Source organism: Streptomyces himastatinicus ATCC 53653 (assembly GCF_000158915.1).
Taxonomy (GTDB): Bacteria; Actinomycetota; Actinomycetes; order Streptomycetales; family Streptomycetaceae; genus Streptomyces; species Streptomyces himastatinicus.
Window position 1 is genome coordinate 2,317,763 of the sequence record NZ_GG657754.1, and the last position, 54,750, is coordinate 2,372,512.

At 71.3% G+C, this 54,750-nt stretch carries 36 protein-coding genes and 1 pseudogene; 22 read left to right on the plus strand and 15 right to left on the minus strand.

Annotation, left to right across the window (positions count from 1 at the left end; translation table 11 throughout):
• Nucleotides 1-65: 65 nt before the first annotated feature.
• The 5 genes from SSOG_RS09150 to SSOG_RS09165 all read right to left on the minus strand — a co-directional run bounded on the left by SSOG_RS09150 (nucleotide 66) and on the right by SSOG_RS09165 (nucleotide 4,217).
• Entirely contained in the window at nucleotides 66-1,517 is a 1,452-nt protein-coding gene (locus tag SSOG_RS09150; protein WP_009713932.1) for a HAMP domain-containing sensor histidine kinase, read from the minus strand.
• Entirely contained in the window at nucleotides 1,514-2,206 is a 693-nt protein-coding gene (locus SSOG_RS09155; protein WP_009713933.1) for a response regulator transcription factor, read from the minus strand. The genes SSOG_RS09150 and SSOG_RS09155 overlap by 4 nt, the downstream gene beginning before the upstream one ends.
• 49 nt (nucleotides 2,207-2,255) lie before the next feature.
• Nucleotides 2,256-2,414, minus strand: coding sequence for a hypothetical protein (locus SSOG_RS53415; protein WP_245606256.1), 159 nt, complete (start codon nucleotides 2,412-2,414; stop codon nucleotides 2,256-2,258).
• Nucleotides 2,415-2,575: 161 nt separating this feature from the next.
• The gene (locus SSOG_RS09160; RefSeq protein WP_009713935.1) at nucleotides 2,576-3,334 is read right to left on the minus strand and encodes an alpha/beta fold hydrolase; all 759 of its coding nucleotides are present in this window, start codon (nucleotides 3,332-3,334) and stop codon (nucleotides 2,576-2,578) included.
• A 40-nt stretch (nucleotides 3,335-3,374) separates the two neighbouring features.
• A complete protein-coding gene (locus SSOG_RS09165) occupies nucleotides 3,375-4,217 on the minus strand; it encodes a helix-turn-helix transcriptional regulator (RefSeq protein WP_039936985.1) in 843 nt (280 codons plus the stop codon).
• A 103-nt stretch (nucleotides 4,218-4,320) separates the two neighbouring features.
• Here SSOG_RS09165 and SSOG_RS09170 point away from each other — a divergent pair, with 103 nt between their 5' ends.
• A complete protein-coding gene (locus tag SSOG_RS09170) occupies nucleotides 4,321-5,793 on the plus strand; it encodes an MFS transporter (protein WP_039936986.1) in 1,473 nt (490 codons plus the stop codon).
• Between the two features lie 45 nt (nucleotides 5,794-5,838).
• On the opposite strand, the gene SSOG_RS57885 is transcribed toward SSOG_RS09170, so the two are convergent.
• A complete protein-coding gene (locus SSOG_RS57885) occupies nucleotides 5,839-6,078 on the minus strand; it encodes a hypothetical protein (RefSeq protein WP_009713938.1) in 240 nt (79 codons plus the stop codon).
• A complete protein-coding gene (locus SSOG_RS09180; RefSeq protein WP_009713939.1) occupies nucleotides 6,078-6,944 on the minus strand; it encodes an alpha/beta fold hydrolase in 867 nt (288 codons plus the stop codon). The genes SSOG_RS57885 and SSOG_RS09180 overlap by 1 nt, the downstream gene beginning before the upstream one ends.
• A gap of 86 nt (nucleotides 6,945-7,030) precedes the next feature.
• Here SSOG_RS09180 and SSOG_RS09185 point away from each other — a divergent pair, with 86 nt between their 5' ends.
• Nucleotides 7,031-7,444, plus strand: a complete 414-nt coding sequence (locus SSOG_RS09185) for a winged helix-turn-helix transcriptional regulator (protein WP_009713940.1) — start codon at nucleotides 7,031-7,033, stop codon at nucleotides 7,442-7,444.
• Here SSOG_RS09185 and SSOG_RS09190 read toward each other — a convergent pair.
• Entirely contained in the window at nucleotides 7,436-7,972 is a 537-nt protein-coding gene (locus SSOG_RS09190) for a DinB family protein (protein ID WP_039936990.1), read from the minus strand. The genes SSOG_RS09185 and SSOG_RS09190 overlap by 9 nt on opposite strands.
• Before the next feature lie 126 nt (nucleotides 7,973-8,098).
• Between SSOG_RS09190 and SSOG_RS09195 the strand changes: the two genes are divergently transcribed.
• Both SSOG_RS09195 and SSOG_RS09200 read left to right on the plus strand, forming a co-directional pair.
• Complete coding sequence (locus SSOG_RS09195; RefSeq protein WP_039936992.1) at nucleotides 8,099-8,752, plus strand: polysaccharide lyase family 7 protein; 654 nt, start codon at nucleotides 8,099-8,101, stop codon at nucleotides 8,750-8,752.
• Between the two features lie 74 nt (nucleotides 8,753-8,826).
• Nucleotides 8,827-9,789, plus strand: coding sequence for an LLM class F420-dependent oxidoreductase (locus SSOG_RS09200; RefSeq protein WP_009713943.1), 963 nt, complete (start codon nucleotides 8,827-8,829; stop codon nucleotides 9,787-9,789).
• Here SSOG_RS09200 and SSOG_RS09205 read toward each other — a convergent pair.
• Complete coding sequence (locus SSOG_RS09205; protein ID WP_039940851.1) at nucleotides 9,776-10,684, minus strand: LysR family transcriptional regulator; 909 nt, start codon at nucleotides 10,682-10,684, stop codon at nucleotides 9,776-9,778. The two genes, SSOG_RS09200 and SSOG_RS09205, sit on opposite strands and share 14 nt — an antisense overlap.
• A gap of 546 nt (nucleotides 10,685-11,230) precedes the next feature.
• On the opposite strand from SSOG_RS09205, the gene sfnG reads away from it, so the two are divergent.
• From sfnG to SSOG_RS52285, 15 genes and pseudogenes are all read left to right on the plus strand, one after another.
• Nucleotides 11,231-12,370 (plus strand): dimethylsulfone monooxygenase SfnG, encoded by a 1,140-nt coding sequence (gene sfnG / locus SSOG_RS09210; protein WP_009713945.1) that lies wholly within the window; start codon nucleotides 11,231-11,233, stop codon nucleotides 12,368-12,370.
• Between the two features lie 30 nt (nucleotides 12,371-12,400).
• Nucleotides 12,401-13,618, plus strand: coding sequence for an acyl-CoA dehydrogenase family protein (locus SSOG_RS09215; protein ID WP_009713946.1), 1,218 nt, complete (start codon nucleotides 12,401-12,403; stop codon nucleotides 13,616-13,618).
• A 42-nt stretch (nucleotides 13,619-13,660) separates the two neighbouring features.
• Nucleotides 13,661-14,215 carry an NADPH-dependent FMN reductase gene (gene ssuE, locus SSOG_RS09220; protein WP_009713947.1) on the plus strand — a complete coding sequence of 185 codons (555 nt, stop codon included), beginning with the start codon at nucleotides 13,661-13,663 and terminating at the stop codon, nucleotides 14,213-14,215.
• Between the two features lie 6 nt (nucleotides 14,216-14,221).
• Complete coding sequence (locus SSOG_RS09225) at nucleotides 14,222-15,421, plus strand: SfnB family sulfur acquisition oxidoreductase (protein ID WP_009713948.1); 1,200 nt, start codon at nucleotides 14,222-14,224, stop codon at nucleotides 15,419-15,421.
• 36 nt (nucleotides 15,422-15,457) lie between these two features.
• Nucleotides 15,458-16,618: an LLM class flavin-dependent oxidoreductase gene (locus SSOG_RS09230; protein WP_009713949.1), complete on the plus strand. Its 1,161-nt coding sequence runs from the start codon at nucleotides 15,458-15,460 to the stop codon at nucleotides 16,616-16,618.
• On the plus strand, nucleotides 16,618-17,805 hold the full coding sequence (locus SSOG_RS09235; protein ID WP_009713950.1) for an SfnB family sulfur acquisition oxidoreductase: 1,188 nt from the start codon (nucleotides 16,618-16,620) through the stop codon (nucleotides 17,803-17,805). The genes SSOG_RS09230 and SSOG_RS09235 overlap by 1 nt, the downstream gene beginning before the upstream one ends.
• A 38-nt stretch (nucleotides 17,806-17,843) precedes the next feature.
• A complete protein-coding gene (locus SSOG_RS55790) occupies nucleotides 17,844-18,548 on the plus strand; it encodes an acyl-CoA dehydrogenase family protein (RefSeq protein ID WP_245606257.1) in 705 nt (234 codons plus the stop codon).
• Nucleotides 18,545-18,910 (plus strand): annotated as a pseudogene (locus SSOG_RS55795) (acyl-CoA dehydrogenase family protein); the annotation flags it as partial. The gene SSOG_RS55790 and the pseudogene SSOG_RS55795, both read left to right, overlap by 4 nt.
• Before the next feature lie 160 nt (nucleotides 18,911-19,070).
• Complete coding sequence (locus tag SSOG_RS09250) at nucleotides 19,071-20,414, plus strand: ABC transporter substrate-binding protein (RefSeq protein ID WP_009713952.1); 1,344 nt, start codon at nucleotides 19,071-19,073, stop codon at nucleotides 20,412-20,414.
• 6 nt (nucleotides 20,415-20,420) lie between these two features.
• Complete coding sequence (locus tag SSOG_RS09255) at nucleotides 20,421-21,308, plus strand: carbohydrate ABC transporter permease (RefSeq protein WP_009713953.1); 888 nt, start codon at nucleotides 20,421-20,423, stop codon at nucleotides 21,306-21,308.
• Nucleotides 21,305-22,138, plus strand: coding sequence for a carbohydrate ABC transporter permease (locus SSOG_RS09260; RefSeq protein ID WP_050799825.1), 834 nt, complete (start codon nucleotides 21,305-21,307; stop codon nucleotides 22,136-22,138). Before SSOG_RS09255 ends, SSOG_RS09260 begins: the two co-directional genes overlap by 4 nt.
• The gene (locus tag SSOG_RS09265; RefSeq protein WP_009713955.1) at nucleotides 22,138-23,535 is read left to right on the plus strand and encodes an LLM class flavin-dependent oxidoreductase; all 1,398 of its coding nucleotides are present in this window, start codon (nucleotides 22,138-22,140) and stop codon (nucleotides 23,533-23,535) included. Before SSOG_RS09260 ends, SSOG_RS09265 begins: the two co-directional genes overlap by 1 nt.
• A 119-nt stretch (nucleotides 23,536-23,654) precedes the next feature.
• Nucleotides 23,655-24,116: a hypothetical protein gene (locus tag SSOG_RS09270; protein WP_009713956.1), complete on the plus strand. Its 462-nt coding sequence runs from the start codon at nucleotides 23,655-23,657 to the stop codon at nucleotides 24,114-24,116.
• A gap of 56 nt (nucleotides 24,117-24,172) precedes the next feature.
• Nucleotides 24,173-26,347 carry a DUF6571 family protein gene (locus tag SSOG_RS09275; RefSeq protein ID WP_009713957.1) on the plus strand — a complete coding sequence of 725 codons (2,175 nt, stop codon included), beginning with the start codon at nucleotides 24,173-24,175 and terminating at the stop codon, nucleotides 26,345-26,347.
• A gap of 223 nt (nucleotides 26,348-26,570) precedes the next feature.
• Nucleotides 26,571-26,906, plus strand: a complete 336-nt coding sequence (locus SSOG_RS52285; protein WP_154685912.1) for a hypothetical protein — start codon at nucleotides 26,571-26,573, stop codon at nucleotides 26,904-26,906.
• 7 nt (nucleotides 26,907-26,913) lie between these two features.
• On the opposite strand, the gene SSOG_RS09285 is transcribed toward SSOG_RS52285, so the two are convergent.
• The 6 genes from SSOG_RS09285 to fabD all read right to left on the minus strand — a co-directional run bounded on the left by SSOG_RS09285 (nucleotide 26,914) and on the right by fabD (nucleotide 51,452).
• Nucleotides 26,914-28,395, minus strand: coding sequence for a UbiD family decarboxylase (locus SSOG_RS09285; protein ID WP_009713959.1), 1,482 nt, complete (start codon nucleotides 28,393-28,395; stop codon nucleotides 26,914-26,916).
• On the minus strand, nucleotides 28,392-29,033 hold the full coding sequence (locus tag SSOG_RS09290; protein WP_009713960.1) for a non-oxidative hydroxyarylic acid decarboxylases subunit B: 642 nt from the start codon (nucleotides 29,031-29,033) through the stop codon (nucleotides 28,392-28,394). Before SSOG_RS09290 ends, SSOG_RS09285 begins: the two co-directional genes overlap by 4 nt.
• Nucleotides 29,033-48,190 carry an SDR family NAD(P)-dependent oxidoreductase gene (locus SSOG_RS09295; protein WP_106516373.1) on the minus strand — a complete coding sequence of 6,386 codons (19,158 nt, stop codon included), beginning with the start codon at nucleotides 48,188-48,190 and terminating at the stop codon, nucleotides 29,033-29,035. Before SSOG_RS09295 ends, SSOG_RS09290 begins: the two co-directional genes overlap by 1 nt.
• On the minus strand, nucleotides 48,187-50,130 hold the full coding sequence (gene asnB / locus SSOG_RS09300; protein WP_245606258.1) for an asparagine synthase (glutamine-hydrolyzing): 1,944 nt from the start codon (nucleotides 50,128-50,130) through the stop codon (nucleotides 48,187-48,189). Before asnB ends, SSOG_RS09295 begins: the two co-directional genes overlap by 4 nt.
• 91 nt (nucleotides 50,131-50,221) lie before the next feature.
• Nucleotides 50,222-50,479: an acyl carrier protein gene (locus tag SSOG_RS09305; RefSeq protein WP_009713962.1), complete on the minus strand. Its 258-nt coding sequence runs from the start codon at nucleotides 50,477-50,479 to the stop codon at nucleotides 50,222-50,224.
• A 1-nt stretch (nucleotide 50,480) separates the two neighbouring features.
• Entirely contained in the window at nucleotides 50,481-51,452 is a 972-nt protein-coding gene (fabD, locus tag SSOG_RS09310; protein WP_245606259.1) for an ACP S-malonyltransferase, read from the minus strand.
• Nucleotides 51,453-51,680: 228 nt separating this feature from the next.
• Here fabD and SSOG_RS46670 point away from each other — a divergent pair, with 228 nt between their 5' ends.
• From SSOG_RS46670 to SSOG_RS09325, 3 genes are all read left to right on the plus strand, one after another.
• On the plus strand, nucleotides 51,681-52,445 hold the full coding sequence (locus SSOG_RS46670) for a thioesterase II family protein (RefSeq protein ID WP_009713964.1): 765 nt from the start codon (nucleotides 51,681-51,683) through the stop codon (nucleotides 52,443-52,445).
• Between the two features lie 68 nt (nucleotides 52,446-52,513).
• Complete coding sequence (locus tag SSOG_RS09320; RefSeq protein WP_009713965.1) at nucleotides 52,514-53,218, plus strand: response regulator transcription factor; 705 nt, start codon at nucleotides 52,514-52,516, stop codon at nucleotides 53,216-53,218.
• Nucleotides 53,215-54,549 carry a sensor histidine kinase gene (locus SSOG_RS09325; protein WP_009713966.1) on the plus strand — a complete coding sequence of 445 codons (1,335 nt, stop codon included), beginning with the start codon at nucleotides 53,215-53,217 and terminating at the stop codon, nucleotides 54,547-54,549. Before SSOG_RS09320 ends, SSOG_RS09325 begins: the two co-directional genes overlap by 4 nt.
• The last annotated feature ends 201 nt before the right edge of the window (nucleotides 54,550-54,750 follow it).

Here is a 54,750-nt window from a genome sequence, read left to right on the forward strand (position 1 = left end):
CCGGATCTTTTTCATGGGCCCGAGGCCCGCCGCCCTTTGGTCCTGCGCCGCGCCGCCGGGGCGGGTCAGCCCACCGCGGTGTCATCCCCGGCGGTGAGCCGCGCGATCGGGGCGGGCGGGGCCGCGGCCGGAAGGTCGACCCGAAGCAGCGCGCCACCGCGTGCGGAGCGGGCGACGGTGGCCCGGCCGCCGTGGGCGTCGACGACCCGCTGCACGATCGACAGCCCCAGACCGGATCCCGGCAACGCCCGGGCGCTGTCGGCACGGTAGAACCGGTCGAACACCCGCGGTACGTCGGCGGCGTCGATGCCCGGCCCGGCGTCGTCGACCTCGAGCACCGCCGACGCGCCCTCGGCACGGAGCCGGACCTGGACCGGCTGGTCCGCGGGGGACCACTTGCCGGCGTTGTCGATGAGGTTGAGCACCGCCCGCTCGAGCGCAGCGGGACGCCCGCTCACCCACACGGAGGTCATGTCGAGCGCGACCTCGATGTCGGGCACGCGGGAACGCGCCCGGGTCGCGGCGGCCACCACCACGTCGGCGAGGTCGAGCACCTCGGTGCTCTCGTCGCTGACGTCACCGCGCGCCAGGTCGGTCAGTTCGGCGACAAGGGTGCTCAACTCGGCCACCTGGGCGCCGAGATCGTTGAGCAGCCGGGTCCGGCTCTCCGTCGGCAGTGCGCTGTCCAGGGTGCCGCGCCGATCGAGCCGGATCAGCAGCTCGGCGTTGAGGCGCAGGCTGGTGAGCGGGGTCTTGAGCTCGTGGGCGGCGTCCTCGGCGAGCAGCCGCTGGGCCCGTCGGGAGTCCCGGAGCGCGGCGAGCATGTCGTTGATCGACTGGATCAGCCGCCGGATCTCCCCACCGCCCTCATCCGGGATGTCGGCGTCGAGATCCCGGGTGTGCGCGACACGTACCGCGGTGGCGGTCAGCCGGTCGATCGGTGCCAGCCCGGTCCGCGCCACGGTCCGCCCGACAAGGGCGCCGCCGACCACGCAGAGCAGCCCGATCAGCAGCATGCCCAACCCGAACCGGTTGATCGGGCTGTCGTCGGCGACGCGGGCCACCTGGACCGCGCCGTCGCCCGCCCGCAGAGTGTAGATGCGGTAGCCGTCGTCGTCGCTGTCCTTCGACTCCATCAGGTCGGCCGACGCACCCTGCGCCACGCGCCCGGCGTGCTCGCTGACCGGGGGCAGCGCGGGTTGGCCGGCCGGCGTCCGGGTCGAGCCGTCGGGCAGGATGACCCGCACCAGCCGACCGGATCCGGGATACGGCGGTAGCTGGACCTGCGCCAGACCGGCGCGCTCCGCGTTCGTCGCCAGGACGCGGGAGTCGGCGCGTAGCTGATTCTCGGCGGTGTCCCGCAGCTCCCAGTCCAGTAGCTCGCTGGCCACCTGGAAGGCCACGAACACGCTGACCGCGATGGCCGTCGCCGCGATCACCGTCAGCCTGGTCCGCAGGGACCGCCGGCGCCACCATCGGGTCAGCCGGCGCGGTTCCCGGCCGGCGGGCCTGCTCACGGAGAAGTCTCCCGCAACGTGTATCCCAGGCCGCGCAGCGTGTAGATCAATCGCGGCTCACCCTCGGCCTCCATCTTGCGGCGCAGGTAGCTCACGTATACCTGGAGGTTGTTGGCGGTGGAGCTCATGCCGAAGCCCCAGATCGCCTCGAACAGCGCGTCGCGGGTCAAGACCCGGCTCGCGTTGCGCATGAGGACCTGCAGGAGGGAGAACTCGGTCCGGGTCAGGTGCAGCGGCCGCCCGCCCCGCCACGCCTCGAACCTGTCGGGATCGAGCCGGACGTCGGCGAACGACAGGATCTGCGCCTCCCCGTCGGTCGGCGTGCGCCGGCGCAGCAGGGCCCGCACCCGGGCCAGTAACTCCTCGGTGGCGAACGGCTTGGGCAGGTAGTCGTCGGCGCCCGCGTCCAGCCCCGTGACCCGGTCGGAGACCTGGTCACGGGCGGTCAGCATCAGCACCGGCAGATCCCGACCCGCGGCCCGCAACCGCCGGCAGGTCTCCAACCCGCCGAGGCGGGGCATCATCACGTCGAGGAGCAGCAGATCCAGCGTGTCACCGCTGGCCCCACCGACCCCGTCGAGCACGGCGAGACCGTTGGTGACGGTGCTGGTGTCGTAACCCTCGACCTGGAGCACCCGCTCCAGCGACTCACGGATGGCCGGGTCATCATCCGCGATCATGATCCGCACGCCGGCCCGCCCCCTTCCAGTCGATGTTTTTGCCGCTCATTGTCCCCGATCAACCTGAGGCCAGGATTAGAGCGTCGCTGGGGACCGCGCTCTTGCCGTCGAGGACGTCGGGACGGTACTGGAGGGTGCGTAGTCCACGGCGGACAGCGGTGATCAGGTCGTCGGGGTCGGCGAAGGCCCGGTTGGCCAGGACGGTGCGCCGTAGCACGATGGGGCCGCCGAGCCGGCATGTGGGACCTCCCGGTCGGCAAGATGCCATTCCGGACGCGTTCGTATCGACGACCGGCAGCGCCCTCGCCCCGTACCTCGGCGGTGGCGCGCAGGTGTCCCTCGACGGCTGGGGCTGAGTGCCTGCGGCAGCACGGGCGTTCAGTTGTCGGAGGCCGTCTCGCGGAGGAAGCGGGTCAGCAGGTCGGTGATCGCGCTGGGCCGTTCCAGGTTGGGCAGGTGGCCTGCCCAGGGCAGTTCCTGGTGGCGGGCGCCGGGGATACGGGCTGCCAAGTGGGCGGCGATCTCGCGGAAGTCCGGCAGGTCGTGGGCGCCCGATACGGCCAGGCAGGGCGCCTCGATCCGTGCCAGGTCGACCCGAGCCTCGGCGGGGGCGAATTCGGCCGTCAGCTGCACCTCGAAGGCGTGCCGCTGCATCCGTCGGACGCGCTCCCTGGCCTCGTCACCGGCCTCCGGACCCAGCCACGTCGCCACGTTCAGCTCGACGGCTGCCGTGAGGTCCCCGGCCTCGAAGAGCGCGTCCTCCCGTTCGGCGAAGGACCGCAGCGCGGGGCCGGGCGGGTGTCCGGGCAGCGCGGAGCAGAGCAGTGCCAGGGCCGTGACGGCGTCCGGGCGGGCGGCCGCCACGTCCAGGGCGACCTGGCCGCCGTACGAGGAACCGACCAGTGCGGCCCGTTCGATGCCCAGGTGGTCCAGGAGGCCCAGGACGTCCGCGGCGTCACCGTACGGGCGGTCGGCCGCCGGGGAGTCGCCGAACCCCCGGAAGTCGCACCGGACCACCCGGTATCCGGCGGCGGCCAGCACCGGCCACTGCGGGTCCCACATGCGCCGGTCACACACCGAGGAGTGCAGCAGCACCACGGCCGGGCCGTTCCCCGACACATCGTGAGAGAGAGTCATTCGGCGGACGGTAGCGGACATGACGCCCCGAGGACACACCTCATCCGGCCGCCTGGTGCGCCAGGATACGCAACGCGTCCGCGGACGCCGGGTCGTCCGGGGTGTAGATCTCCAGCCGGTGGTCGGGGCTGTCGGGCTGTAGCCAGACCTGGTAGGACACGTCCAGGGCGCCGACCGTGGAGTGGCGCAGCCGCATGGTGCCGGTGGTGCAGTCGGCGACATCGCCGGTGGCCCACATCGCCGCGAAGTCGTCGCTGCGCATCGTGATTTCCCCGATCAGCTCGGCCAGGCGAGCGTCCGTGGGGTGGCGGCCCGCGGTGAGGCGCAGGTAGGCGACGTGGATACGGGCGAGTTCGGGCCAGTTGCGGTGCAGGTCGCGGGTGAGGGGGTCGAGGAAGAACATCCGGGGGATCGACGGGCGCCGGGCCGGGTCCTGGGGTGCGTCGAAGGCGATGTGCTCGGCCACGAGGGCGTTGCCGGTGCGGTTCCAGGCGAGGACGTCGCCCCGTCGGCCGAGGACGATCGCCGGGGTGGCCTCGCCGAGGGACTCCAGGAGGGCGAGGACGCGCGGGTGGGGCTGCTCCGGCGGCGGTTCGCGGAGGCCGGACTTCGCGGATTGCCGGGCGAGGTTGTGGAGGTGGACGGTCTCGACCCGGTCGAGCCGGAGCACCCGGGCGAGGGCACCGAGGACTTGCTCGGAGGCGGTGTCGGCCTGGCCCTGCTCCAGGCGGGTGTAGTAGCCCGCGCTCATTCCGGCGAGCTGGGACAGCTCCTCACGCCGCAGACCGGGGACGCGCCGACAGGTGCCGTACGTACGCAGGCCGATCTCGGCCGGGGTGATGCGGTCACGGCGGCGCTTGAGGAACGTACCCAGGTTCTCCACGTGTTCGAGCCTAGGCCGCTGAGCCGGCTGGTGGGTGTACCTGCTGGGGATACCCACGGCACGGGGATGGCTGCCGCGCCCGGTCCGAAGGACGGTCGGCACCATGACTCAACTGCGTGTGCACCACTCCCCCGGCCTGCGGTCGTGGCTCGGGCTTGTGGTGATCCTCGGACCGGTGCTCCTCGTCTCCATGGACGGATCGATCCTGTTTCTGGCGATGCCACGGATCAGCCAGGCCCTCACCCCGACCGCCGATCAGGCGTTGTGGATCCTGGATGTGTACGGCTTCGCCGTCGGCTCGCTGCTGATCGCCTTCGGTAACCTCGGCGACCGCTACGGACGGCTGAAGCTGCTGCTGATCGGGGCGACCGTGTTCGGCGCGGGGTCCGCCGGGGCGGCGTTCGCGCCGGGCCCGGAGCTTCTCATCGTGTGCCGGGCGGTCATGGGCGTGGCGGGGGCGACGCTCCTGCCCTCGGCGCTGGCCGTGTTGAGCGAGCTGTTCCCCGAGCCGCGGCTCCGGGCGCGGGCCATCGGCATCTTCGCGGCCGCGTTCGCCGCGGGGTTCGCGGTGGGTCCGATCGTCGGCGGCGCGCTGCTGGAGCGGTTCTGGTGGGGGTCGGTCTTCCTGGTCAACCTCCCGGTCATCGCCATGTTCGTCGCGGTCGCGCCGGTCCTGCTGGGCGAGGTGCGCGAGACGCGCCACGGCCGGGTCGACAGGCTCAGCCTGGTGACTTCCGCCGGAGGTCTGCTGCTCACGGTCTACGGGCTCAAGCGCGTGGCCGCGCAAGGGGTGTCGGTGCCGCCGGTCGTGGCAATGGCCTTCGGCGCCGCGTCGCTGGTGTGGTTCGCGCGTCGGCAGCGGCACCTGGACCACCCGCTGATCGACTTCTCGCTCTTCCGCGACCGCGTGTTCACGATCGCGGTCATCACCGGTCTGCTGCCGCTGGCGGCGTGGTCGGTGGCGGCGTATCTGACCGGAGTCTATCTCCAGTCGGTCCTGGGCCTGACCGTTCTGCACGCGGCGCTCCTGGCGCTGCCCGGTGCGGTCGTCCTCACCGTCACGTGCGTCGTCACGCCGATGGCCGTCGGCCGCTTCGGCAAGCGGGCCGCGCTCATCGTGTGCCACTTCTCCATCGCGGCCGGTGTGGTGCTGTTGCTGCCGACCACGACCACCGGCGGGGTCGGCTGGTACGTCGCGTCGACGGCGCTCGCGGGCGTCGGCTTCGGCATCTCGTTCAGCGTCGTCGCCGACACCGCGGTCGCGGCGGTCCCCGCGGAACGGGCGGGGGCGGCGGGCGCGATCGCCGAGACCAGCAACGAGATCGGCAATGCCCTCGGGATCGCGCTCCTCGGCTCGCTCGCCACGATGGTCTTCCGGCTCCAGGGGCCCGGCCTCGCCCCCGCGCTCGATGAAACCCTCCAGCTGCCCGGCCTCGCCCCCGCCGCGGCACGCGACGCGAAGGCGGCCTTCGTCACCGGTCTGCACACCGTCGCCGTGGTGGCCGGGTTGCTGCATGCCGTGCTGGGGGCCGTGGCCCTGCGATGGCTGCGCGCCACGGGCGGTCCCCGTCGGTGAGACGCCGGGGGACAGCCTGTCGGGAGGGCTGAGAGGATGACGCGATCACAACAGAAGGAGAGTGGTGTGCATGATCGTGCTCCTCTTGGTCGGTGTCCTCGTGCTCGTCGTGGGAGGGTGCGCCTGCGTCTTCTGGGCGGCGCGGGGTGACAGTCCGCGATGGGTGCGCGGGGTGTCCAGGGTGACCCTGGCGGTGAGCGAGGTGGCGAGCACCGCGTCGAAGCGCAGCAACCGGAGTTCGGGCCAGAACTCGGCGGACGACGGGGACAGCTGAACGCGCACCATCAGGTTGCGAGAAAGGGCCGCAGCAGGCCGAGCAGCGCATCGGGGCGGTGGAGCGGGATGATGTGGCCGCAGTCCTCGATGAGATGGCCGGTGAGGTCGTCGGCGAGGGGCCGCACTTGGTGTTCGAGTGCGGTGCCCACCGGGTGGGCCCCGATGGTCATCGTGGGCATGGTGAGGCGCCGGCCGCTGTCCGTCTCGGCCTGGATCTGCTGTGCGCTGGTGGCCAGCGCGCGGTACGAGGAGAAGGCGCGGCGCAGGGCCTCGCTCCCGGTGTGGGCGCGGACGAACGCGTCGCGGAGGGCGGGGCGCACCCCGTGGCCGAGAGTGCCGGAGTCGAGGAACCAGTCGATGTAGCGCGCTTCGTGGCCGGGCAATACGTGCTCGGCGAGGCCCGGTTCGGCGTGGAAGCCGAACCACCAGGGTGCCCCATGGGCGAGGAACCCTTCGGCGCCCGGCAGTCTGCCGAGCAGCGCCTCCATGAGCACCAGTCGTCGGACGAGTTCGGGGCGGCGCATGGCGAGCAGGAAGGCGGGCGGGGTTCCCGCGTCGATGCCGACCACGGTCGCGGAGGTCTCGCCGAGGGCTTCGAGGAGCGCTTCGGCGTCGGTGGCGAGGGTCCCGGCGTCGTAGCCGTCCGCGGCGGGGTCGCTCGCGCCGATGCCGCGCATGTCCGGTGCGATCACGCGGTGGTGCGCGGCGAGGCCGTCGAGGATGTCGGTCCACAGCTCCCAGGTGTGCGGGAAGCCGTGCAGCAGCAGGACGGCGGGGCCTTCGCCGGTGAGCGCGACGTTGAGGGTGATACCGCCCGCCGTGACGCGGCGCAGTTCGACGGTGGGGTGCGGGGTGGCGGGCACGAGGGCTCCCAGGTGGTTACCAATGGTGACAAGGGAACGCTAGGTTCCTAGACTGGGCCCGCCAAGACCGCACTTTTGCCTCAGGTGGTGAGCTTCAGGTGACCTCCTCCCCGTCGGGGACCGCCTCCGAGGGGGCGCGCGGCGATCTGTTCTCCCCGCAGTGCCCGACCCGCCGTCTGCTCGACCGGATCGGCACGAAGTGGACGTCGATGGCCATCAAGGTGCTGGCGGAGGCGTCGCCGGACGAGGTGCGCTTCGCGGAGCTGCGGCGCCGGATGCCGGGGGTGTCGCAGAAGATGCTCTCCGCCACGCTCCAGAGCCTGACCCGGGACGGCCTGGTCGGCCGCCGGGTGGAGCCGACGGTGCCGCCGCGCGTGCACTATCGGCTCACCCCGCTGGGGCTCTCGCTGGAAGGGCCCCTGGCCGCGGTCCGGGCGTGGGCCGAGGAGCATATGGCCGAGATCGACCGCGCCAACCGGCTCAGCGAGGAGCCCAACGGAACGTCACCCTGACGACGCGGCGCGCAGCAGCCGGAGTTGGCCGATCTCGGTGACGTTCTTCATGAGTTCGGCGTTCACCCATCCGACCATATGGGCGACGGTGTACTGCGGGTCGTCCTGCCAGGGGAACCGGGCGGTGGCGTCCAGTTCGGTGTCGGCGAGCCCGTCCAGCACCGCCAGCCAGTCGTCGCGCAGACCGCGCAGCCACTCGATGGCCGCCTTGCCGCCGCCCGGCCAGACGATCTCGGTCCGCCCCCTGGGCTCCCGTCCCCGGGCGTGGTCGATGGTCACGCTCCACCACCAGCCGATGTGCCAGCTCACCCAGCCGATGGTGGGAACCGGAACGGGATCGGGTTCGGCGTCGGCCCAGTCCGGCACCCAGGTGCCATCGGATGCCTGACGCATCGTCCAGCAGATGGACGCGGGCTCCCAGAGGAAGTCCCCGGGCTCCAGTCGCTCCAGATGGTATTCGAAGAGTGACCAGGTCAGGTCGAACTGCCAGCGCAGCAAGTCACATCGGGAAGCAGGGGAAACAGTCATCTGCCGACCCTGGCACGCCCTTACGCAACTCGGGAAATGGTTATCCAACTCCTTGACGACATCCGATGTTTGCCCTAGCTTCCTGACGCTACATCAGGTCTGGACCTTTAGTACTGGAGGGTGGACATGCGCAGACGGACACTGCTCGGCGGCGCGGCCGCGACCGGGTTGGGGCTGACGGGCGTCGGCCTGTCGGCGGCACCCGCACAGGCATCGCCCATCGGATCCGGCTGGACGGAGATCAACCCCGGATACTCCGTCCACCAGCCGCCCGGCGCGACGCGCCACACGTACGACAGCTCCACCGGGGAGCACCACTTCTGGGTCTACGACTCCGACCCGAGCACCTTCCCGGGACAGGACTCGGGACCCCGCAGCGAGCTGCGGTTCAAGAACGACTACACCTCCGGCCAGGCGCAGTTCGAGTGCGACATGACGGTGAAGTCGTCCGCGCACCGGGTCTGCGTCTTCCAGGTCTTCGGCGCGGCGACGCAGGCGACCGCGTTCATGGCGCTGGCCATGAACAACAACAGCCTCGCCTACTACGGCAAGACCGATCAGGTCATCTACCGGCCGATCTACGACACCACGCTGCGGCTGAACGTCGTGCACGACACCACCGCGCGCGCGGTGCACGTCTTCGTCAACCGGGAGTTCCAGGTCAGCTACGCGGACCACGGCGCGGGGACCCACTACTTCAAGTGCGGACTGTACGGCCGCGACGGGATGTCCGCACGCTCCGACTGCTATGTGCGGAACGTCCACCTTTACCGCAAGTAACCCCAGGTGGAACGGGTGGCAATGAGGGCCGTGGAGGCCGGTTTGAAAGCGGGGCAAACCGGTACCCGGGGGCCATGCGATGGGGATACACGATGATGACCGAGCAAGCCGGACCACGTCAGCTCGTGGAGGACGTGGTCCGGGCCGAGCAGGTCGGTTTCGACTTCTCGGTGACCTCCGACCACTACTTTCCGTGGCTCGAGTCCCAGGGGCACTCCCCCTACGCCTGGAGTGTGCTCGGGGCGGCCGCGCAGGCCACGTCGCGGATCCCGCTGACGACGTTCGTCACCTGCCCGAGTGTCCGCTACCACCCGGCGGTGGTGGCGCAGAAGGCCGCCACGATGCAGCTGCTGTCCGAGGGCCGGTTCCGGCTGGGCCTGGGCTCCGGCGAGAACCTGAACGAACACGTCGTGGGCACGCGCTGGCCGTCGGCCGACATCCGGCAGGAGATGCTGGAGGAGGCCGTGGAGATCATCCGCGAGCTGTTCCGGGGCGGCTACGTCAACCACCGGGGCACCCACTTCGACGTCGAGTCCGCCAAGCTGTGGGATCTGCCCGACGAGGCGCCGCCCATCGGGCTGGCCGCCTCCGGCGAGGCGTCCTGCAAGCTGGCCGGACAGCTGGCGGACATGCTGATCGCCACCGAGCCGAAGCCCGGTCTGGTGGACGCCTTCGAGCGGCACGGCGGCGGCGGGAAGCCGCGCATCGGGCAGCTGCCGATCGCGTACGACACCGACCGGGACGCGGCGGTCAGCCGGGCCCATGACCAGTTCCGCTGGTTCGGCGGCGGCTGGAAGGTCAACTCCGAGCTGCCGGGTCCGGCCTCCTTCGAGGGCGCCACGCAGTACGTACGGCCCGAGGACGTGGCCGCGTCCCTCCCGTGCGGCGACGACGTCACGGAGTTCACCGAGAAGATCCGCCCCTTCGTGGACGCGGGCTTCACGGATGTGGCCCTGGTCCAGATCGGCGGGGACCACCAGGCGCCCTTCTTCGACTGGGCCGAGAAGCGGCTGCTGCCCGCGCTCAGGGAGCTGTAGCCCGGGCGCCCCGCAGAAAGAGCCGGTGGAGGTCGCGGACGGCGCGCGGGACGGAGGCGGTGCGGCGGCGCTGGATGACCAGCAGGACGTCGGTGTCGGCGCCCACGAGGGGCCGGTGGGTGATGGCCCCGCCGCGCTCCAGCGGATCGCCGATGACGCTGAAGTCGGGCAGCACGGTGACGCCGAGCCCTTCGGCGACCATCAGCTTGCCCATCTCGGCGCCGTCCGTGGAGTACGAGAAGGAGGGCGCGCGGCCGTCGAGGAGGCGGTGGATGTAGCGGTGCATGACGTACCCGGCGCGCATGACGATCAGCGGCTCGCCCTCGCCCAGCAGATCCTCCGCGCCGACCGATGACCGGGCGGCGAGCGGACTGTCGGGGCGTACGCAGACGACGGGGCGGCCACGCAGCAGCTCGGTGGTCTCGAAGTCCGGCGGCAGGTCGTCGCCCCGGAGGTAGTTGACCAGGCCCAGGTCGAGGCTGCCCTCAAGGAGCGCCCGGTGGATGTCGCCCTGCTGGGCGCCGACCACCTCCACCTGGGTCACCGGATGCGTCGCGCGGAACGCGCGGATGACCGGGATCAGCAGCGGGACCGTCGCGGTGTTCACCGTGCCGAGCCGGACCATGCGGCTCACCCGGTGCTGATCGCCGGCCGCGTCGCGCAGCCGGTCCACCGCCTCGATGACGCCGGCGATATGCGGCAGCAACTCCCGCCCCTCGTCGCTGATCTTCGCCCCGGAGCGCTTGCGCTCCAGGAGTTCCACGCCGAGTTCACGTTCGAGGTTGCGGACGGTCTCGCTCAGCGCGGGCTGGGACAGATGCAGTTCCTCGGCGGCCCCGCGCAGGGAGCCGAGCCGGGTGACCGCGGCGATGTATTCGAGCTGTTCGATCCGCACGGCAGCAAGAATGACCATGCCCGTCAGGCGGGTGCAAGGGATTCCCTATTACGGCCTCATGAATACCGACTCACTCCCCGGCCGGGTTCCCGGGTACTGTCGAACCAGGTGCTCCGGTATTTCCGCAGCACAGCCCGTGTCCGGGATATGGAATCCGGCCCCGGTCTTCTTGACCGGGCGGCTGCCTCACTGGTTGGATCGGTGACATGAATCGACAGGACCTCACGCGGCGACGCCACGTCGACCTTGCGCGTGTCTCCAGCGCGTCCTGTTGCTGTCGGGCCTGAGCGCACGCGACGGATCCTTTCCGCGTCGCCACCCCTCCCCTTCTTCAGCCCCCTGACCTGCCAGGTCCCGGGCTGTCCCCCCGCCTCTGACACGCGGCCGTAGGTCCTCGTCCTGCCGCCGTTCCGTGTCACCCACCCTTCGCGCATGACGGCCTGCATGACCGCCTGACCGCCGCGCGTCGGCCGTTTTCCGCGCGCGCCTGAATTCCCCGCCAGGCGCTGATTCGCCATGCCCGTATGCACATTCCGGGAGTTCCCCATGCCCGTAGATCCCGCCACCGAATTCCGCAACGACCCGCTTCAGTTCGCCTACTGGGTGCCCAATGTCAGCGGCGGTCTGGTCACCAGCACCATCGAGCAGCGCACCGACTGGGGCTACGACTACAACCGCGAGCTGGCCGTGCTCGCGGAGAACAACGGCTTCGACTACGCCCTCAGCCAGGTGCGGTACATGGCCAGCTACGGCGCCGAGTACCAGCACGAGTCGACCAGCTTCAGCCTCGCGCTGCTGCTCGCCACCCAGCGGCTGAAGGTCATCGCCGCCGTCCACCCCGGGCTGTGGCATCCGGGCGTCCTGGCCAAGCTGGGCGCCACCGCCGATCAGCTCTCCGGCGGGCGGTTCGCGGTGAACGTCGTCAGCGGCTGGTTCAAGGGCGAGTTCACCGCGCTCGGCGAACCATGGCTGGAGCACGACGAGCGCTACCGCCGCGCCGAGGAGTTCATCCACGCCCTGCGCACCATCTGGACCGAGGACCACGCCGAAGTGGCCGGGGACTTCTACCGGATCCGTGACTTCTCGCTCAAGCCCAAGCCGCTGAACAGCACGGAGCGCCCGCATCCGGAGATCTTCCAGGGCGGCAACTCCACCGCGGCCCGCGCCATGGCCGGGCGGGTCTCCGACTGGTACTTCAGCAACGGCAAGGACTTCGACGGCGTCACCGAGCAGCTCCGGGACGTGCGCGCCTCCGCCGCCACCGCGGGCCGTCCGGCGCCCCGCTTCGGTCTCAACGCGTTCCTCATCGCCCGCGACACCGAGGCCGAGGCCCGCGACACCCTGCGCGAGATCGTCTCCAAGGCCAACTCCGACGCCGTGCACGGCTTCCGCGACGCGGTGCAGCAGGCGGGGCAGTCCACCGCCGACGGCAAGGGCATGTGGCAGGACTCCAGCTTCGAGGACCTGGTGCAGTACAACGACGGCTTCCGCACCGGGCTGATCGGCACCCCCGAGCAGATCGCCGAGCGCATCGTCGCCTACAAGCGGCTCGGCGTCGATCTGTTCCTCCTCGGCTTCCTCCACTACCTGGAGGACGTCGAGTACTTCGGCAAGCGCGTGCTGCCGCTGGTGCGCGAGCTGGAGGCACAGCAGCCGGACACCGCGCCCGCGCCCGCCCTCATCTGATCCCGTACGCACGCCCGGAAGGGAACGCCCATGAGCACCGCCACCCGCACCGACTGGCAGACCCGTACCCGCCCCACCGACGCCGACGGCTGGATCGGGCGCGCCGCCGAGGTCGCCGGTGTCCTGGCCACCGACGCGGCCGCCCGCGACAAGGCCGGCGCCACCCCGTACGCCGAGGTCCAGCTGCTGAAGGACTCGGGCCTGGTCACCCTCCTCGGCCCCGCCGCGCACGGGGGAGGCGGCCAGGACTGGCCGACCGCGTACCGCGTGGTCCGGGAGATCGCCAAGGCCGACGGCTCCATCGGGCAGCTGCTCGGCTATCACTATCTGTGGAACTGGGCCGCCCGGCTGGTCGGCACCCGCGAGCAGTGGGAGCAGGTCGAGGCCGACGCGGCCCGGAACCAGTGGTTCTTCGGTGGCGCCGTCAACCCGCGCGACAACGACGTGGTCGTCCGGGACGAGGGCGACAGCATCACCTTCACCGGCCACAAGTCCTTCTCCACCGGCAGCAAGGTCTCCGACGTCACCGTCCTGGAGGGGGTCTTCGAAGGCACCGATCGCCATGTGTTCGCCATCGTCCCGTCCGACAGCGAGGGCCTGACCTTCCACGACGACTGGGACAACATCGGCCAGCGGCTCACCGAGAGCGGCAGCGTCACGCTCGACGGCGTGACGGTCCCGTGGGCGGCGGCCGCCGGATACGTGGACAAGGAGTTCCGGCCCCGCGTCTACAACACCCTCAACGTGCCGACGATCCAGCTGGTCTTCGTCGCCTTCTACCTGGGCATCGCGGCCGGTGCGCTGGAGACGGCGGCCGTGTACACCCGCCACAAGTCCCGGTCCTGGCTGCACGGCGGGTTCGACGCGGCGGTCGACGAGCCGCATGTCATCGACACGTACGGCGACCTCACCGCCAAGCTGTGGGCCGCCGAGGCGCTCGCGGACACCGTGGCGGCCGAGGGGCAGCGGCTGCACGAGGACCCGGACGCGGTCACCGAGCAGGCGCGTGGCGAGTTCGAGGTCAGGGTGGCCGCGGTGAAGGCGCGGGCCACCGACGTCGCCCTGGAGGTGACCAGCCGCATCTTCGAGGTCACCGGGGCCCGCTCCACCGCCTCCGCCGAGGGCCTGGACCGCTTCTGGCGCAACGTCCGCACCCACACCCTGCACGACCCGGTGGCCTACAAGCGCCGCGAGGTGGGCCGCCATGTGCTGACCGCCGAACTCCCGGAACCCACCTGGTACTCCTGACCGCCCGCCACACCGCTCGCCACTTCCTCGAAAGGGATCACCATGGCCACCATCCTGTCCATCTCCGGCTCCCCCTCCGCCACCTCCCGCACCGGCCGCCTGCTGCGCCACCTCGACGGGCGCCTCACCGACCAGGGCCATGAGGTGATCCCGCTCGACGTCCGCACCATCCCCGCCACCGCCCTGCTCGGCGCCGACTTCGCGCATCCGGACATCGTCCGGGCCAGGACGCTGGTCGAGCAGGCGGACGGGGTCGTCGTCGGCACCCCCGTCTACAAGGCCGCCTACTCCGGGCTGCTGAAGTCCCTGCTGGATCTGCTGCCGCAGTACGCGCTGGCGGGCAAGACAGTGCTGCCGCTGGCCACCGGCGGCACCACGGCGCACGTGCTGGCCATCGACTACGCGCTGCGGCCGGTGCTGTCCTCGATGGGCGCGGCGCACATCGTGCAGGGCTGGTTCACGCTCGACAAGGACATCACCGCCACCCCCGACGGCGGGGTGATCGTGACCCCCGGCGCGGCCGAGGCGCTGGAGCAGGTCGTCGACCAGTTCTCCGTGGCGCTGGGCCATCAGCCCCTGCTCGCGGCGGCGAGCTGAACACCCATGACCAGGGACCCCGATACCGCCCACCGCATCGCCGACGACGCGGAGGCGCTGGAGGTGGCCGCGAAGCTCGCCGAGGAGTTCCGTACGGGCGCGGCCGGGCGCGACGCGGACCGCACCCTGCCGCGCGCCGAGCTGGACCGGCTGTCGGCGTCCGGGCTGCTGGCGATCACCGTGCCGGACGAACACGGTGGCGCGGACGTCTCGGCGGTCACCCTCGCCGAGGTGTTCCGGCTGCTGGCGGCCGCGGACGCCAGCCTCGCCCAGATTCCGCAGAGCCACTTCGTGTACATCAACGTGCTGCGCCGTCAGGGCACGCCGGAGCAGCAGGCGTTCTTCTTCGGCGAGGTGCTGGCGGGCAGGCGGTTCGGCAACGCCCAGTCGGAGGCGGGGACGAAGCACATCCAGGACATCCGCACCCGCCTGGAGCCACGGCCCGACGGTTCGTACGAGCTGACGGGCGTCAAGCACTACTCCACCGGTGCCCTGTTCGCCGACTGGATCCCGGTGCTGGCGCGCGGCGCCAACGAGGAGCTGTACGTGGCGTATGTGCCACGGGAGGCGCCCGGGGTGAGCGTCGTGGACGACTGGGACGGCATGGGGCAGCGTACGACCGCCAGCGGCACCGTACGGCTGGAGGGCGTGGACGTGCCAACCGACCGCGTGGTGCCGCATCACCTCACCTTCCGCGGCCCTCAACTGCACGGCGCCGTAGCCCAGTTGCTGCACGCCGCCATCGACGCGGGGATCGCCTCGGGCGCGCTCGCTGAGGCGGTGGCGTTCGTGCGCACCAAGAGCCGTCCATGGTTCGAGAGCGGCTTCGAGACGGCCGCCGAGGACCCGCTGCTCATCCAGCGCTTCGGCGAACTGGCGATCCAGGTGCGGGCGGCCGAGGCGCTGCTGTCCGCCGCCGCGCGGGCGGTGGACGCCGCCCGTGCGGATCTCACCGAGGACACCGCGGCCGAGGCGTCCATCGCCGTGGCCACCGCGAAGGTGTCGGCGGCCGCGGCCGCGGTGGAGGCGGGCAGCGCGCTCTTCGAGGTGTCCGGCACCCGCTCGGCACTGGACTTCCTCAACCTCCACCGCCACTGGCGGGACGCCCGCACCCACACCCTGCACGACCCGCCCCGCTGGAAGGTCCAGCACATCGGCCGCTACGTGCTGAACGGCACCCGGCCGCCCCGGCACGGCCTTCTGTAACCCCCCTCACGAAAATCCCTGATCGGAGCCGCATCCATGTCCCTCACCTTTCACTGGTTCCTGCCCACCAACGGCGACAGCCGCCATGTCGTCGGCGGCGGTCACGGAACGCCCGTCACCGCGGCCGGTGGCGACCGTCCGCCGTCCGTCGGCTACCTCACCCAGATCGCCCGCGCCGCCGAGGACCTGGGCTTCGTCGGGGCGCTGACGCCGACCGGGGCATGGTGCGAGGACGCGTGGCTGACGACCGCGATGGTCAGCCAGAACACCGAGCGGCTGAAGTTCCTGGTGGCGTTCCGCCCGGGCTTCGTCTCCCCCACCCTCGCCGCGCAGATGGCCTCGACGTACCAGCGGCAGACGAACGGCCGACTGCTGCTGAACGTGGTCACCGGGGGCGAGAGCCATGAGCAGCGGGCGTACGGCGACTTCCTCGACAAGGAGGGGCGCTACCGGCGCACCGATGAGTTCCTGGAGATCGTGCGCGGGCTGTGGGACGGCAAGACCGTGGATCATGCGGGCGAGCACCTCCAGGTGGCGGACGCCTCGCTGGCCCGGCTGCCCGACCCGGTGCCGGAGGTGTACTTCGGCGGCTCCTCCCCCATCGCCGGTGAGGTGGCGGCGCGCCATGTGGATGTGTACCTCACCTGGGGCGAGCCGCCCGCCCAGGTCGCGGAGAAGATCGCCTGGGTCCGGGGTCTCGCGGCCAAGGAGGGCCGCAAGATCCGCTTCGGCATCCGGCTGCACGTCATCACCCGCGACACCAGCGAGCAGGCGTGGGCGGAGGCGCGGCGGCTGCTGGACGGCTTCGACCCGGAGACGGTGAAGTCCGTCCAGGCCGGGCTCGGGCGCAGCGAGTCCGAGGGGCAGAAGCGCATGCTGGCGCTGCACGGCGGCGGCCGGGACGGGCTGGAGATCCACCCCAATCTGTGGGCGGGCATCGGCCTGGTGCGCGGCGGCGCCGGTACGGCGCTGGTGGGCAGCCATGAGGAAGTGGCGGAGCGGATCGCGGAGTACCACCGGATCGGGATCGACGAGTTCGTGCTGTCCGGCTATCCGCATCTGGAGGAGGCGTACTGGTTCGGCGAGGGCGTGCTGCCCCGCTTGCAGCAGCAGGGGCTGTGGACGCATCCGGCGCGCCCCACCACCGCCCCGCAGCCCGCCGCGCAGGTGCCGTTCGCCGCGTCAGGGAGCCGATGATGGCCCACGTGATCGCCACCGAGGCCGAGGCGGCCCGGGTGGCGGCGAAGCTCGCCGAGGGGTTCCGTACGGGCGCGGCCCGGCGCGACGCGGACCGCAGGCTGCCGCGCGCCGAACTCGACGCGCTCTCGGAGTCGGGGCTGCTGGGCGTCACCGTGCCGCGTGCGCACGGTGGCGCCGGGGTGGGCGCCCGTACGCTCGGCGAGGTCATCCGGCTGCTGTCGGCGGCCGACTCCAGCATCGGGCAGATTCCACAGAACCACTTCTTCTTCGTGGAGGTCCTGAAGGAGAACGGCACCGAGGAGCAACGCGCCTTCTTCTACGGCGAGTTGCTGGCCGGGCGCCGGTTCGGCAACGCGCTGGCGGAGAAGGGCACCCGGCACGCCCTGGAGTTCGCCACCCGGCTGGTCCCGGATCCGGTGGCGGGCGGTTTCCGGCTGACGGGGACCAAGGACTACGCCACCGGGGCGCTGTTCGCGCACTGGGTGCCGGTGTTCGCGCTCGGCCCGGAGGACCGTCTCACCGCCGCCTTCCTGCCGCACGACGCGCCCGGGCTGACCGTGGTGGACGACTGGGACGGGATCGGCCAGCGCACCACGGCCAGCGGCACCGTACGGCTGGACGATGTGCACGTACCGCAGGAGCGGGTGGTGCCGCACCATCTGACCTTCGAGCGGCCCGAGGTGTTCGGCGCGTTCGGGCAGTACCTCCACGCGGCCGTGGACACCGGGATCGCCCGGGCCGCGCTGGAGGAGGGCGGTGAGCTGATCCGTACCGTCGCCCGTCCCTGGGGCGAGTCGGGGGCCGACCGGGCGGCCGGGGAGCCGCTGGTGATCCAGAAGTTCGGCGAGCTCGCCCTGCTCGTACGGTCCGCCGAAGCGCTGCTGGAGCGGGCCGGGGCCGCCATCGACGCGGCCCGCGGCGCACCGGGCGACGAACCGCTCGCCGGTGAGGCGTCGATCGCGGTCACCGCGGCCCGCGCCCAGGCCGACACCGCCGCGGTGACGGTCGCCAGCGAGGTGTTCGCGCTCATCGGCACCCGGTCCGCGCTGCGCGGCGGCAACCTCGACCGGCACTGGCGCAACGCCCGCACCCACACCCTGCACGACCCACGCCGCTGGAAGATCCAGCACCTCGGCAACCACGCCCTCAACGGCGTCACCCCACCCGCCAACGGCATCGTCTGAGTCCTGCCAGTCCGAGTCGTACCAGGAGGAGCGCGGCCATGAGCACCACCCTGTCACCCCCGGCCACCCACGAGCAGTGGCTCGCCACCGCCCGTGAGGTCGCCGCCGGCCTGGCGCGGGACGCCGTCGAACGGGACCGGGCGAACCGCCCGCCCCACGACGAGGCCGCCCGGCTGCGCGACGCCGGGCTGCTGACCCTGCTGATCCCGGCCGAGCGCGGTGGCGGGGGCGCCGACTGGCGTACCGCCTACGCCGTCATCCGCGAGATCGCCGCGGTGACGGGTCGATCGGGCAACTCCTGGGCTACCACTACCTGTTGTCGTGGAACGTGCGCTTCTTCGGCGACGCGGCGCACACCGAGCGGGTGGAGCGCGCCGCCGCCGAGGGCCGCTGGCTGTGGGGCGGCGCGTTCAACCCGCGCGACCCGGACGTGGTGCTCACTCCCACGGGCCCGAGGGGTACGGGCTTCCGCCTCGACGGGCGGAAGACGTTCGCCACCGGCGCCCGGGTCGCCGACCGGCTGGTGGTCGGCGCGACCCGCGCGGACACCGGTGAGCCGCTGGTCGTGTTCGTCGACCCCGAGCACCCCGGTGTCGTACGCAACGACGACTGGGACAACTTCGGGCAGCGGCTGTCGGCCAGCGGCAGCGTGGAGTTCCACGCGGTGCCGGTGGCGGCGGACGACGTCCTGGGCTCGCTCTCGCAGGACGACGGCGTGCTGTCCCCGTTCGCCACCCTGGTGACCCCGGCCATCCAGCTGGTCTTCGTCCACTTCTACCTCGGCATCGCGGAGGGCGCGCTCGCCGCCGCCGCGGAGTACACCCGTACCACCACCCGCCCCTGGCCGCTGTCCGGAGTGGCGTCGGCGACCCAGGACCCGTATGTGCTCGCCACCTACGGGGAGCTGGCCGTCTCCGCCCGCGCCACCCGGGCCCTGGCCGACGAGGCGGTGGAGGCCGTCCGGCGCGGCCTGGACCGGGGTCCCGAGCTGACCGGCGAGGAGCGCGGCGAGATCGCCGTCACCGTCGCCACCGCCAAGGTGGCCGCCACCAAGGCCGCCCTGGACATCACCGCCCGCGTCCTGGAGGTGACCGGCGCCCGCGCCACCGCCTCCGGTCACGGCTTCGACCTGTACTGGCGCAACGCCCGCACCCACACGCTGCACGACCCGGTGGCCTACAAGCTGCGCGAGGTCGGCGGGGCACTTCCTCAACGGCGCCCATCCGCCGTTCACGCTCTACACCTGAACCCCAAGGATCCGTGCCATGTCCCCGCTCTCCCGCAGACAGCTCCTCCGCGCCACCACCGGCGCCGCCGCCCTCACCGCCGCCGGACCGCTGCTGACCGCCTGCGGCACCGCGCAGGGCGACGCACTGGACCCGACCGCCAAGCCCGATCTGGACGGCGTCACCCTCAAGATCCTGGCCAACCAGCCCAACGCCCTGTCGTTCCACTACCTCGCGGGCCCCTTCGAGGAGGCCACCGGCGCCAAGCTCAAGGTCACGCCGGTGCCGTACGACAAGCTCACCTCGAAGGCCACGCTCGACGTGCAGTCCGGGGCGGGCCAGTTCGATGTGTTCATGTACTGGTACGCGGCGGTCGGCACCCTGGCCCAGGGCGGGGTCATCGAGGATCTGACCGCGTACATCAGGGCGCACAAGGACATCGAGGAGTCCGACTTCCTGCCGTCGCTGTACGACACGTACACGCGGTGGGACGGCAAGCGCTGGGGCCTGCCGTACGACGGGGACACCCACATCCTCTTCTACAACACCGAGCTCTTCGAACGGCACAAGGTCGAGCCGCCCAAGACCTGGGACGACTACCAGCACATCGCCGAGAAGATCACCAAGGACGCCAAGGGCAAGTACTACGGCACCATCATCGAGGCCCAGCAGGTGCCGGTCATCCTCGGCTGCGACTTCGCCAACCGGCTCGCCGGATACGGCGGCACCTTCCTCGACCAGGGCGGCTCCGGTACCCCGACCCTCACCTCCCCCGAGGCGATCGCCGCCGCCCAGGCGCTCTTCGACGCCGCCCCGCACGCCCTGCCCTCCCCGCTCCAGATCGGCTTCGACCAGGCGACGCCCGCGTTCCTCGACGGCAAGGGCGCGATGCTCGACTTCTGGACCGACTTCGCCAAGCGCGCCGAGGACCCGAAGCAGTCCAAGGTGGTCGGCAAGTGGGGCGTCACCACCCTCCCGGTGGGCGGCGACAACACCAAGCCGCGCACCTCGCTGGACGCCGGGTTCGGGCTCGCCGTCTCCACGGCGTCCAAGCAGAAGGAGGCCGCCGCCGCGTTCATCAAGTGGGCCACCGCGGCGCAGCAGAACCTGCTGGTGCTGGGCAAGCCGGACGCGGGCGCCGACCCCATCCGCACCAGCACGCTCAACGCCGACGCGTTCAAGAAGGCGTCCCCCGACTCGTACGACGTCGTGCGCACCGGGCTCGCCGGGGATCCGCTGCCGTGGCCGACCGTGCCCAAGTCGCCCCAGCTGCTCCAGGGGCTGGTGGACGAGCTGGCGCTCGGTCTCCAGGGCAAGCAGAGCGCGAAGAAGGCCCTGGAGAACACGCAGCGGGCGTGGCTCACCACCCTGAAGAAGACCTGATCGCACGTGTCCCGGGCCTCTCACGTACCGCGCTTCCGCGTGCCGCGCGCGCTGGCCGCGCCCTCGGTGGTGTTCCTGCTGGTGTTCGCCGCCTATCCGCTCGTCTATCTCATCGGTCTCGCCTTCACCAGCTCCACGCTGGCCCAGCCGTTGCGGCGCTGGACCGGGTTCGACAACTTCCACTCGGCGCTGGAGAGCCAGTCGTTCAGCGGTTCGCTGTGGCGGTCCGTGGTGTTCGCGGTGGCCGCCGCCTGCGTCCAGCTGGTGCTGGGCACCGCGCTCGCGCTGCTGCTGCGGGCGCGGGCGGCGCGCCCCGGGCTGCTGGGCACGGTTCTGCTGCTGCCGCTGGTCACCCCGCCCGTCATGGTCGGGGTGGCGTGGAAACTGCTGCTCGCCCCGGTCGGCGGGGCGCTCAACGGGGCGCTGCACGAGTTCGGGCTGCCCGGCGTCAACCCGCTGGGCGGGAGCACCGGCGCCTTCGTCACCCTGATCGTCATCGACAGCTGGCAGTGGACGCCGTTCGTGATGCTGCTGGCGTACGCCGCGCTGCTCGGCGTACCGGACGAGCTGCGGGAGGCCGCCGCGCTGGACGGGGCGGGCCGGGTGCGGACGCTGCGTTCGGTGGTGCTGCCGTACATCGAGCCGACGCTGCTGTCCGTGCTGACGCTGAAGCTGGTCATCGGCTTCAAGGTGTTCGACATCGTGTACGTGGTCACCGCGGGCGGCCCCGGCTTCTCCACCACGACCAGCACCTACGACATCCAGCGCACCGCACTCCAGGAGTTCGACGTCGGCTCCGCGGCCGCCGCCACCGTGCTCTTCTCGCTGATCATCGGCCTGGTGGTCAGCGTGGTGGCACTGCGCCGCAAGCGGCATGAGGAGGTGGCCGTATGAGCGCGGCCGGTATCGGGGCGCGGCGCCGCCGCAGGGCCGGGCTCACGGTGCTGCTCGGGCTGATCGCCCTCGCCACGGTGGTCCCCGTGCTGTACGTGGTGTCGCTGTCCCTGCGCTCGCGGGACGACGTGCTCAATGGCGGACTGCTGCCGTCCCGGGTGTTCTGGCGCAACTGGCCCGATGCCTTCGGCGCCATCGACCTGGGCCGCTACATGGCCAACTCCTGGACGGTGGCGGCCGGTTCGGTGGTGCTCACGCTGCTGATCGCGGTGCCGGGCGCGTACTTCACCGCGCGGGCGGGACGCAGTGGCGGGCGGCTGGCGGCGCTGGTGCTGTCCAGCTACTCCGCTCCCCCGGTCGTCGCCATCCTCCCGCTGTTCTTCCTGCTGCGGAACCTCCAGCTGAACAACACGGTGGCCGGGCTCGCCCTGGTCGACGGGCTCGCCAACGTACCGGTGGCCATCTGGCTGCTGGACGGTTTCGTACGGCGGGTGCCCCGGGAGATCGAGGAGGCCGCCTGGCTCGACGGGCTCGGCGCCTGGGCCGGGCTGCGCCGCATCGTGCTGCCGCTGATCGCGCCCGGGGTCGCGGCGGCCGCCCTGATCTGCTTCTTCCTCAGCTACAACGAGTTCCTGTTCGCCCTGAGTTTCGCCCAGGACAGCACCGCGCAGACGCTGCCGGTGGCGCTGTCCCTCTTCCAGGGCGACAAGAACGTCGAGTTCGGCCAGCAGGCCGTCGTCTCGCTGGTCGGTATCGCGCCCGTCTACGTCCTCGCCGTGGCCGCCCAGCGGTGGCTGGTCGCCGGCCTGTCCTCCGGAGCCGTGAAGTAATGCGCCGCATCCATCTCAACGCCTTCGACATGGCGTGCGTCGGCCACCAGTCGCCCGGTCTGTGGCGCCACCCCGACGACCAGGCCCACCGCTACACCGATCTGTCCTACTGGACCGATCTGGCGCGGCTGCTGGAACGCGGTGGCTTCGACTCGCTGTTCATCGCCGATGTGCTCGGCGTGTACGACGTCTACCAGGGCTCGCGCGACGCGGCCGTACGCCAGGGCGCCCAGATCCCGCTGTCCGATCCGCTGCCCGCGGTCTCCGCGATGGCCGCCGTCACCCGCCACCTGGGCTTCGGGGTGACGGTGTCGCTCACGTACGAGCAGCCGTACAAGCTCGCCCGTACCCTCACCACCCTGGACCACCTCACCAAGGGCCGCGTCGCCTGGAACGTGGTCACCTCCTACCTGGCCAGCGCCGCCCGCAACCTCGGCCTCGGCGAACAGCTCGCCCACGACGACCGGTACGAGGTGGCCGAGGAGTTCCTGGAGGTCTGCTACAAACTGTGGGAGTACTCCTGGGACGACGACGCGGTGGTCCGCGACCCCGAGCGCGGGCTGTTCACCGACCCCGCCCGGATCCGCGACATCGCGCACGAGGGCAAACACTTCTCCGTCCCCGGCGTCTTCCTCAGCGAACCCTCCCCGCAGCGCACCCCGGTCGTCTTCCAGGCGGGCGCCTCCCCGCGCGGCCGCGCCTTCGCCGCCCGCCACGGCGAGGGCGTCTTCATCAACGCGGTCACCTCCGAGGCCACCCGCCGCGTCGTGGACGACATCCGCGCCAGGGCCGACGCCGAGGGCCGCGACCCGTACGGCGTGAAGATCTACATCCTGCTCACCGCCATCACCGCGCCCACCGACGAGGAGGCCCGCGCCAAACACGCCGACCTCGCCTCGTACGCCTCGTACGAGGGCGCGCTCGCCCTCTACGGCGGCTGGAGCGGCCTGGACCTGTCCACCCTCGACCCGGACGAGCCGCTGGCCTACGTGGACACCGACGCGGTCCGCTCCGCCCTGGCCATCTTCTCCACCGCCGACCCGTCCCGCGAGTGGACCCCCGACCAGGTCGCCCGCTACCTGGGCATCGGCGGTATCGGCCCGGTCGTCGTCGGCGCCCCGGACACGGTGGCCGACGAACTCGAACGGTGGGTCGAGGAAGCCGACATCGACGGCTTCAACCTCGCCTACGCCACCACCCCCGGCACCTTCACCGACTTCGTCGACCTGGTCGTCCCCGAACTCCGCGCCCGCGGCCGGATGCCCCACTCCTACGAGGGCGCCACTCTCCGCGAACACCTCCACGGCCCCGGCACCCCCCGCGTCCCCGAGGACCACCCGGCCGCCCGCCACCGCGAACGGGCCGCACGCCTGAGTTCGCCCGGTTTTTCGGAATGAATCGCCCAATTTATTGTCACCTCCTTTCTCTTACAGCATCGTTACCGGCACACCCGGACGCCCTTGGTAAACTCTCCCGCTCAATGCAGGCCTGAATTGAGACAGGGGGCCAATAGGGCATGTCCTTCGAGCAGGAGTGGGAACAGCAAAAGACCGAAGCGTCCGAAAAACAACCCACACAGATGCAACTCAATCAGGCGAAAGGCCCCGGCGGCCATCGGGGCGCCGACGCCGACGGCGATCTCGTCGTCCACGACGATCAGCTGGGCAAACTCGGGGACATGGGCCGGGATCTGCGTGAGCGGCTGTCCACGTACGGGGACCATGCCCGGCAGACCACGTTCGACGCGTCCATCGAGCTCTTCAACGACGGCATGGACACCGGTTCGGCACTCACCGAACTGCACGACGCGTGGAATACCAAGCTGACGACGCTCAAGGAAGCGTGCGCGCACATCTCCAACCACCTCGACTACACACGGTCCGCGCACCGCAAGGACGAGGACAAGATCATAACGGGGATGAAGAACGCGGAAGGCAAGGCCATGACCGTTTCGCGCATCTACGAATACATCAAGTGACAATCGGCGGGTAGCGCGCAAATACGGTCCGGCAAAAAGAACGGGGGAGCAGCATCATGGTGACATTCCACGAACTCCACGACCTGCGGCTGGGCAAGCTGAAGTCAACCGTCACCGAGTGGAAGGAGATGGTGAGCAAGCTGGAGAAACTCGCCAACGGCGGGGACGGCCACGTCAGCGCCGACGACCTGGACAAAAAGGCCAAAGCGGCCGACTGGAAGGGTGACAACGCCCGAGTGATGAGGGTGTTCACCACCAAGACGGCGGAACAGTTCCAGGACATCCTCACCGAGGCACGCAGCGTGCACACGGTCCTCAGCGGTGCGCACTCGAAGTTCACCACGCACAAGCGCGATCTCCAGGACGTCGTCACACGCGCGGGCAAGAAGGACATCCATGTGACCGCCACCGGAACGGTCCAGGCCCGTGACGACGCCGATCCGAAGCCGACGCAGAAGGACATCGACGCGGTGGTCGGCGAGATCAAGGCCGTCCTGGACGCGGCGGCGGAGACCGACCGGACCGCGGCCGCCGCGCTCAGATTCCACGCGAAGGACAAGTACGACTTCGGGTCCTCGGGGTTCAAGAGCTTCGACGCCGCGGAGCAGACCATCAAGGACTCCAACGCGTTCGTACGCCTCGCCAAGCACGATCCCAGCAAGCTCAGCAACGAGCAGCTCACCCGGCTCAACACCTTGATGAAGGCGCACAGCGGAGACCCGGTCTTCGCCGAGCGGGTGGCGGGAACGCTGGGCGGTGGTGGGACGCTCAAGTTCTGGTCGGGCGTCACCAATCTCGATGCCTGGGATCCCGACGGCAAGCATTACCGGAGTGGCGAACAGGACGAGCGGATGAAGCTCCTCCGCACGATGGAGGGGCGCTTCGGCACCACGCTGGGTCTGGCATCGCAGCAGGACGGTGCGGGCATCCACCAGTGGAAGGACCAAGTGATCGCGCAGGGAGGCCAGACCTTCCGCGGTGACGGCAACACCAGCGGCAGCGTGTACGGCTACCAGATCATGAGCAACCTGATGCGGCAGGGCACGTACGAGAAGGGGTTCCTCAACGATTACGGCGACTCCCTGACCGCGTACGAGAAGAAGCACACGGGGGACGTCCGGGACCCGGGCCCCGGCGGCAAGGTGCGCCACAATGTACTGCCCTGGGATGAGCTGGCCACGTACGCACAGCCCGACCCGTTGCACTTCGGGGACAAGAACGACACGGGCCGGGACCCGATGACCGGGTTGATGAAGGCTCTGTCCAACAATCCCGACGCCTCCACCGATTTCTTCAGCTCCGACGAGCCCCAGGACAACGCCAAGTGGGTGCTCAAGGACCGGCCGGAGTTCGACGACCACGACGTGGACAGCGACTACGGTTCCGTGGACGACTTCAAGGGCCCGCGGGCGATGTACGAGGCGACTGGTGACGCGCTGACGGCCGCGGCAACCGGTGTCGACCCCAACGACCCCTCGGCGAAGGCGCCCCCGCACACGCCTGAGCACCGGGAGGTCCTGGACAAGTCGCTGCACTACCTGTCCCAGCGGAAGGACGACTTCCCGCCGGAGATGCGCGACGACATGGCCAAGGTCCTGGTCAACCACGGAGATGCGTTCCACTACACCGCCTCCGCCTTGGCCGACCACCCCGACGATCCGAGGGAGCTGGACCGCAGAGAGTTGCTGGAGGTCACCAAGCAGATCTCCCGCGACCAGGACGCGTACGGCCTCCTCAACGACGGCATCAATCGCGAGATGATCCGCGACATCCACCACGACAAGCCCGAGGACCCGAGGGAGACCCTGCAGCGCGCGGGTCATACCGTGGGCTTCCTGGAAGAGGCGCGGTACCAGGCGCTGGCGGACAAGGCCGCGGCGGACAAACAGGATGTCGCCTGGAAGCAGACCTGGGCTTACCACGGCGCCGGAACGGTGGCGAGTTTCATCCCGGAGGGGCATATGGCCGGCCTTCTGGACCGCGAGGCGTATCTGCTGTCGTACAAGTGGCGCGTGGATGAGGAGGCACGCATCACCAAAGGCAACATTGAGCAGAACGGCGAAACGTTCATGGGACGGCAGCACCAACTCGAGGCGCTCGCAAAGATCTGGCACGACCAGAACCCCCATGAACGAATCACCGACTACACGGCCACTGGGGACATCAACTCAGCGGCGGTAAACGGCAACACGACCGCCCGCGGGCTCACTGGTCGGCAGCCCCCACACTGATCCGAGGAACCTCCCCATGAAACGCAGCTCCATCTGTCTACTCGTCGGCGCGCTTCTGGTGGGTGCCGTCGGCTGCGGCGGCGATGACCGCGACTACGCGGTACCCAAGAAACTCTGCGGCACAAAGGTCGACCCTGATGTACTCGCCCCGCTGCTACCGGCCGGCGAGGAAGTACACCAGCGTGTCAATTCGCGAGACCTAGGTGCGACCTGCGATGTTTCCGTGACGGGCGAGGGAGGTAAGGGCGGCTCGTCGGTGATGTACATCAAACGGGACGCCGTCCCCGAGGGCGACGACCCCCTGAAGGTCATGAGGGACATGCTGATCCGGTCCGGCAACCCGAAGAGGGTGGACATCGGGGACGACGCCCGGATCGCGGACTCGGCTGGGCTCGTCACCCTGTCCTGTCCGCCGAAGGGGAAGGACACCACCCTCGCGCTGGAGGTCGATCTGTTCACCTCGACCCCCAAGGATGTCTCCGAACGCCGCAAGGCCCTGGAACGATTTCTGCGCTCCTACCTCCCCACCGCGGCCAAGGCGCAGGGCTGCCGTAGCTGAGAGCGGCCTAGAGGACGTCCCCCAGCGGCCGGGCACCCGCGAGGAGTTGGCGGGTGCGTTCTTGGACCGCCTGGGGGTAGTTCTCGGCGAAGGAGGCGATGTTCAGGTCGTCCTCGCGGAGGCAGTCGAAGAGGACGGTCGGGCCGCGGCCGGTTTCCCGTTCCGCGTCGGTGTAGCACACCATCAGGTGCATGATGGCGGTGTCGGGGAGGACGTGGATGCCGGTGGTGGGGTGGGAGCGGGTGGCGAAGCCCCAGAGGACGTCGCGCAGGTCGGTGGGGTCGATGTCGTGGTCGAGGACCATGATCCGGGTGACCCACCAGCCGCCGTGCGGAAAGGCGTCGCACGCCTCGCCGATGGCCCGGCACAGCTGCTCGGATGAGGTGAAGCCGGTGCGCTCGCGCCAGTCGCGGTCGACGGTGACGGCCAGTACGTGGACCGCGGTCTCCGGGATCATCCAGGACGCCGCGATCGGCAGACCGGCCTCGCGCAGGTAGTGGGTCCAGCGGGCGGAGTGGGTCAGCCCGACGAGGGTGTGGTCCTCGTCGACCGGCTTGCCCGCGCACACCACCGGCATGATCGGGTCGTCGCGGTGGGTGATGGCGGTGACGGTGTACGCGGGCAGCTCCACCTGCCAGTCGGGGATGTAGCCCGCGAACTCGCCCATCGGGCCTTCGGGTATCAGTTCGTCGTGGTTGATGTACCCCTCGATGACGATCTCGGCGGTGGCGGGCACCTCCAGGTCGACGGTCCGGCAGCGGACCAGCTCCACCGGGCGGCCGTAGTAGGCGCCGAGGTAGGCGGCCTCGTCCACCTCCTCCGGCAGCGACATGGTGGACACGAACGGGACGGCGGGTTCGGCGCCGAGGACCAGCGCGAAGGGGGTGCGTTCGCCGCGTTCGCGCCACATGTCGTCGATGACGCCGATGTGCTGCGGCGAGCCGGTGAAGGTGGCCATGCGGTGGGAGTCGTGCAGCATGGCCCGTGCGAGGCCCCAGTTGGTCCAGCGGCGGTCGGGGCTGCGCAGGACGAAGGTACCGATGGTGTTCACGTACCGTCCGCCGTCGCCGTGGTGCAGCAGCGGGAACGGGAAGCGGGTCAGGTCGGCGTCGGCGCCGAGCAGGACGTTCTCCTGGCAGGGTCCCGACGCCACCGTGACGGGCGGGATGGGCGCGGCCGACTGGGCGGCGACCAGCCCGTCCAGCAGTCGCAGCGGTCGGGTGTCCGGGTCGAGCCCGAGGGAGAGCGCGACCCGGGCGTACGGGGTGTCGGGGACGCTGCTGTACGCGGCGGGCGCCGTGAGGACCCGGAAGCCGGGCGTGAAGCCCCGGACGCGGGAGAGCAGATGGGCCGGGGCGCGGTGCTCCGTGGCGTAGCGGGCGATCGCGCCGATCTCCAGCTCGGCGTCCACCTCGTCGTCGATGACCCGCAGATCGTCGAGCTTGGCCAGGGCGTCCAGGTAGTCGCGCAGACTGGACAGGTGATTCATACCGGTTCCTCACCTCGGGGTCGGGGTCGGGCGTGCTGCCGGGCGTCGCGCATCCCGTTCCAGCGGACGGCCTTGGGCGTGTCGATGCCGAACTGGTCGAGCACACGGGTCACGGTGTGGTCGACGATGTCGTCGGCCGTCTCCGGGTGCTGGTAGAAGGCGGGCATCGGCGGCAGGATCACCGAGCCCATGCGGGACAGCGCGAGCATGTTCTCCAGGTGGATGTCGCTCAGCGGGGTTTCCCTGGGCACCAGCACCAGCTTGCGGCGCTCCTTCAGGGTGACGTCGGCGGCGCGCGCCACCAGTCCGTCGGCGAAGCCCATGCGGATCGCCGCGAGGGTCTTCATGCTGCACGGGACGATCACCATGCCGTCCGTGCGGAAGGAGCCCGAGGAGATGGCCGCGCCCTGGTCCTCCGGGGTGTGGGTGACGTCGGCGAGCGCGGCCACCTCGCGGACGCTCATCGAGGTCTCGTACTCGATGGTGGAGCGCGCCCAGCGGCTGATCACCAGATGGGTTTCCACCCCGCCGTGCTCGCGCAGCCGCTCCAGCAGCCGCACCCCCAGCACGGCCCCGGTGGCGCCGGTGATGCCCACCACGATCCTGGCGGGTGCGGGGTCGTCCATCGGCAGCGCCATCACGCCTCCTGGTGGCGTCGGAGCACGAGGGCGTCGACGCGGTCGCGGTAGGTGTCGAGGAAGTGGGCGGACAGCTCGTCGACCGATTCGGCGTCGAAGAGGAGGGTGGGCGAGACGTCGTCGAAGTCCTCGCGCAGCGCGTTGGCGAGCTGGAGGACGAGGATCGAGTCCATGCCGTAGTGGATGAGCGACACCGACGGATCGATCTTCTCCGCCGGGATCTTCAGCGTGGCCGCGGCCTTCTCCTTCAGGTACGCCACCATCGTCGCGGCGCGGGCCTCGTCGGAGGGATGCTCATCCGGCGTGGGTTCGGCGGCGGCCACGGGCTCGTTGGGTACGGGGGCGGGGCGGGCGTCGGCCATGGGCACCGGCCTGCGGGCGATGCCGTCGCTCTCGGCCGCGATGATCTGCTGACCGAGCGCCCGGGCCTGCGGCAGGACGAGGACCACCGACGGGAATCCCTCGCCGTGGAGGACGTCCCGCCAGCTCTCGGGCGACAGCGCGGGCGAGCCGGGGATGCGCAGCGACGCGTCCTCGAACAGCCACCAGCCCTCCAGCAGCCCGAAGGTGAGGTGGCTGAACACATCGAACGAGCACAGCTCGTTGAGCAGCAGCCAACCGCCGTGCCGCAGCGCCGACTTGGCGTTGCGGAGGGTGGTGCGGGTGTCCCGGGTGGCGTGCAGGACGTTGGCGGCGACGACGAGGTCGTAGCCGCCGGCCTCGATGCCCTGCCCGGCGAGCGGCTGTTCGGCGTCGAGGCGCGCGGTGTCCAGGTACGGGACGTCGGGGCCGTACTCGCTCTGCGCGTGGTTCAGGAACGCCTTCGAGAGGTCGGTGTATGTGTAGCTCTCGATGTGGTCCTGATACGGGCGCAGCGCCGCGAACAGGCCCGCGCTCGTGCCGCCGGTGCCCGCGCCGATCTCCAGGATGCGCAGCCGCGCGTCGGGGTCGCGGCGCAGCCGCTCGGACACCACGCCGACGGCGGCGTCCGCCATGGCGCGGTTGAAGGTGTCCGCCACGCGGTTGTTCTTGTAGCAGCCCTCGACGAGTTCGAGGGAACCGCGCGGGAACATGATGTCGGTCGGCCGGGTGCGGCCGGTCAGGATGTCGGGCAGGGCGGCCAACGTGGCGTCGACGAGCCGCAGTTCGGCCCGCTTGTCGGGGTCGGCGGACCACTCGGCGCAGCGCTCCTTCCACTCCTGGTTCAGGGCGTCGAGCGGCGGGGCCGTGTCCGGCATCGTCCGCAGCGCGTGCTCCAGCCAGGTGGTGTAGCGGTCGAGGATGCCGCCGCGTGCGCGGAGCGCGGTGAGGTCGGCACCGGGTCCGGTGGTGTCGTCGTACGTCTCGCCGTCCCGTACGACGCCCATGGCCGTCAGGTGGCCGCGGGTCATGCGGCCGAGCAGGGCGTCGCGCTCGGCGCGCCAGTCGGCCACCGTCCGCAGGATCTCCTGGCTGTCGGCGAGGCCGGAGTGGGCCATCAGGGCGTCGGCGGGGATGCGGGTGGCCGGGTCGCGTTCGTAGACGGTGAGGCGGGTGGCCGGGTCGATCGGCCCGAGCCCGTCCGGTTCGGTGAGCTTGACGTAGCTGAGCTGCTGCTGCGGGCCGCCGAGCAGGGTGTCGAGTGCGGCCATGCCCTCCGGCGGTTCGATGGACAGCAGCCCCCAGCGGGCCATGCGCTCGCGGTGGAAGTCGGAGGCGACGCTGCCGATGCTGCCCCACCAGCCCCAGTTCATCACCTTCACCGGGCCCGGCCACTGCCCGGACAGGGCATGGGCGTAGGCGTCGGCGAAGGTGCAGCCGGAGGCGTAGTTGCTCTGCCCTGCCGCGGTCGTGAACGACTGGATCGAGGAGAAGAAGAGGGCGAAGTCGAGGTCGTCGTCGGCGAACACCGCCGCCATGGCCGCGCTCGCGTCGACCTTGGCGGCCAGGCTCGCGCGGAACGTGTCCTCGTCCATGGTGGCGAGGCCCTGGTCGCGGAGCACCAGGGCCGCCTGGATGACCCCGTTGATGTGTCCGTACCGCTCGATGATCTCGGCGTGGGCGCGGGCCAGGGCCGCGGGGTCCGTGGCGTCGGCGGCGAGGTAGGTCACCTCGCCCCGGCCGCGGATGGCGCGCAGCCTGGCGTCGATCTCCGCGTCGCGCTCACGGCGGCCGAGCCATACGACCCGCGCGCCGTACCGCTCGACCACGTGCTCGGTCCAGGCCGCGCCCAGACCGCCCGCACCGCCGATCACGACGTAGACGCCGCCCTCGCGGTAGCGCTGTCCGGTGGCGGTGGCCGCCGCGTCGCACGGGGCCAGTCGGCGGACGAGCCACTGGCCCGCGCGGCGCACCCACGTGTCGCCGTGCGAATGGGCGGGCAGTGCGGTGAGATCCGCGGGCCATGCGGTGGCGCCGTCCAGGTCGAGCCGGCGGACGGTCCAGTTCGGGTACTCCTGGCCGAGTGATCCGAAGAGACCGTGCAGCCCGGCGTGGACGGGCCGGATCTCATCGGTGGCATGGGCCGGGACGGCGCGCCGGGTGACCAGGGTCAGGCCCAGCGGCCGGGCGTCGTGCCGGGTCCGCAACAGCGCCTTGACCATGCGGAAGGCCGCGAGGACACCATCCTGCTGGGCGGCGATGAGACCCGCCGCGTCGGTGACTGCCAGCCCGGTGTCGGGCGCGATCCACACCAGGTGGCCGAGCGGCCCGGCGGTTTGCAGCGCGTCGGCGACCTCGTCGATCGACGCGTCCGGTGCGAGGCTCCACACGGTGGTGTACGGGCACTGCGCGGTGATCGCCGCCTGCTGTTCCGCGGTGCCACCGACGACCAGGACGCGGTCCGCGGCGGACGGTACGGGCGCGCCGAACGCTGCGGGCGCGAGCGGCTCCCACACGGGCGCGTACAGCGACGGCACCGGCTCGGCCACCCGGCGCGAGGTGTAGCCGGTCATGGCCACGCACACCGCGCCGCTGTCGTCCACGAGATCGATGTCGAGCCTGCTGAGGGCCGTGACCGGCTGCGCGCTGTCCGCGACACGGACGACGGCCCACATGTCCGAGGTGCACGGGGCGAAGAGTTCGAGCCGGTCGAGCGCGAAGGGGATCGCCGTATCCCGAGGGCCCTCCCCCTCGGCCAGATGCAGCGCCATCGACGCCTGGATGGCCGAGTCCATCATGGCCGGGTGCAGGACGTACGGACCGTCCGAACCCTCAGTCGCCTCCGGGAGGGCGAGCCGGGCGACCACGACGCCGGGGCCGACGTACGCCTCCTCGATGGCGCGCAGCGACGCCCCGTGCACGATGCCCATCGTCCGCAGCGCACCGGCGACGCGGGCCGGGGACACCGTGGTCGGGCAGTCCGCGCGCAGGGACGCGAGGTCGAGGGGCGCCGGGCGCGGGGTGTCCGAGCGCGCGACGCGGCCCTCGCTGTGAACGGACGACTCGGCGGTGGTCCGGGAGGCGACTTCGAAGGAGACACCGCCGTCCTGGACCGGCTTCACCCGCACCTCGACGTCCACGGGCGCGCCCTCGACGGCGAGCGCCTGCACCCAGGTGACGTTGCGCATCCGCAGCGGGGTGGTGGCGGTCGCGCCGAGCGCGTGGACCGCGGTCTCCCGCGCCATTTCGAGGTGGGCCACCCCGGGCAGGATCCGGCGGCCGTGGACCGTGTGGTCGCGCAGATAGGACTCGTCACCGGTCAGCGTGGCCGTGGCGCGGTGGCCGCCGTCCGCGTCGGGTGCGGGCCGGGGGATCATGGGGTGTCGTACGGCGGGGACTTCGGGGGCGGGGGTTGTCGCCGCCGACTGAGCCGTCGTCGGCCAGTGGCGCTCGCGGGCGAACGGGTACGTCGGCAGCGGCACCCGGCGCCGCGCCGTCTCCGGGAACACCGCGGCGTAGTCGAGCGCCACGCCCTGGACGAACAGCTCGGCGAGCAGTTCGAGATCCGTGCGGTACGCGAGCGGTGCGTCGGTGTGAGCCGTGCCGCCGGAGCAGCGCCGCAGGGCCTCCTCGCCGATCCGGGTGCCGTCCGTGCCGTCCCCCGTACCGCTCGCCGCCACCGCCTCTCCGGTGAACGCGCGCGCCCCGCCGAGCCCTTCGTCCAGGACCCGGACCAGCTCCTCGCGGTCGCGGACGACGCAGGCGAAGCGGTGCGCGAAGTGTTCGCGCCCGGCGATGAGCGTATGCGCGATGTCGCCGCAGTCGAGTTCCGGTTCGCGGCGGAGGTGGGCGGCCAGCCGGGTCAGCTGCTGGGCGAGCTGGTCGCGCGAATGTGCCGAGAGGACGACGAGATACACGGGCCGCGGCGCCGGGACGCGCGCGGGGGCGGGCCCTTCGTCGATGACGAGATGCGCGTTGGTGCCGCTCGCGCCGAACGAGCTGACCACGGCGCGCCGCGGCACGCCCGGGGCCGTCTCCCAGCGGTGGGTGCGGGTGCTCACGTAGAACGGGCTGCCGTCGAGCGCCACCGCCTCGTTGGCGGTCTCGAAGTGCAGCGACGCCGGGATCTGGCGGTGCTTCAGCGCCATCAGCACCTTGACGACACCCGCGACACCCGCCGCGTGCTGGGTGTGGCCGAGGTTCGTCTTCACCGAACCCAGGGCGCAGTAACCGGACTTGTCGGTGTCCTCGCGGAACGCCCGGGTGAGCGCCTGGAACTCGATCGGATCGCCCAGTTTGGTGCCCGTGCCGTGCGCCTCGACCAGCTGGATGTGCTCCACGTCGATGCCGTACGCGTCGTACACCTCGCGCAGCAGGCTCTCCTGGGACGCGGAGCTGGGCGCGGTGATGCCGTTGGTCGCGCCGTCGTGGTTGACGCCGGAGGCGCGGATCACGCCGTAGACGTGGTCCCCGTCGGCGAGGGCGTCGTCCAGCCGCTTGAGCACCAGCGCGCCGACCGCCTCGCCCGGTACGAAACCGTCGGCGCGGTGGTCGAAGGTGTGGCAACGGCCGGTCGGCGAGAGCATTCCGGCGCGCCCGGCCAGGTCGTACAGCCGCGGTGTCGACTGGACGTACACACCGCCCGCGAGCGCCATCGTGGTCTCGCCCGACGCCAGGTCCTTGCAGGCCAGGTCGATGGCGACGAGGGAGCTGGAGCAGGAGGTGTCCACCGCGATGGCGGGGCCCTTGAGGTTGAGGAAGTAGGAGATGCGGCTGGGGATGAACGAGGCCGTGTTGCCCCAGAACGCCTGGGCGGGCGCGTCCTCGCCCAGCAGCTGCTGGTAGTCGCCGTCCCAGCAGCCGACGTAGACACCGCAGCGGACGTCGCTCATCCGGTGGCCCGCGTAGCCCGCGTCCTCCAGGGCCTTCCAGGACTCCTCGAGCAGCAGCCGCTGCTGCGGATCCATGATGGCGGCCTCGACGCCGGAGATGTTGAAGAACAGCGGATCGAACTCCTCGATGTGGTCGAGGAAACCGCCGCGTGTGCAGCGCTTCGCCACGCCGTTGTCGCTCTTTTTGAGGTCCCAGCGGGTGGCCTCGCCGACGAGGTCGTGGCCCGCCGCGAGGTGTTCCCACAGGTCGGCCGGGGAGTCGGATCCGGCGAACCGGCCGCTGATACCGACGATGGCGATCGGCGGCCGTGGCGTCGCGGGTGCGGCGCTGCTCAGTGCCGGACGGGGCTCGGTGCGGGTGACGACGGGACGGTGGGCGCCCAGGATGTGGGCGATGAGGCGGTCCGCCGTGCTGTGGTCGTAGATGACGCTCGTCGGGAGGTCGAGCGCGAGGGTTTCGTTGAGTTCGTGGACGAGGCGGACGCCGAGGATGGAGTCGAGTCCGTAGTCGGCGAAGGCGTGGCCGCCCTCGACCTCGCTCTCCCGCATCGCGAGCGCCTTGGCGAGCTTGTCCCGCACCACGCGGGCCACCTGCGCTTCGAGCGGCTCGGCCGGTTCGGTGGGTTGCTCGGCCACGGCGGTTCGTACGGTCGATGGGGTCACACGTCCGGTGTTCCCGACCGGATCGAGGTCCCCGACCCAGTACCGGTCCTTGGCGAACGGATACGTGGGCAGCGCGATCCGCCGCGGCACCGCCGGGGCGTGCAGCGCATGCCAGTCGGGCTCCACGCCCTCGACCCACAGGGCCGCGAGCTTGGCCGCCTTCCCGGCCCGGGCCCAGCGCTGGACGAGGAGTTCCCGGAGGTCGTCGTCGGCGGCGATCTCGGCGAGGGCGCCCTGCGTACGGCCCGCGGTGGCCCGGTACACGCCCGGCACCCCGCCGCCGCTGTCGCCGCCGCCGTCCACGTACGCACGCAGCGCGTCGCGCAGTTGGGGCACCGACGCCGCGACGACCGCGAGCCGTTCCTTCATGGCCTCGCGCCCGACCTGGAGGGTGAAGGCGAGATCGGCCAGCCGGACGTCCTGGGTGTCGAGGAACGTGGCGAGGCGCCCGGCCGAGGCGTGCAGCTGCTCCGGTGTACGGGCCGAGAGGACGACGATCTGCTCGGCGTCGTCGGCGGCGCCCGTAAGAGGCTCGGTGGCGTACTCCTCCAGAATCACATGCGCGTTGGATCCGCCCGCGCCGAACGACGAGACGGACGCGATGCGGGGCCCGTCCGGCTCCCACGCCGTCAGCTCGCGCTGGACGAAGAACGGGGTCCGCTCGAAGGCGATGTTGGGGTTCGGCTCCTCGGCGTGGAGGCTCGGCACGAGCTGTCGGTGGCGCAGCTGGAGTACGGCCTTCGTCAGCCCGGCGATGCCCGCCGCGGCCTCCAGATGGCCGATCGCCGACTTCACCGAGCCGAGTGCGCAGTACCGCGTGTCCGCCGTGTCCTGTCCGAAGGCGAGCGTCAGCCCCTTCACCTCGATCGGGTCGCCCAGCTCCGTACCGGTGCCGTGCGCCTCGACGTAGCCCACCTCGCGGGCGGAAACCCCGGCGCGGGTCATCGCGTCCCGGATCAGCTCGGCCTGGGCGCCGGGGTTGGGCACGGTGTATCCGTTGGAACGGCCACCGTGGTTGATGCTGGTGCCGCGGATCACCGCGAGCACACGGTCGCCGTCGGCGAGGGCGCGCGAGAGCGGCTTCAGCAGGACACAGCCGACGCCCTCACCGGGTACGAAACCGTCGCCACCGCTGCCGAAGCTCCGGCACCGCGCGTCGGACGACAGCATGGTGGAGCCGGACAGTTCGATGTAGTCCTGCGGATGCAGATAGAGATTGACGCCACCGGCGATGGCCAGCTCGCACGCGCCCTGGTGCAGATGCTCGCACGCCTCGTGGATGGCGGTGAGCGACGCCGAGCACATCGTGTCGAGCGTCAGACTGGGCCCGCGCAGATCGAGGACGTACGAGGTACGGGCGCTGAGCGAGGCGAAGGAGACCACCGGGGTCGTCGTCTCCCCCGACGGCAGCCGCCGCGTGCCGTGGCGGGCGTGGCCGGTCTTGGTGACGCCCGCGAACACACCGACCCGGCGCCGGTGGCGGCGCGCCAGTTCCTCGCGTGCGTACCCGGCGTCCTCCAGCACTTCCCATGACGCCTGGAGGAACAGGCGCTCCTGCGGGTCCATGGCGTACGCGTCGCGCGGCGCGATCTGGAAGAGGAGCGGGTCGAACGCCGCGAAGTCCTCCAGGAAACCGCCCCACTTGCTGTAGCTGCGGCCGGTGGCGACCGCCGTCGCGCGGTCCGGCTCGTAGAAGCCGTCCAGCGACCAGCGGTCGGCCGGGATCTCGCCGACGCAGTCGCGGCCCGCCTTCAGGTTCTCCCAGAAGGCGGTGATGTTCTCGGCCTGCGGATAGCGGCCGCTCATGCCGATGATGGCGATGGGCTCGCGCGTCCCCGGTGAGGGGGTTGGGGCGGCGGGTCGCGGTGCGGGGTCGGGCGTCACGGTGGCGGTCTCCACGGGGGCGGTGTCCACAGGGGCGGGGTCCTCGGGGGCGGGGTCCTCGGGGGCGGGGTCCTCGGGGGCCGGTGACGCATGCTCCGTCGCGAGGTGTCCGGCGACCGCGCGCAGCGTCGGGTGTTCGTAGAAGAGGGTCTTCGAGACCTCGCCGTACACGGCGGCAAGCTCCTTGTTGAGCTGCACGACCATGATCGAGTCGAGTCCCGTCGCACCGATCGGCTCATCGGCGTCCACGGCGTCACGCGGCACCTTGGTGACGCGTGCGAAGAGGTCGAGGAGGTGGTGCAGCGCCTCGCGCCCGGCACGCTCGGCGGCGGCGCGCCTCGGCCGTGGCCATGGGGCGGGGGCGGTGTGACGAGTGCGGGCCGGTGTGCCCGGTGCGCTGTACGTTGCCGAGTGCAGCGCCTCGTCCGGGTCGCCGTGGTGCACCCACACCCGCTCCGCGGCGAGCCGCCACGCGCGGACGAGGGCGGCGAGCCCGTCGGCCGACTCCATGGGGACGAGGCCACGGCTGTGCCAGAGGTACGCGAGCGTCGCCTCGTCCACCGCCATCCCGCCGTCCTTCCACAGCGGCCACGCGATCGACAGGGTGCGCCCGGAGCGCTCCCCGGCGGCGACGCGCGCGGTACGGAGCGTGGCGAAGGCGTCCAGGAAGGCGTTGGCGGTGGCGTAGTCCGCCTGGCCGGGGTTGCCGGTGAGGGCGGATCCGGAGGAGAAGGTGAGGACGAAGTCGAGCGGTTCGCCCGCGGTGGCCCGGTCGAGGTGGACGAGGCCGTCGGCCTTGGGCGCGAGGACGTCGTCCCACTCCTCCGCCGTCTTCTTCGCCAGCGTCGCGTCACGGATGACACCGGCGGAGTGCACGATGCCGTGCAGCTCGCCGACGTCCTCGCGGACGTGTGCGACCAGGTGGCGGACCTCTTCCCAGCGCGAGATGTCGGCGCGTTCGTAGCGGGCCACGGCACCGGCGGCGCGCAGCTCGTCGAGGAGCGTGGCGACGCGGCCGTCCTTGGCCCGCCTGCCGACCAGGACGAGGGTCGGGCGTTCCACACCGTGGGCGATGTGACGGGCGACGATGGCACCGATGCCGCTCGCGCCACCCGTGATGAGGTACCTGCCACCCGCGCGCCACGGGATGCCCGCCGCCGCGTTCGGGGCCGGGACGTCCCAGGTCTGGACGGTACGCATACCGTCGTCGTAGCGGATCACATCGCCGTCCGTGGCGCGTGCGTTGTCCGCGACGACGGTGGCCACGGTGTCGTCGTCCATGGCAGCACCGTCCATGGCAGCGCCGTCCAGGCCGATCACCTGGCCCGTGAACCGGGGGCCTTCGAGCGCCGCCGTGCGCAGCAGGCCCGCGAGGGCCAGTTGGGTCGCGTCGTCGCCGTCCGTCGGGACCACGACCTGTACGAGGGTGGCGCCGCTCCCTTCGGCAGGCTCGGCGGCCAGGTCGCGGACGGCCTCGAAGACCTGCCGTGAGACGTCCCTGAAGCGGCTGTCGAGGCGCTGCTTGGCCGTGGTGACGGTGTGGCAGCGGACACCCGGGACACGTCGTTCGACGGCGGCGCGCGCGATGGCGGTCGCCCCGCACAGGATCACCAGGTGGCGGGCGTAGGTGTGTTCGCCCGACGCCGGCGGTGCGGGCTGCGGGGTCCACCGGGGGACGAGCAGGGTCGTCCCGATGACGGGCAGGGGACTCTGTGCCGATGCGTCGCTATCAGATTGCGCGGGGGTTTCGGTGCCGGGAATCCAGTAGCGCTCGCGGGCGAATGGGTACGTGGGCAGATGGGCCCGGAGCGGGGTGTCCGCCCCGTACAGCGTGCGCCACTCGACGGTGCCGCCCTCGGTCCAGCGGGTGAGCAACCGCCCGAGGTCACCGTCCGGAGCGCCGCCGCGTTCGCCACGCTCCACGAACGCCCGCAGCTTGTCGGCGAGTTCCTCCCGCGAGGCCACCACCCAGGCGGCGCGCCGCTCCATCGCCTCGCGCCCGGTTTGCAGCGTCCAGGCGATCGAGGGCAGCGCGGCGTCCGACCGGCCGGGGTCGCTGAGGTACGCGAGGAGTCGGCGCGCGACCTGCCGGAGCTGTTCGTCCGTACGGGCCGAGAGCGGGACGATGACGCTCGCGCCCTCCGACGGCACGCCGTGGCCGCGTTCGATGGCCTTGGGCACGTACTCCTCCACCACCACATGGCAGTTGGAGCCGCCGAAGCCGAAGCTGCTGACGCCCGCGCGGCGCGGAGTGACCGCGTCACGGCCGTCGCGCGGGCGCGGCCACGGCTCGTTCTCGCGCACGATGTGGAAGGGGCCGTCGTCCAGTTGGATGAACGGGTTGATCTCCGCGCAGTGGCGGGTTGCCGGGAGCGTCCCGTGGCGCAGGGCCAGGATCACCTTCAGCAGCCCGGCGATGCCCGCGGCGGCCTCCAGATGGCCGATGTTGGACTTCACCGAGCCGAGACCGCAGCTGGCCGTGTCCCCGGCGCCCAGCCGCCGGAAGGCGCCTTGCAGCGCCCGTACCTCGACGGGATCGCCGAGCGCGGTGCCCGTGCCGTGCGTCTCGACGTAGCCGATGGTGTCCGGGTCGAGGTCGCCCAGCGCCGCCGTGACCAGCTCGGTCTGGGCGTCGGCGTTGGGCGCGGTGAGCGAGTTGGCCCGGCCGCCGTGGTTCTCGGCGCTGCCGCGCAGCACCGCGAGGATCGCGTCCCCGTCGCGCTCCGCGTCCGCCAGGGGCTTGAGGACGACGGCGCCGACGCCCTCGCCGCGTACGTAGCCGTCCGCGTCCCGGGCGAAGGTCTTGCACCGGCCGTCCGGGCTGAGCATGCCCGCGCGCTGCGCGCTCACGAACGTGTCGACGCTGAGCAGCAGGTTCACCCCGCCCGCGATCGCCACATCGCACGCACCGGAGCGCAGGGCGTCGAGGGCGCGGTGGATGGCGATGAGGGAGCTGGAGCAGGCGGTGTCGACCGGCTGGCTCGGACCTCGGATGTCGAGCACGTACGACACGCGGTTGACGAGCATCGAGTGGGCGTTGCCGGTGGAGGTGAACGCGTCCGGCTCCACGCCGTACGTGGTGAGCAGCGTGGCGTAGTCCGTCCCCGACACGCCCAGGAACAGCCCGGTGTTGGTGGGGAGGTCGGCGCGGGTGTACGCGCTGTCCTCCAGCGCGCCCCACACCGTTTCGAGGGCCAGCCGGTGCTGCGGGTCCATCAGCTCGGCCTCGCGCGGATAGATCCGGAAGAAGCCCGCGTCGAACGCGTCCACGTCGTCGAGGACGCCCGCGTGGCGCGGGAAGTCGGCCTCGTCCACGATGCGTGCGTAGGTGGCGTCGTAGCGGTGGACCGGGAACTCCGCGACCGAGTCCTTGCCCTGGAGGAGATTCGCCCAGTAGGTGTCGAGGTCGGGCGCGCCGGGGAAGCGTCCCGCCGCGCCGATGACGGCGATGGGCATCGGCGCGTCGTCCTGGCGCCGGTCGGGGGCGGGGCTCGCCACGGGCGCGGCGGCGCGCGCCACCTCGAGGCTCGGTGCCTGTGGTGTTCGTGTCGCCGCGTGCGCCGCGCGGACCGGTTGCTCGTACTCCTCGGCGAGGTGGCGGCCCAGCGCGTCGAAGGTGCGGACGTCGAAGAAGACCGCCGGGCTCACGTCGATGCCGAACCGCTCGTGGATGCGCTTCGAGAAGGTGACCAGCGTGATCGAGTCGAAGCCGAAGGCGTCGAAGCCCGTGTGGACGTCCAGCTCGTCCGCGTCGAACTTGAGGATGCCCGAGGCGATGTCGCGCAGTTCGTCCACGACGAAGGAGACGATTCCGCCGTCACGCGGTGTGTCGTGCCGGGGTGTCGCGTCCCGGGGCACGCCCTGGGGCGGCGCGTCCTGCCCGGGTGTGTCGTGGTCCCCGTAGCGCACGCCCGTCAGCTCCACCGCGACCTCGCCGCCGGGCCCCAGCAGCGTGATGGTCCCGGCCAGGGCGCCGCCTTCGGCGGCCAGGTCGAGCACGGCGTACGCCACGTCCGGGGCGCCGGTGTGGAGGCGGACGTCGGCGGTGTGCCGCCAGGTCTGCCGCTCCCAGTGCGGCAACCCGGCGCTCTTCGCCGCGAGGTGCGCGCCCTGGTCGAGGGCCGCGAGGACATGCGGGGCGAGGGTGACGTTGGGCTTGGTGTGATCCCGCTGGACCTCGGGGGCGGTGAGCGTGAGCACCAGCCGTCCGTCCCGCAGCCAGGCCGCGCTGTCGACCCCGCACAGCATGGGCTCGTAGTCGAGCCCGCCGTCGGCGAGTTCGGCCAGCGTCTGCGGCTGGTCGAGGGTGCGTACGGCGTCGAAGCGGAGGGAGGCGCGGGGCATCGCCGGGCCGGGCGTGCCGTCCGCGCCGACCTCGAACTCCACGACCCGCGTACGCGTCCCCGACGCGTCCTCGGCGAACACCGCGCCCCGGGCCGCCTCGCGGTGTGTCGTGTCCAGCGTGGTGATCAGGCGCTCCGTGGCGGTCCACTCGACGGGGTCGAGGACACGGAGGTCGCGTACCCGCGCGGTGGCCGGATCGGCGGCGAGTCCGGAGATCCGCGCGGTGGCGAGCGCCACGTCCAGGGCGTACGCCGGGACGATGTTTCGTTCCCTGCCCCGCTGGTATCCGTAGTCGAGCAGGTCGTCGAGGTGGACGTCGAGGATGTAGCGCAGCCCGTCGACATCGGATGCGTTGCGCCCCAGGAACGGGTGGAGCTTGTCGCGGAGGGCGAGGGGCGCGAGCACGCTCGGCGCGCCGGGCTCCGGGGTCACCCAGCACGACACGCGGTCGAAGGGGTAGGCGGGGAGCGAGACACGCCGTAGCCGTCGCGGATCGCCGAGCCGCGCCCAGTCGACGCTCTTGCCGCCCGCCCAGACCGTACCGAGGTCGCGCGCGGCCACCGCGCGTGGATCGTCGCTGCTCAGCGCGGTGGTGAGGTCACGGTCGCCCGCAAGGTAGCGGTCGATGGCCTCGATGGCGCCGCGCGTGTCGGACGCGAAGAAGGCCCACCGCCGCGGAAGTTCGTTCTTGCCCACGCGCAGCGTGAACGCGATCGACGGCAGATCGGACTCGTCCGCCTCGCTCAGATAGGCGCGGAAACGGGCGAGGGAGGTGTCCAGCGCGGCATCCGTCATCGCCGAGAAGACGAACAGCTCATCGCGTCCGTCGCGGACATCGTGCGCGTCGCCGGACCGTCCCGCGTACTCCTCCAGAATCATGTGCGAGTTCATCCCGCCCGCGCCGATCGAGGTGATTCCGGCGCGCCGGGGATGGGTGACGACACGCCCGTCGGCCGCCCTGACCGTCACCGGGTCCCATGGGGCGAGTGCGCGCTGAACGCGGAAGGGCGTCCCGCCGAAGTCGATGTCCGGGTTGAGTTCGTCGCTGTGCAGCGAGGGCGCCAGCGTGCCCTTCCGCATCTGGAGGATCACCTTCGCGAAGCCGATCATTCCGGCCGCGTGCAGCAGATGCCCCAGGTTCGACTTGACCGAGCCGAGGGCACAGAACTGGGTGTCCTCGGTGTGCTTGCGGAACGCGTCGGTGAGCGCCTTGACCTCGATCGGGTCGCCGAGCGACGTACCCGAGCCATGCCCCTCGACATAGCTGATCGTGCGCGGGTCCACGCCCGCGTCGTCGATCGCCTTCTCGATCGCCCGCGCCTGCGCGTGCGGGCTGGGCACGGTGAAGCCGTTGCGTACGCCCGCGTTGGTGAGCGCGGTGCCCTTGATGACCGCGTACACCTGGTCGCCGTCGCGCTCGGCCTCGACCAGCGGCTTGAGGACGACGGCCCCCACACCCTCGCCCAGGATCGTGCCGTCCGCGCCGAGCCCGAAGCTGCGGATCACATCGGAGGTCGCGGTGGTGAAGTGCTCCTGCGAGGAGGAGATGAGATTGTACGGGTGGAGGAGGAGGTTCACTCCCCCGGCCACGACCATCGGGCACTCCCGGGCGCGCAGCATCTGCACGGCCTGGTGGATACAGGCCGAGGACCCCGAGCACATGGTGTCCAGGAAGATCGACGGCCCGGTGAGCCCGTAGAAGTACGAGAGCATGTTGGGGAGCGTGCCGGTGTAGCTGCCGCTCGCCGCGGAGCCCCGGGTCAGGCTGTTCTGGAAGCCGTAGAGGCCGTAGTGGTTGCTCATCGCGCCGACGAGCACACCGACGTCGCCGCCGTACTGCCGCTGGATGGTCTCGCGCGAATACCCCGCGTCCTCCAGCGCCTCGACACCCGTCTGGAGGAACAGCCGGACCTCCGGCGACATGTGCTCGGCGTCGCGCTTGGAGATGCGGAAGTAGCGGGGGTCGAAGGCGTCGATGCCGCGCAGGAACGTACCCGTGCGGATGGAGCTCTTGCCGAGGACGGCGCGGTCGCGGCTGTAGATCGCGTCGTGGTCCCAGCGGTCGCGCGGGACCTCTTCGAAGCCGTGCCGTCCCTCTTCGAGCAGCGACCACAGCTCGTCCATGGTGTCGGCGCCGGGGTAGGTGCCGGAGATGCCGATGACGGCGATGTCGTGGTAGTCGTCGCGCGACGGCGCGGTGGGGCGTTCGGTGACGGTCAGCGGTGCGGGTGCCGCGGTTTCGGCTTCTGGCTCCGCCACTGTTCCGGCTTCTGCCGGGGCCTCGCCGCCCAGGATTGTTTCCAGCGTCGCGCGGTGCGAGGCGAGGAAGTAGCCCGCGACGCCTTCGATGGTGACGTACTCGAAGAAGATCGTCTTCGGTAGCGGGCCGAAGAGTTCCTCGAGGCGCGCGGTGGTCTCCAGGATGGCGAGCGAGTCGATGCCGTACTCGACCAGGTTGACCGTGGTGTCCATCGCGTCGGGATCGTGGTGCAGCACCTCGCCGAGGATCCGCGTCAGCAGCTCCTCGGTCGGCCCTGTGAGGTCGCCGCCCGCCGGTGCGACAGCCGTTGTGGGTACGGGAGGTCGGTGCTCTTCGCGGCGCGCGGGCGCGAGCGTGGCGTCCGAGCCGTACGCCACGACGACATGCCCGGGCGCGTCGCCCAGCACCCGGCCGAACACGCGCAGTCCGTCCTCCGTCGGCAGTGGTTCCCAGCCGCGCTGTCTGCGCATCGACTCGCGGGTCACGGCGTCGACCGTCATCCCGCCGTCCGCCCACAGCGGCCAGCTGACGGCGACGGTCCGCCCGGTCCGCTCCCCCACGTCCACCAGCGCCTGCCGATGGTGGGCGAAGGCGTCCAGGAAGGTGTTCGCCGCCGCGTAGTCGGCTTGCCCGGGATTGCCGTACACCCCGGCGACGGACGAGAAGACGGCGAAGAAGTCGAGCGCGAGGTCGCGCGTGGCGGCATCGAGGTGCACCGCGCCGCGCACCTTCGGCTCCAGTACGGCGGGCAGCTCGGCCGCGTCCTTGGTGAGGAGGTAGCCGTCGCGCAACACGCCCGCGGCGTGCACGATCCCGTCGAGCGAGCCGTGGTCGCGGGTGATGGCGCGGACGGCCTGCTCCACGTCCTCCCGGCGGCCGACGTCGACGGCCCGGTAGTGCGCGTCCACGCCCGCCGCCCGCAGCTCGCGCAGCGCCGCGTCGCTCGCGGCCCCGGCCGCCGACCGCCCGCTCAGGACGACGGTGACCCGGCCGGAGCGCGCGAAGTACCGGGCGAAGTGCCGTCCAAGACCGCCGAGCCCGCCCGTCAGCCAGTAGACCCCGCCGTCCTTCAGCGGCGGGACCCGCGGTCCCTCGCCCAGGTCGACGTCCACGGGCCGCCACTCCTGGCGGGTGCCGTCGTGGACGTACCGGACCTCGCCGGCCCCCGCGGGCTCGGCCGCCTCGGCGGCCACGATGGCGGCGACACGCTCGGGCGTGGCGGTGTCGAGCCCGGCGATACGCACGACACGCCCGGAGACGAGGGGGTTCTCTGTGGCGGCGGTCTGGAGGAGACCGGCGAGCGGGGCGTGGAAGTGGCGGGGTACGCGGCCGTCGACGAGGACGATGACACGGTGCGCGTTCTGGGGGCGCGACCGCAGCAGTTCCTGAACCCGGCCGAAGACGACGCCCAGAGTGGCGTCGATGCCGTCGGCGACACGGTCACGGGTGATGTCGGGCAGCCGCGTGAGCGAGCCGTCCGCCACGTCTGTGGCCGGGCCGCTCCCAGCGATGAAACCGTGCACGGTCGGGGCATGCTCGGTCGGTCCGCCCCGCGCCGGGGTCTGCGCGGCCGGGCCGTGCCCAGTCGGCCACTGCGCGGCGGTCACGCCCTGCCCGCTCGGGCCACCGCCGGGCCGCTGCCCGGCGGGGCCGTCCCCGACCGGCCCCTGCCCAGTCGCGCTGCCCCCGCTCGTGCCGCGCTCGGTCGAGCCCCACACGGTCAGGCCGACTCCCGCCGGGCCCTGCCCAGCCGGGCCCCTCACCGTCGGACCCTGCCCGGCCGGGCCGCCCAGGCTCGGCCCCTGCCCGCTCGGAGCGCCGCCGGTCGAGCCCTGGTCGGTGAGGTCGCCTCCGGTCGGGCCGTCCCCGCTCGGGCCCTGCCCGGCCGGGCCGCCTTCGCTCGGTCCCGCCGCCGCGCCGAGCGGTGCGTCCACCCAGCGGCAGGTGGCCGTGACGACACGGCCCACGGCGCTGCGTTCGTCGGGCGCGTAGGCGCCCGGTGCATCGTCACCGGGCGTGCCCTTGCCCGTCCCGGCGCGGCGCGCCGTGGTGCCTGGCGCCTGCGCGCCGCTGGTTGCGAGCGGGGCCCGGCGCTGGACCAGGCCGCGCAGCCGTACGGCGACGGCGCCCTCCGCATCGCACAGGTCGATGTCGAACGTGTCCAGGGAACCGGCCCCCGCACGGCGGCGGATCCAGGCCCAGGTGTCCTCCGGGACAGGGCCATGCACCTCCAGGGCCTCCAGGGCGAACGGGAGCGCTGGGCCGTGCGACCGTACGTCACCGCCACCCGCCTCGTGCAGCACCAGCACCGAGCCCTGAAGCGCCGCGTCCAGGACGCTCGGCGGCAGGATGCCGCCCGCTCCCGGGCCCGGTCGGGCGATGCGGGCGACGAGTTCGTCCGTGCCGACGAAGATCTCGGCCAGTCCGCGCATCGCGGCGCCGTACTCCAGGCCCTGGTCATGGAACGCGGCGTAGACGTCGTCAGGAGCGCGCCGCGCCGAACACACCGCACGCCGCGCCGCCAGATCGACCGGCTCCGGCGTGTCGAGCCCGCCCACCTCGGCGGTGCCACGGCTGTGGATCACGCACGTGGGGTCGTGCGCCGACGCACCCGTGTAGACCTGGTAGCCGAAGCCGCGCCCGTCCCCGGGGACGAGGCCCACATGGACGTCGAGCGAGGCGCCCTCCGCCACCACGGGGCGCAGGAAGGTGACATCGCGCAGCCGAAGACCGGGCGCCCCGGCGCTCGCCGCATCGTGCACCGCCGCCCGGGCCAGCTCCAGATGGGCCGCGGCGGGCAGCACCCGGGCGCCCCGCACCTGGTGCCCGGCGAGGAAGGGCTCGTCACCGCTGAACGTCGAGCTGTAGCGCTGCTCGTGCGCATCGGAAGTGTCCCGCTGGGCGAGCGCAGAGGGGGGCGGGAGCGCACCGGCACCGCCCTCCCCCGACGCCTCGCGCCCCCGGAACCAGTGGCGCTCCCGCGCGAAGGGGTACGTGGGAAGCCGTACCCGCCGCCGCTCCCCGTACCCGTCGTGCACCGCGGCCACGTCGACCGTCTCCGTCTCGCCCTCGACCCAGCGGGTCGCCGCGCGCAGCAGCCCCGGCGTGTCGTGGGTATCCCCGTGCACCGCCGACGCGGCGAGCGCGCCGTCCGCGAACGCGGCGAGCGACGCGCCGAGTTCGGACAGGTTCGCGACGACGAACGCGACACGCGCGGGCATCGGCTCGCGGCCGACCTGAAGCGTGTACGCGATGTCGGCGAGCCGCCGCGCCGCACCGTCGCCGGTGTGCGGGGTGCGCAGATGGTCCCGTAGCTCCCGGGCGGCATCGCGCAGTTGCTCGGGCGTCCGGGCGGAGAGCGGCACGACCTCCGGGCCCGCCACGTCGTCGACGCGCTCGTCCTCGTCCCGTACGCGTACGTACTCCTCCAGGACCACATGGGCGTTCGTACCGCCGAAGCCGAACGAGCTGACGCCCGCCCGCAGCGGCCCGTCCTGCCGCTCGGGGTCGCCCCACGGCTGGGTGTCGCGCACGATGAAGAAGGGGCTGCCGTCCAGCTTGATGAGCTTGTTCTGCGCCTCGAAACCGGCGGTCGCGGGCAGATACCGGCCCGCCAGGGAGGCGATCACCTTGGCCATTCCGGCGACGCCCGCGGCACCTTCCAGGTGGCCGATGTTGGTCTTGACCGAGCCGATCCCGCAGGTCGCCGGGCGCGCCTCGGTGCCCTGCGCCGCGTGGAGGTTCTGGAACGCCCGCTTGAGCGCGATGACCTCGATCGGGTCGCCGACGGGTGTGCCCGGCCCGTGGGCCTCGATGTAGGTGACGGTCTCCGGGCGGATTCCGGCGCGGGTGTACAGCCCCTCGATCAGCTGGGCCTGCGCGACGGGGTTGGTGACCGTGAGGGAGCTGGTCCGGCCGCCGTGGTTGGTGGCGATGCCCTTGATGACGGCGTGGACGGGGTCCCGGTCCTCGATGGCCCGGGCGAGCGGTTTCAGCAGCAGGACGGCGCCGCCCTCGCCGCGCACATAGCCGTCCGCGTCCTGGTCGAAGGCGCGGCTGCGGCCAGTGCGGGAGAGCATCCCGGCCTGGCTGAAGGCGATGAAGTGCTTGGGCGACCAGCACAGGTTGACGCCCCCGGCGAGGGCGAGCCCGCATTCGCCGCGCTGGAGGGCGGACACCGCCTCGTACACGGACACCAGCGAGCTGGAGCAGGCGGTGTCGTTGGTGATGCTCGGGCCCTGGAAGTCGAAGAAGTAGGAGACCCGGTTGGCGATGATGGAATAGGCGGTGCCGGTGGGGAAATAGGCATCGGTTTTCGCCCGGTCGCGCTCCATCAGCTCCGCGTAGTCCGCGTGGCACACACCCATGAAGACGCCGGTCGGGGTCCCGGCGAACTCGCTCGCCCGGTATCCGGCGTCCTCGATGGCCTTCCAGGCGAGTTCGAGCGCGAAACGCTGCTGGGGGTCCATGCTCTCCGCCTCGCGCGGGGAGATGCGGAAGAACGCGGCGTCGAAGCAGTCGGCGTTGTCGATGAAGCCGCCCCAGACGCTGCTGGTCTTTTCGGCGCCGCGCCGCGGATCGCCGAACCAGCGCTCCTTCGACCACCGCTCGGGCGGCACTTCGGAGATGAGCGAGCGGCCCGCGGTCAGGTGTCCGAACAGCTCGTGGAGGGTGTTCGCTCCGGGAAGCCGCAGCGCGAGCCCGATCACGGCGATGTCATCAGCAGAAGCAGGCGGCATGGCGGCGGGATTCATCGCGTTCCTCCGACGGACAGCCGGGACAGACGGTGGTCGACAGCGGTCCGTATCTCCATGCGCGACTCGGGCGCCGCGCTCATACGGTCCTCCTGGTTTCGCACGTACTGGTGATGGAGGACAGCGGTGGAGAGCAGATAGACGAACGTCTGATCCTCTTTGGTGCTGATCTCGGGATCGGGAGTCGACATGACCTTGTTGACGAGCTTGCGCGCGAAGGCCGGGTCGACGCAGTCGAGATGGGCGAGTTCGGTGTCCGAGAGCAGCAGTTCCATGTAGTCGGGGCGCCGGTCCTTGAACGCGGCGGCACCCGGTGCGCGATACGGCTGTTTGGGCCGGGTGAGGCTGGATTGGGGCAATTCGCCGCGGAACGCCTTCTTGAGGATGGCCTTCTCCTGGAATCCGTCGTCGTAACCGAGGTTCACGGACGCCGCCGCCCGCACCACGGCCGGGTCGAGGAACGGGCAGCGGTTCTCCACGCTGTGCGCGAGGCTCATCCGCTCGCCCTGGGTGGACAGCAGATAGCCCGCGAGGAGGGTCTTGTATTCGAGCCACTGCGCCTTCTGGGTCGGCGACAGCGCGGCGTAACCGGGGGTGGCCCCGACGAGGTCGAGGAGGTCCCCGAACGGCTCGTCGCGGTCTTTCAGCAGCCGTACCGCGAACCGGCCGTTCTGGTAGCGGAGTTCATGCGAGAAGAGCCCCGGCAGCCGCTCGGTGGAGAACTGGCTGAAGAGTCCGGTCAGATGCTTACGGTGACCGGGTCCGAAATGGCCGAGTTCGGGGTAGAGGCTGGCGAGTTTGGCCGCCTTCTCCTCGTCCGACAGGTCGTTCCACGACGCACGCAGCAGGGTCTCGCGGAACAGCGAATAGCCGAGGAACGCCTCGTCGGCCCCCTCACCGCTCAGGATCACCTTGATTCCGCTGTCCCGCACATGGCGCGACAGCAGATACATCGGAACGAACGCGGTGCGGAAGGCGGGGACTTCGGCGTGATAGACCGCCTCGGGGAAGTTCTCGGCGATGTCGGCGCTCGATATGGCGAGCGAGGAGTGGAGCGTGCCGAGATGCGCGGCGACGCTGCGCTGGCTGCCGGACTCGTCGAAGGTCTTGTCCTCGAATTCCACCGAGAAGGTGCGCACCTGGCTGCGGGAGAGGTCGGTGGCGAGCTTGGTGACGATGGACGAGTCGAGTCCGCCGCTCAGGTAGACGCCGACCTCGACATCGCTGCGCAGCCGCAGCTCGACGCTCTTGCGCAGCTCCTCGCGGACGAAGGCGGCCGCGTCCTCCTCGGTTCCGGTGAACGGCGGCGCGTCGACGCGCAGCTGTTCGTACGTGCTCAGCAAGCGCCGCTCCCCGCGCACGGTGAGGAGGCCGCCCACCGGAACCTGGCGGATGTCGCGGAACGGGGTGCGGTCGGGCAGCGGCGTCCAGACGGCGAAGATCGACGCCAGCTCCCGGGGATCCAGCTCGAAGCGGAAGCCGGGGAACGCGCGGAACGCCTTCATCTCGGAGGCGAAGAGGAACGCGTCGGGGCGGTCGGCGTAGAAGAGCGGGCGTTTGCCGTACCGGTCGCGGGCGAGGAAGAGTTCACCGGTGGCCGCGTCCCGGACCGCCAGGCCGAAGGCGCCGTTGAAGCGGGTGAGGCAGGCGGGCCCCCACTGGATCCACGCCTGGAGCACGACTTCGGTGTCGGATTGGGTACGGAACGTCCGGCCGAGCCCGCGTAATTCGTCGCGCAGCTCGATGTGGTTGTACAGCTCGCCGTTGAAACAGATCCAGTACCGCCCGGTGCGGTCCGCCATCGGCTGTGAGCCCCCGGCGATATCGATGATCGACAGTCGGACGGCCCCCATCGCGATGCCGTCGTCGAGGTAGTACCCCGCCTCGTCCGGGCCGCGGTGGTGAATGAGTGACAGCATCGAGGTGATGACCTGGGGCACGGCATCACCCTGGAGTTCAGCGGAAAGGAAACCGGCAAGTCCGCACATGGCAGTGGCAGTCCTCTTACGGGGTCGGGTCGGGCTCGGCGAGTTACCGGGGGTTCGGCTCGGCGAGCTTGCGGGCCACGAAGTCGTCGATCGAGGAGAGGGAGACGAAGACATCGGTGAGGATGTCGGCCTCGTCCATCTGGAACGCGAACTCGTCCTCCAGGAAGTTCATGAGCTGGATATAGCCGAAGGAGTCGATGACCCCGGCCTTGAAGAGATCGGTGTCGGCGTCCAGGTCGCCGCCGAACTCGACCAGAAAGCGTTCCTCGATGTACTGCTGGATCTTCTCTGTCCTGCTCATATCAGGGCCCTGTTTTCTTGGTCGGGGACGGGGCGGGGATTGCGGCCGCACGGATCTTCTCCACCATGCGAAGGAGCGATTTTCCGCCCACTTCTTCGCAGGCGAACCGGGGGTCGCGGGCGAGCAGATGGCGGACGCTGTCCGTCCAGCGCACCGGTTCGACGAGCTGCTGGCTCAGCGTCGCCACGATTGCGCCCTTTTCGTACGGGCGTCCGCTGACGTTCGCGACCACCTCGGCCATGGGCTCGGCGAAGGTGAATTCCTTGAGGTAGCGCTCGAACTCCGCGCGGGCCGGCTCCATGTACCGGGAGTGGAACGGCGCGCTGACCCGCAGCGGCGCGAACCGGATGCCGCGTTCCTTGAACGTCGCGTGGGCGGCGCGCAGCGCCTGGGCCGGACCGGCGATGACGAGCTGTGCGTCGGTGTTGAATCCCGCGATGTCCAGGCCGTCGACGCCGTCCTGCCCGAGGATGTCGAGCAGTTGCGGCGCCGGGGTGTCCATCACGGCCGTCATACCGCCGCCGGAGGCCGCCGCCATCAGCTCGCCGCGCTTCTTGACGAGCCTGAGGCCGGTCTCGAAGTCGAACACCCCCGCGGCCAGCAGGGCGTTGTATTCACCGAGGCTGTGCCCGAGATAGCAATCGGCGGGCCGGTCCTCGCGCCGTGTGCGCTCGAACATCTGTAACGCGTTGACGGTGTAGAGCGCGGGCTGTGTGTATTCCGTGCGGGACAGCGCGTCGTCGGGGTTGTCACGGCACAGGGCGACGAGGTCGTAGTCCAGTACGTCACAGGCGAATTGGGTGAGTCCGGGATAGCGCTCGAAGGCATCCTTGCCCATTCCCCGGAATTGCGAACCCTGCCCGGGAAAAAGAATCGCGAAAACCATGGCGCCTTTCAGGTGGACACCAGAAGAAGAGCCGGTTAATGAGGTCGGCCCTAAATCAGCATCGAGGAAACGCGTTGACGCATGCAAGGGGCACCCATGTGGCGAACGTTACACACTCGCATTTTGCCAAACTAGTGATGTCCCTAGTGGTTCCTGGACAGCGACAGAAACCGGACCGCCCTGACCAATTCGCGTGCTTGACAGCCACCGCGCACCACAGGATTACTGAATTCCCGCCCCGCGTCCCCGCCATCGGACGACTCCTTCATCACGCGACCCTGTCAACACGCGCATCCGCCACCGGAAGGTCACACCATGAGCGTCCCGATCACCGACCCCTGGCTCCAGCCGCTGCGGCCCCCCGCTCAGTCCGCCGCGGTGGCTCCGGAGCGCCGGGACCGGCTGGTGTGCTGGCCGCCCGCGGGCGGCTCCGCCACCTTCTTCCACGCCTTCGCCGCCGCACTCCCGGAGGCCGAGGTCTGGGCCGTCCAGCCCCCGGGCCGGGCCAACCGCCGCCGCACACCGCCCGTCACCGTGCCCGAGGAGGCCGTGGAGGGCGTTCTCGCCGCGCTCGACAAATTGCCGCCCAGCGACGGCCGCCTGATCTTCATGGGCCACAGCATGGGCGCGGCCATGACCCACCTCCTGGCCACCCGCGCGCCCGCGCCCCCGGATCTCGTCGTCCTCTCCGCATGGCCGGTTCCCGGCCGGTTCGTACGGCACCCCCTCGGCAAACCGGCCGCCGAACTCGGCACCGACGATCTCTTCGCCTTCCTGCGCTCCCTGGACACCCCCGGGCTGGCCGATCTGGACGACGCCCTGGTGGCCGAATATCTCCTCCCGCCCCTGAAGTCCGACCTCCTCCTGGGCGAGGGCCTCGCCGCCATGACCGACCGCACCTGGACCAAGTCCCCGGTCGTCCTCGTCGCCGCGGACGACGACCCGGTCTTCTCCCCCGCCGAGGTCGCTGCCTGGGGCGATGTCGTCGACGTCCGCGACCGGATCCAGCTCGCCGGCGGTCACTTCGCCCTCTCCGCACACGTCGACACGGTGGCCGAGGCCATCCGGCGCGCGCTGTAGCCGCGGGGTCCGGCCGACGGCCGAGATAGTACGCTCCGCCCCCGGAGCGGGGCTGCCAAGATGAGCGAATGATCTACCCAGCCGATACACAACGGTCGACTGCGGATCAGACACGGCTGTTACTGGTCGAGGACGACCGGGAGACCGCAGACATGCTGGCCGAATTGTTCGTCTCAGAGGGCTATGACGTCGATGTGGCATTCGACGGCCACCGGGGGCTCCATCTCGGTCTCGGCCGACGCCATCAGGTGATGGTCGTCGACCGGATGCTGCCCGGGCTCGACGGGCTGGATCTGGTGAAGCGATTACGGCGGGTCGGTGTCACCACCCGGGTCCTGGTGCTGACCGCGCTGGGCGAGCTGGGCGATCGGGTCACCGGCCTCGACTCAGGGGCGGACGACTATCTGGTCAAGCCCTTCGAAGTGGACGAACTGCTGGCCAGGGTGCGGGCGTTGCACCGGCGCGACCTCGCGGACGCCGAAGTCCTGCCGCTCGGCGACGGGGACGGCGGGCAGCTGGACCTGCGGCGCCACGAGGTCTGTCTCGCCGACGGCAGCCGCGTGGAGCTGTCCTTGCGCGAGTTCGGCCTGCTGCACGCGCTCGCGGACGGCCCCAAGCGGGTGCACGACCGCTCCCATCTGCGCGAGCGCGTGTTCCCCGATACCTCGGCGGAGTCCATCGTCGATACGTATGTCTACTATCTGCGGCGGAAACTGGGCCGTGACGTCGTCCGTACCGTGCGGGGGCGCGGCTACCAGATGGGCACGCTGTGATCTCCCTTCCGGTCCGCATTCCGCGCCGTACGGCTCCGGGCCCCGAACAGCGCAGGCTCGCCTCCGCCCAGTGGTCGATCACCTGGCGTATCTCGCTGGTGATGTCGGTGATCATGTTGCTGGTCGTGGCCATCGTCTACTCCGTCGTGCTGTTCGCCCAACGCGCCGACGCCGAGCGCGAGACGCAGTGGGGCATCCGGCACAACACCGTCGACAGCCCGCCGGTCTGCATGTGGATCACCGTGGAGCGGGACGGAGTGGTCCGCAGCACCCGCGGCACCCCGGACGGCCTGCCGGTGATGTCCAGCCTGACCGCGGTCCGCGCGGGCGCGCCCCCGGTGCTGGAGCGGGTGGAGCGCGGCGGCGAGACGTACACGGTACGCACCGCGTGGCGCGGCGACGCGGTCGTACAGGCGGCGTACGGCGAACGGTTCCAGCGCGCCGACCGCGAGCATCTGCTGCTGGCCTTCGCGACGGCCGAGTCGATCGGCCTGCTGCTCGTCGCCGCGGCGAGCGGCATGCTCGCGCGGCGGGCGATGACGCCGCTGTCCGATGCGCTGGACCGGCAGCGGCGGTTCGTCGCGGACGCCAGCCACGAACTGCGCACCCCGCTCACCCAGTTGCACACCCGCGCCCAGCTGCTGGCCCGGCGCTGCTCCGGTGCGGAGCACCCGCAAGCGCTGACGGTCGAGCTCCAACGCCTGGTGACCGGGACCCGGCAGCTCGGTGACGTCATCGACGACCTGCTGCTGTCGGCGCGGCTGTCCCAGTCGCCGGGCTCGCGCGACCCGGTGGACGTCGCCGCGCTCGCCGAGGAGGCGGTGGCCGCCGAGGACGCCCGCGCCCAGTCGATGGGGCTCGCCGTGCGGCTGCGGCAGGGCCAGGGGGCGCATGTGGTGATGGGCACCGCACCGGCGCTGCGCCGGGTGATCGCCGCGCTGGTCGACAACGCGATGGGGCACACCCCGCTCGGCGGGGAGGTCGTGGTGTCCGTGGACGCCCCGCGTCCCGGTGTCGTATCGCTGTCCGTACGCGACACCGGGGTGGGGTTCGCGCCCGAGGAGGCCGATCGCCTCTTCGAACGGTTCGCGCGGGGGTCGGCCGGGCGGGGCAGACGGTTCGGGCTGGGTCTGGCGCTGGCCCGGGAGGTGGTCGAGAGCCATCGGGGACGGATCACCGCCGGAGGACGGCCGGGGCACGGCGCCCTGTTCACCGTCGAGCTTCCGGCGGCGCGGATCGCGGACGCGGCGGGTGAGGCGATTCCCCGGCAGCGGTCGATCTCGGCATGCCTGTCCGTGGTAGCCCGCCAGCCGGGCGGCCCGGGGCGCTGAGCCGCGACCGGGAGGCCGTCGGGGGGCGTCGGGGGCCCGGACGCTGAGCCGTCCACGCCCGCCGGTCCCGCATCCCGGTTCGCCCGGCTCCGGCCGGACGCACAGCCGAGCGCACCGGCCAGGCGCGCGGCGCGGCTGGCCGCGAACGAGCGCAGCGCGGGCGCGCCGCCCCGCAGCCCCGGCACCGCGGGGCCGCGGGCA

Coding starts and splice junctions, on each gene's coding strand:
- SSOG_RS09200 (WP_009713943.1), top strand. CDS start 8,827: ATGCGATGGGGATACACGATGATGACCGAGCAAGCCGGACCACGTCAG.
- SSOG_RS09225 (WP_009713948.1), top strand. CDS start 14,222: ATGACCAGGGACCCCGATACCGCCCACCGCATCGCCGACGACGCGGAG.
- SSOG_RS09195 (WP_039936992.1), top strand. CDS start 8,099: ATGCGCAGACGGACACTGCTCGGCGGCGCGGCCGCGACCGGGTTGGGG.
- SSOG_RS09230 (WP_009713949.1), top strand. CDS start 15,458: ATGTCCCTCACCTTTCACTGGTTCCTGCCCACCAACGGCGACAGCCGC.
- SSOG_RS09265 (WP_009713955.1), top strand. CDS start 22,138: ATGCGCCGCATCCATCTCAACGCCTTCGACATGGCGTGCGTCGGCCAC.
- SSOG_RS09260 (WP_050799825.1), top strand. CDS start 21,305: ATGAGCGCGGCCGGTATCGGGGCGCGGCGCCGCCGCAGGGCCGGGCTC.
- ssuE (WP_009713947.1), top strand. CDS start 13,661: ATGGCCACCATCCTGTCCATCTCCGGCTCCCCCTCCGCCACCTCCCGC.
- SSOG_RS09215 (WP_009713946.1), top strand. CDS start 12,401: ATGAGCACCGCCACCCGCACCGACTGGCAGACCCGTACCCGCCCCACC.
- SSOG_RS57885 (WP_009713938.1), bottom strand. CDS start 6,078: ATGGTGCGCGTTCAGCTGTCCCCGTCGTCCGCCGAGTTCTGGCCCGAA.
- SSOG_RS09320 (WP_009713965.1), top strand. CDS start 52,514: ATGATCTACCCAGCCGATACACAACGGTCGACTGCGGATCAGACACGG.
- SSOG_RS09160 (WP_009713935.1), bottom strand. CDS start 3,334: ATGACTCTCTCTCACGATGTGTCGGGGAACGGCCCGGCCGTGGTGCTG.
- SSOG_RS09235 (WP_009713950.1), top strand. CDS start 16,618: ATGGCCCACGTGATCGCCACCGAGGCCGAGGCGGCCCGGGTGGCGGCG.
- SSOG_RS09295 (WP_106516373.1), bottom strand. CDS start 48,190: ATGAATCCCGCCGCCATGCCGCCTGCTTCTGCTGATGACATCGCCGTG.
- SSOG_RS09305 (WP_009713962.1), bottom strand. CDS start 50,479: ATGAGCAGGACAGAGAAGATCCAGCAGTACATCGAGGAACGCTTTCTG.
- SSOG_RS09275 (WP_009713957.1), top strand. CDS start 24,173: ATGGTGACATTCCACGAACTCCACGACCTGCGGCTGGGCAAGCTGAAG.
- SSOG_RS09290 (WP_009713960.1), bottom strand. CDS start 29,033: ATGGCGCTGCCGATGGACGACCCCGCACCCGCCAGGATCGTGGTGGGC.
- SSOG_RS09170 (WP_039936986.1), top strand. CDS start 4,321: ATGACTCAACTGCGTGTGCACCACTCCCCCGGCCTGCGGTCGTGGCTC.
- SSOG_RS09250 (WP_009713952.1), top strand. CDS start 19,071: ATGTCCCCGCTCTCCCGCAGACAGCTCCTCCGCGCCACCACCGGCGCC.
- SSOG_RS09190 (WP_039936990.1), bottom strand. CDS start 7,972: ATGACTGTTTCCCCTGCTTCCCGATGTGACTTGCTGCGCTGGCAGTTC.
- sfnG (WP_009713945.1), top strand. CDS start 11,231: ATGCCCGTAGATCCCGCCACCGAATTCCGCAACGACCCGCTTCAGTTC.
- SSOG_RS09270 (WP_009713956.1), top strand. CDS start 23,655: ATGTCCTTCGAGCAGGAGTGGGAACAGCAAAAGACCGAAGCGTCCGAA.
- SSOG_RS46670 (WP_009713964.1), top strand. CDS start 51,681: ATGAGCGTCCCGATCACCGACCCCTGGCTCCAGCCGCTGCGGCCCCCC.
- SSOG_RS55790 (WP_245606257.1), top strand. CDS start 17,844: ATGAGCACCACCCTGTCACCCCCGGCCACCCACGAGCAGTGGCTCGCC.
- SSOG_RS09285 (WP_009713959.1), bottom strand. CDS start 28,395: ATGAATCACCTGTCCAGTCTGCGCGACTACCTGGACGCCCTGGCCAAG.